This is a genomic window from Elioraea thermophila (ex Habib et al. 2022) (assembly GCF_003336755.1).
In the GTDB taxonomy this organism is placed as follows: Bacteria; Pseudomonadota; Alphaproteobacteria; order Acetobacterales; family Acetobacteraceae; genus Elioraea; species Elioraea thermophila.
In genome coordinates, this window is the sequence record NZ_KZ851832.1 from 1 (window position 1) to 52453 (window position 52453).

A 52453-nucleotide genomic window follows, 5' to 3' on the forward strand; every position below is an offset into this window, starting at 1 on the left:
CCCCGCACCGGCCGCTCCGCCACGCGCCGCGCCCACCACGCCGCCGACGATGGCGCCGAGCGGCCCCGCCGCCGCACCCGCGGTCGCCCCGGCCGCCGCCCCGGCGCCGATCTGGCCCAGGGCGCCGATCGCGCCGCGCGGATCGACGCGCACGCTCGGGTTGAGGAATGTTCCGCCGACGTTCACGGGCACGCCGATACCCCCGCCCGCAAGTTTCAGCGTCGGCGACAGGCGAAGCGCGAGCGTCTCCGGCCCAAGCGCGACCGACCCCGTGCCGGAAACCCGCACCAGGTTGGAATCGATCAGGAAGGCGCGCGCCTGGGCATTGCCGGCGGCCGCCTCGAAGCGCAGCGCCACACAGCGGATGTTGGACACGCCGTCGCGCGGCGCGTTCGGCACCAGCGCCCGCCACAGCTCTCCCGCCAGCAGGTCGATCAGCCGGTTGTCGATGTCGATGTTCACGCCCGCAAGCCCGACATGGCCGTCGAGCGTGGCGGCGATGCGGTGCGGCGTGGCGCCGCGGCCGCGCAGGTCGATGTCGAGCTCGATGTCGCCGCCGATGCGGTAGCTGCGCGCGTAAGCCGAGAGCAGGTCGCGCAGCGCGAGCGAGGGCCCCGAGAGGCGGAGCGCGACCTCGGGCTCGGGCTGCGAGCCGCCGACGACGAGCCGCGCCGTCACCGGGCCCCCCGGCAGCGTCGCCCGCAGCGGGTCGACCGCGAGATCACCATTCCGCAGACGGATCGTGCCGGCGACGTCGCGATAGGCCTTGCCGGCGAGGCGGAGATCGGCGAAGGCCAAACGGAGGTCGGCATCCGCCGCGCGCAGCGCCGCGAGCGGCAAAGGCTCGTCGGGGATCAGGCGGGCCGGTCGCGGCGCGGGGGTGGTGGGCCGCGGCGCCGGAGCGGAGGGGCGGCCCTGAGCATCCGCCTCATCCCGCGGCAGGGCGGCGAGCAGCGCATCGAGGTCGAGCAGCCGGCTCGCCAACGCCCCGGAGACGGCGGGCCTGCCCTCGACCTGCACAGCCAGCGTCCCGGTGAGCTCGCTCTCGCCGAGGCGGAGCGCGAGGTCGCGCACCGCCACGCGCTTCGCCCGGTCCGGCCCGACGATCGCGGCGGCGAGGCTCGCCTCCTTGATCGCCGGCAGAGCGGTGCCGGCGAGCGGCGAAAGGGCGGCGAGATCGGGCGCCCGCGCCTCCACCCGAAGGTCCGCGCGCGGGGCGGAAGGGAGGTCGTGCAGGGCGCCCGTCAGCGCGAGGTGCGCGGCGCCGGCCGCAAGCCTCAGCGCGACCGGCCAGGGCTTCGCCTCCGCCCCCGGAAGCAACGCGCCGAGCGGGCCGAACTCGCCCAAAACGGAGGCCGGCATGCCGTTGCGCAAGAGCTCGGCGGAGAGCCGCAGCGGCGAAGCGGCATCCGGCGCCGACACCTCGAAGGCCCGCAGCGCGAGCCCAGGAATGACGGCGGAGAGATCGGACGCCCCGGCCTTCAGGCTCAGGCTGCGGATCTCCGGCAGGCCCCGCCCGCCGTCGCGGGCCTGCAGAGAGGCCTCGACACCGCGCAGGGGCGGAAGGTCGGGAATGGCGGGCACGCCGGCGGCAAGCCGGGCGAGGTCGGGCACGCTGGCCGTCACCGCGAAGTCGTAACCCTTGGCCGCCCGTGGCTCGACGATCGTTCCCTTCACCGCAAGCCGGGCCTCGGCCACTCGAAGGGTCAGATCGATCGGAAACGGCGCGCCTGCGGTGGGGGCGAGGAGTTGCCCGACCGGCCCGGTGCCGCCGACCAGCCCGATGGCGATGCCGTCGAGCGTGGCCTCGAGATCGAGCCGGCTCGGTCGGTCCACGGGCAGCGAAGCCTCGAGGCGGGGGATGGCGAGCGTCGTGGTCCGCCCCGTCGCCCCGTCGCGGACGGTGATCGTGCCCCGCTCGATGCGCAGCCGCTCGACCGCGATGGCGGGCACCATGGCCGGCGCCTCGCCCCGCTCGTCCCTCCCGGGCGGCGCGGGCGAAGCGTCCGCGGCAGGCGCAGGGCGCAGTTCCCAATTGCCGCGACCTTCGCGGTCCGTCTCGAGCAGGATGTCGGGCTCGATCAACACGATGCGCTCGATCGCCACCTCGCCGCGCACGAGCGGCAGGAGGGCGAGTTTCACCTCGAGCGAAGCGAGCCGCGCCATTTCGGGCCGACTTCCCCAGGGAGCGTTGGCGAAACCGACATCCTCCGCGACCAGGGTGGGCTGCAGCGAGGGCTTGAGCCGGATCGGGCCGCGCAGCGCGAGCTCGCGCCCCGTCGCGTCGCGTACGGCCTGGGCGATGCGGGGCTTCTGCGCCTCGACATCGAAGGTGGCGATGACGACGGCGAGCCCCGCCGCCGCGATCAGCACAAAGGCGGCGAGCCCCAACAGCAGCCAGCGAAGGATCTTCATCCGGCGCACTCCCTTGCCGCGCCGCACCCTAGCCCGAGGGCAGTGGTGCCGTCATGGCGCACGCGCCGGTTTGATCGGGCGCGGGGCTTCGAAGCCGAGGGCCGCGAAGGTTTCCTTCATATGCGCCGGCAGCGGCGCCTCCACCACCAGCCGCCCGCCTTCGGGGTGGGCGATGGAGAGACGCCGCGCATGCAGATGCAGCATCTCGGGAAACCCGGCCAGCATCGCCGCCGGCCCGCCGTATTTCGCGTCGCCCAAGATCGGGCAGCCCAAGGCGACGCAGTGGACGCGGAGCTGGTGCGTGCGCCCCGTCAGTGGCGAGAGTTCGAGCCAGGCCGCACGCTTGCCGGCGTGATCGACCACCCGGTAGTCGGTGACGGCGCGCGCCACCTTGCCTGCCTCCTCGCCCTCGTCCTCAACCAGGGTCACACGCTCGCCGCGCGGCCCCGGCCGCTTGGCGAGCGGCGCATCGACCCTGCCCTCACGCGGCGTGGGCACCCCTACCGTCACCGCCCAGTAGGTCTTCTCGGCGTCGCGCGCACGGAAGGCGGCGGCGAGCCGCGAGGCGGCCGCCATCGTGCGGGCGAGCACGAGCACGCCCGTGGTGTCGCGATCGAGTCGATGGACGAGGCGCGGCCGCTCGTCCGAGCCGAAGCGGAGCGCATCCAGCAGGTGATCCACACTGCGGCCGATCCCCGGTCCGCCCTGCACCGGCAGGCCGAAGGGCTTGTCGAGCGCGAGCACGCTCGCATCGCGATACAGCACGCGGCCCTGCAGCTCCTTCGCCGCCCGCTCGTCGAGCAGCCGCACCTGTTTCGGCGGCCCCGCCTCGGGGTCGGGCAGCGGCGGAATGCGGATGGTCTGGCCCGGCACGAGCCGGGTTCCGGTCTCGGCCCTCTTTCCGTCGACTCGGATCTGACCGGTGCGCAAAAGCTTGGCGAGCGCGCCATGCGGAACATGCGGGAAGTGGCGGCGGAACCAGCGATCGAGCCGCAGATCGGCCTCGTCGGGGGCGACGGTGCGGGTGGTGACTCCGCTCATGCCAGGGTGCGGACGAGCGCGATGCCGCCCGCGCAGGCGAAGACGCAGGCGAGCACGGAGACGAGCGCATAGCCGAGCGCGATCAGCGGCTCGCTGCGCGAGAGGGTGACGACCTCGAGCGAGAAGGCGGAGAAGGTGGTGAAGCCGCCGAGAAAGCCGGTGATGAGGAGAGGGCGGAGGAGGCCATCCAGCCCGCTGCGGGCGAGGGATTCCGCGATCACGCCGATCAAGAATCCGCCCACCACGTTCACGCCAAGGGTGGCCCAGGCGATGTGCAGCCCGAGCCAGGAAGTGACGGCAAGGCCGGCGAGGAAGCGCGCGAGGGAGCCGACCGCGCCGCCGGCGGCGACGGCGGCGAGGGCGGCGGCCGAAACGGGCATCATGATCGCCCGCGCTTCTGCCTCAGCGCCCGCCAGTGCGCCAGACGGGCGGCGATCTCTTCCTCGCGACCACGCCCGGCGGGCCGATAGAACGCCTGAGCCTCCATCCCCTCCGGCCAGTAGTCCTGGCCCGAAAAGGCCTCCGCCGTGTCGTGGTCGTACTCGTAGCCCGCCCCGTAGCCGAGCTCCGCCATCAGCCGCGTCGGCGCGTTGCGGATGTGCAGCGGCGGCGGCAGCGAACCGGTCTCGCGTGCCGCCCGCAGCGCCGCCCCCCAGGCCCGGTAGGCGGCGTTCGATTTCGGCGCGGTGGCGCAATGGAGCACGGCCTGGGCGATGGCGAGCTCGCCTTCCGGCGAGCCGAGGCGCTCATAAGCCTCCCAGGCGGCCAGCGCGGCCGAGAGCGCCGAGGGGTCGGCGAGGCCCACATCCTCGGAGGCGAAGCGCACCACGCGGCGGGCGATGTAGCGCGGGTCCTCCCCACCCACGATCATCCGCGCGAGCCAATAGAGCGCGGCGTCGGGGTCCGAGCCGCGCATCGCCTTGTGCAGGGCGGAGATGAGGTTGAAGTGCTCCTCGCGATCGCGGTCGTAGAGGGGGGCGCGGCGCTCGAGCAGGCGCGCGAGGGCCTGGGGATCGAGCGGCGCCGTCGCTTCGGGCAAGGCGAAGAGCTGCTCGGCGAGATTGAGCAACGCCCGCGCATCGCCGTCCGCCATCGCGCGCAGACAGGCGCGGGCCTCGGCGTCGAGCGGCAGGGCACGGCCGAGCGCGGCCTCGGCCCGCGCCAGCACCGTCTCCAGGGCCGCATCGTCGAGGCGATGCAGGACCAGCACGCGGCAGCGCGAGAGCAACGCCGCGTTCAGCGCGAAGGAGGGGTTCTCGGTGGTGGCGCCGATCAGGGTCACCGTGCCGTCCTCGACCACGGGCAGGAACCCGTCCTGCTGGGCGCGGTTGAAGCGGTGGATCTCGTCGACGAAGAGGAGGGTGCGACCTCCGGCCGCGCGACGGCGGCGGGCCTCGTCGAAGGCGCGCTTGAGGTCGGCCACCCCCGAAAAGACCGCGGAGAGGGTGACGAAGGCCATCCCCGAGGCCTCGGCAAGAAGCCGGGCGATGGTGGTCTTGCCCGACCCGGGCGGGCCCCAGAGGATGAGCGAGGCGAGCGCGCAGTGCGCGAGCATGCGCGTGATCGCGCCCTCGGCGCCGAGGAGGTGGTCCTGGCCGACGACCTCGGCGAGCTTCGTCGGCCGCAGCCGTTCGGCGAGCGGGGCTGGCGGGGCGTGGCCCTTGCGGGCGGGGACGGTGGGGGGTGGGCCGAAGAGGTCGGCCTCAGCCGGCAAGGGTGGCCTCCAGGACGCGGCCCTCGCGACGGATCGCCACCCGCATCGGCCCGGCCGCGCGGTTCTGCAGCGCCGCCAGCAGGGAGGCGACATCGCGCACCTCGCGCCCGGCGACGCGCAGGATGACGTCGCCCGGCCTGAAGCCGACGCGCGCGGCCGGCGAGCCCTCGCGCACCTCGATCACCACCACCCCGGTGTCGAGCAGACCGAGGCCCAACTCGTCGGCCAGAGCGGGCGAAAGGTTGCCCACCACCGCTCCGGCCAGCGCATGGTTGCCGCGGATCAGGGTGGCGTTGCGCGGCGGCGTTTCGGGAGGGGCTTCGAGCGGCAGAGTGAGCACGACCTCCCGTCCCTGCCGGAACACGCCGAGCCTGGCCGACCCGCGCGGTTCACGCGTGGCGAGCCGGAAGCGCAGCGCCTCGGCATCCTCCACCGGCCGCCCGTCGAAGGAGACGATCACGTCGCCACGGCGAAGCCCCGCGCGCGCGCCCGGCGAATTCGGCGCGACCTCGGAGACGATGGCGCCGAGTGGCCGCGGCAGCCCCACCGCCTGCGCGATCTCGGCGGTGACACTCTCCATCCGCGCGCCGATCCAGGGCCGCGCCAGCCCCGCCCCGGTGAAGCCCGCGACCACGCGGCGGACCATGTTGGAGGGGATGGCGAAGCCGATGCCGATGGAGCCCCCCGTGCGGGAGAAGATCGCGGTGTTGATGCCGATCAGCCGCCCGTCGGTGGTGACGAGCGCGCCGCCCGAATTGCCCGGATTGATCGCGGCATCGGTCTGGATGAAGAACTTGTAGTCGGTGATGCCGACCCCGGTGCGGGCAAGGGCGGAGACGATGCCCTGTGTGACGGTCTGGCCAACGCCGAACGGGTTGCCGATGGCGAGCACGACGTCGCCGACCTCGACCTCGTCCGAATCGCGGAAGGCGAGCGCGGGCAGGCGCTCTCCCGCCACCTCGATGCGCAGCACGGCGAGATCCGTGCGCGGATCCCGCCCGAGGATGCGGGCGGGGAACTCGCGGCGGTCGGCGAGCACCACGGTGATCTCGTCGGCCTCGCCGATGACGTGGTCGTTGGTGACGATCACGCCCGAGGGATCGACGATGACGCCGGAGCCGAGCGAGGTCTGCACCTGTTCGCGCGGCGCGAAGGGCCCGTCGTCGAGGCCGAAGAAGCGGCGGAAGAACGGGTCGGCGAGCAGCGGCGGGGCGGTGCGCACCGTGCGGCGGGTGTAGATGTTGACCACCGCCGGGGCGGCGCGGCGCACCACCTCGGCATAGGAGGCGACGAGGGCGGCCTGCGTGGCGGGTGCGGCGCGGGCGGGCGCGGGAGCGGCCTGAGCGAGGACGGTGGCCGGCGCGGAGGGCGGCGCGGCCGGTTGCGAGACGGTCGCGCCGGGCGCGCAGGCGGCGAGGGCGGCGGCGAAAACGGGGCCGAGACGTCGCATGAAGGAATGATACTCCGCCCGGGCGCGACGGTCAGGCCGGGGGCAGCGGCGTCTCAGGGGGCGGGGGCGGCGACGGGGACGGTCTCCGCGGCGCCGGCCTCGGCGAGCGCGGCGTCGAGTTCGCCGGCGAGTTCGACCCGCACCTCGCGCGCGAGGCGCGACAGTTTCTCGGCATTCAGGAAGGGGTCGGCGCTTTCGAACCAGATCGCGAAGTCGCCTTCCGCCGTGCGCGCGAACACGTCGTGCGGGGAAAGCCGCCGCCTGAGCACGCACTCAGCGCGCAGGAGCAGGCGGGGGGCCTGCTCGGCCCAGGTGGGGCCGAAAGCCCGGCGAAGGGCATCGAGGCGGAGGAAGCGCAGGTCACCGGACGTGAATTCGGGTGGCAGGGCCGGGGTGTGCAGGGCGTGATCTTCGCGCAGGGTGACGAGCCGAAGCCGCGTGCCGTCGTCCTCGATCGCCACCGAGCGGAGCAGGACGGGAAGCCTTGTGCCGTCGCGGCGGAGCAGGGTGAGCGGCATGGCGTAGGCCTCGCCGGTGGCGCGCTGGGCGGCGCGGCGTATCGCCGCGTCCTTCCGGTTCTCGGGTGCCGTGAGGCGATCGACCGCGAGACCGGCGAGGTCGGCCTGCGTGTAGCCGGTGAGCGCGGCATAGGCGCGGTTGGCGACGAGGATCCGGTCATCGGGCCCGACCACGGCGGCGGCGACGTCGAGCCGGCGGAACACGTCGGCGAGCACGCGGTTGAGCCGTGCCTCCTCGCGGGCGTGGCGCTCCTCCTCGGTCACGTCGCGACCGAGGAGCAGCACCGCGGGCCCGCCGAACTCGTCGCCGAGCGGGACGACGGAGAGGGCGAGCACGACCGTCCCCCCGCCTGCCCGCGCCAGCGGCACGGTCCCGTGCCAGTCGCCGCCGGCGGCGACGGCAGCGAGGAGCGCGCTCCGGGCTGGCGAGGGTGCCTCGGCGGCGATCAGGTCCCCGATCGTCCTTTCGCCGAGGGCAGCCCTCCGCTCGCCGACCACGTCAGCCAAGGCCGCATTCGCGAAGACCACCCGCCCGTCGCGACAGCGCAGGACGGCAAGGGCGAGACGGGCACGCTCAAGGGCGCGCAGGAGGGGACGAAGCACGGCGTGACGGTCCTCCCGACACGCCATGCTCCATCACCCGCCGTTAACAAGGGGTTTCGCCTGCGTGCGCGACCTGGCGCGCCCCTTCAGCTGTTGGGCCCACGGTCCATCGCGAAGGGCTGCCAGCGCTTCAGCCCCGAGGCCGGCAGCACGGTCGGGTTGACGCAGGACATCGGCCAGCGCCCCGTCAGCACGAGCGCGATCTCCTGCCCGACCCGGCGCTTGCGCGCGGGGTCGAAGCGGGAGGAGGCGGAGGCGTTGTGCGGCGAGAGGATGACATTGGTCATCTTCAAAAGCGGATTGTCCGGCCGCGGCGGTTCGACCTCCAGCACATCCAGCCCCGCACCGGCGATGCGGCCCTCCTCGAGCGCGCGGATCAGCGCCGCCTCGTCGACGGTGGGGCCCCGGCCGGTGTTGAGGAAGATCGCGGTGGGCTTCATCAGCGCGAAGTGCCGATCCGTCAGCATCTTGCGCGTGTACGGCGTGTCCGGCGCATGCATGGAAACGAAATCGGACTGCGACAACACCTCCTCGAGGGTCGCCGGCAACACGCCGTAGTCCGACATCACGAGCTCCTCGACGAAGGGATCGTAGGCCATCATGCGCAGGCCGAAGGGTGCTGCGCGCTTCGCCACCTGGCGCGCCACACGGCCGAAGGAGATGAAGCCCAAGGTGAGACCCATCAGGCGCGGGATCTTCAACAGCGCCGGCCTGCCCTCGGCCCAACGGCCTTCGCGCACCATGCGGTCCTGCTCGATGCAGCGGCGATGGGTGGCCAGCAGCAGCATCATCGCATGATCCGCCACCTCCTCGATGAAGGTGTCCGGGCAGTTGGTGACCGGAATGCCCTTCTCGGTCGCCGCCGCGACGTCGACCTGATCCACCCCCACCGAACCCAGCGCGATGATGCGACACTTCGTCAGCGCCTCGATCATGCGGCGGGTGAAGCGCATCCCCTTGGCGTAGACGGCATCCGCCTCCGGGGCACGCGCGATGAAGGCTTCCTCGGTCGGCTCGACCTCGACGATCGCGACATCGAGGTCGCGCAGGGCCTCCATTTCGTAGTCGTAGCCCCCGCCCTGGGTGGTGAAGGAGGCGGCGGCGGGGGTGAGCACGGTGAAGCGGGCCACGAGAGATCCTCTCCCAAACGGTTCGTTCCTTTTGCGCAGCGGTAGCCGCAGCACAGGGGCGGACCTTGGCCCGCCCCCAGCGTCGCCGCAAGAGGGGCTACTCCTTCACCGCTCCCGTGAGCGAGGAGACGTAGTAGTCGACGAAGAAGGAGTAGAACACCGCGACGGGGAGCGAGCCGAGCAGAGCCCCGGCCATCAGCGCGCCCCACTGGTAGACGTCGCCGGTGACAAGCTCGGTCAGGATGGCGACCGGCACGGTCTTCTTTTCGGACGAGTTGATGAAGGCGAGAGCGTAGATGAACTCGTTCCAGGACAGGGTGAACGAGAAGATGCCGGCGCTGATCAGGCCCGGCAGGGCGAGCGGCAGGGTGATCTTGGTCAGGATCTGCAGCCGGGTCGCGCCGTCGATCAGCGCGCACTCCTCGAGCTCGTACGGGATCGACTTGAAATAGCCGATGAGCAGCCAAGTGCAGAACGGCACCAGGAAGGTCGGATAGGTGAGGATGAGGGCGAAGGGGGAGTCGAACAGCCCGAGCCTGAACACCATCGTCGCGAGGGGGATAAACAGGATCGACGGCGGAACGAGATAGGCGAGGTAGATGGCAAGCCCAACGTACTGGCTGCCGCGGAAGCGCAGCCGCTGGATGGCGTAAGCCGCGAGCGTGGAAGCGAAGAGCGACAGGAAGGTCGCCCCCACCGCGACGCCCATCGTCGTCATCAGCCACGACGGATAGGCCGTGTTGAACAGCAGGTGGCGGATGTGCTCCAGCGTGGGCGAGGCGATCCAGAGCGGGTTGTACTCCTGCATGTTGTAGAGCTCGGCGTTCGGTTTGAACGCGGTCAGCGTCATCCAGTAGAAGGGAAAGAGCAGGATGACGATGAAGCAGGCGAGCGGGAGATAGAGGAGAACGAGCCGGCGCGTCCGCGTCTCCCAGGCGAGCGCTTCTGGCACGTTCGTCTCGGGGCGCGGCTCAGCATGCATCATGGGCGGACCATCCAAGACGTTTGCGCGACACAGACAGCATCAGTCGTTGCTCTCCCCCTGCTGCCATTTCCGGCGCGCGAGCGCGAAGTAGGAAAAAAGGGTGGCGAAGACGAGGAATGGAATCATCGACACCGCGATCGCCGCCCCTTCAGCCAGCTGCCCGCCGGGAATGCCGCGCTGAAATGCAAGCGTGGCCATCAGGTGGGTGGCGTTCACCGGCCCGCCGCGCGTGATCGCGTAGACGAGCTGGAAATCGGTGAAGGTGAAGATGATCGAGAACGTCATCACGATGGCGAGGATCGGCATCAGCAGCGGCACCGTGATGTAGCGGAAGCGCTGCCAGGCGGTCGCGCCGTCGATCAGCGCCGCCTCGTAGAGCGACGGTGAGATGGTCTGCAGGCCGGCGAGCAGCGTGATCGCGACGAAGGGAATCCCGCGCCAGATGTTCGCCGCGATCAGCGAAAACCGCGCTGCCCACGGATCGCCGAGAAAGTCGAAGTAGCGGTCGCGCAGGCCGAGGATGTCCACCCACAGATACGAGATGATCGAGAACTGGGTGTCGAAGATCCACCAGAAGGCGATGGCGGAAAGAACGGTCGGCACGATCCAGGGCAAGAGAATCACCGCCCGGATGATGCGTTTCATCGGCAGGTGCTGATTGAGCAGCAGCGCAAGCCAGAGACCGAGGCCGAACTTGCCCACCGTGGCCAACGCAGTGAAGAAGACGGAGAAGAACACCGCATTCCAGAAGATCGGGTCCTCGAACAACCACTCGAAGTTCTCGAACCCCACCCACCGCCCCGGGCGGCCGATGGTGGCGTCGGTAAAAGCCAGCCACACGCCAAGCCCGAGGGGATAGGTGAGGAAGACGGTCAGCAGGCCCACCGCGGGCAGGAGGCAGACGACGATCAGGAACGGTTTCGAATCGAACAGCTTCGCAAGCCACGAGGGTTCGAGCCGGGCCCGGGTCCAATGAGCGGCCGTCGTCGTCGCGTCCATCGCCTCACCCGCAGCAAGGACAGGCGGCAGGAACGGTATCCCGCCGCCCTCTCGGCTTTCAGCGGAAGATCCGACGCGCCCGGCGCTCCGCCTCGCGCACGGCGGCTTCCGGCGTCGCCTGACCCGAGGCGACGGAGGCGTACATCTGCACGAGCACGTATTCCGACGCCGCCGTGCCGGTCGCCGCCGTGATCGGGCCCTTGTAGCCGGACCAGTAACGGTGGTTGAGCCCGGTCCGGTACACCTTCAGCTTCGGGTCGCTGTCCCAGACGGCGGAGGCGTCGTAGGCGGCGAGCGGGTGCGACCAGTAGCCGAGACACCCCGTCAGCCAGGGGTTGTACTGTTCCGCCTCCATCATGAACGCGAGGAAGGCCTTCGCCGCATTCGGGAAGCGACAGGAGCGGAAGATCATCGCATTGATGATCAACGCCGACTGCGGCGCGTGCGGTGCAAGCCCACGGGGCAGTTCGGCGTGATCGGTGTCCTCCGCAATGGCGCGCGTGCGCGGGTCGTTCTTCAGCGCGTAGTAGAGCGAGACGCCGTTCGAGGTGAGCCAGCACTCCTCCGCCGCATAGGCGCGGTTGTTGGACGGGTCGAGCCAGGACAGCGTTCCCGGAACGAATGTGGGATAGAGGCGACGCAGATATTCGAGCGCGGCAAGCGTCGCCGGCTGGTTGATGGCGACGCGCCCCTCCTCGTCGGTGAGGAACGAGTTGTGCGACCAGGTGAGCCAGTTGGCGGTGGCGTTGCCGTCGCCCACCGCGTTGCCGAGCGCGAAGCCCGCCGGCTTGTTGATCTCGCGCAACCGTCGGCACAAGGTGAGGAACTGCTCGAGATCGTTCGGGATCTCGCTGAACCCCGCCTCGCGCACGGCGGAGATGCGGTACACGACTGGGCCGGTCGAGCCACCGAACGGGATGGAGATCCAGCTGTTCGAGCCGTGACGCTTGCCGTACTTCTCGGCCAGGAAGAGCCAGCCGCCGTACTTCGTCCCGAGATACTCGGCGACGTCGGAAAGATCGATCAGCTTGTCGGCGTAGATGTGAGGGTCGTCGGACCAGCCGAGCACGACTTCAGGCCCGGCGCCGGTGTTGGCGAGCACGGCGGTCTGCGGGCGAATGTCCTCCCAGCCGACGAAATCCACGCGCACCGGCACATTGAAGGTGCGGGAGAATTTCTCGGCGTTCTCGCGGAACAGGACCTCATCGGGCTCGACGAAACGCACGGGGCGGATGACGCGCAAGGACGCGCCGGATTCGATCGGCCAGTTCGGACGCTGCGCCGGCCGCGTCGGAATGGCCTGCGCGCGCGCTTCCTCGATCAGGCCCCAGGCGGCGGCAGTGGCGGCGGCACCGAGCTTCAGCGTGCCGCGGCGTGTGATGAGCGTGGTCATCGGACGTTTCTCCCTGTTTCGTTGGCGTAGTCTTCTGCGGCCCTTCCCATGGGGTGCCGTCAGTGCAGTCGCCGCCCCGTGGAGCGGTCGAACAGGTGGATCAGCGCCGGGTCGGGGGCCACGGGCAGGATGTCGCCGGGCCGCGCCGCGATCCGTTCGCGGAAGGCGCCGATCAGCGGCGTGGCGCCGACGCGCAGCACCACCTGGGTCTCCGATCCCGTCGGCTCGACCACCTGCACCGCGGCCCGGATCCCGTCGGGATCGAGGCGGAGATGTTCCGGCCGAATGCCGTAGATGGCCTCGCCGCGGTGGCGCGCGGCACCGTTCGCCGGCGCCGGCCACAGCGTGCCGTCCCCGGCACGGAACCCGCTCTCCTCCATCCGCCCTTCGATCAGGTTCATCGCCGGCGAGCCGATGANTTCGAGCGGCGGTCCCGCCTGTTCGACATGACCATGGTTCATCACCACGATCTTGTCCGCCATCGTCATCGCCTCGATCTGGTCGTGCGTGACGTAGACCGTGGTGGTGCCGAGCCGCTGATGCAGGTCCTTGATCTCGGTGCGCATCTGCACGCGCAGCTTGGCGTCGAGGTTCGACAGCGGCTCATCGAACAGGAACACCTGCGGATTGCGCACGATGGCCCGTCCCATCGCCACACGCTGGCGCTGCCCGCCGGAGAGCTGGCGCGGGTAGCGGTGAAGCAGCGCCTCGAGGCCGAGGATGCGCGCCGCCCGCCGCACCTCCTCCTCGATCACCGCGCGCGGCGCCTTCGCGAGCTTGAGCGAGAAGGCCATGTTGTCGAACACGGTCATGTGCGGGTAGAGCGCGTAGTTCTGGAACACCATCGCAACATCGCGATCCTTCGGCGCCACCGTGTTCACCGCACGCCCACCGATCAGGATCTCGCCGGAGGTGATGTTCTCGAGCCCCGCGATCATACGCAGCAGCGTGGATTTGCCGCAGCCAGAGGGCCCGACCAGGACGACGAAGGCACCATCCGGGATCTCGATGGAGACGCCGTGCAGCACCTCGGTCGAGCCGAACCGTTTGCGCACCTCCCGAATGTCGACGGACGCCATGATCGCGCGGTCTCGACCCAGACGTTTCTCCCCTTCGCGGCTCCTTGGCCGCTCGTGCGCATCATGACGCAATCGCGCACGCGGCGCGAGAGCCGTTTGCGGCGGGTGCAGGCCGGCCGGCGGGGCCTGCCCGGGAACGGGCGCCGTTCGCACCAACGTCACTGGCGTTCGTCGCCGCTTTCCCTTCCTCGAGCAGCACCCTAGAAGCGCGCCATGCCGCCAGCCCTCCGTCGCATTTGGGCGATCGTCTATCGCCACCTCGCCCTCTATCGCCGCTCCTGGCCGAGGCTGGTCGAGCTCGCCTATTGGCCGATCCTGCAGATGGCGATCTGGGGGTTCGTCTCCGTCCACCTCGCCTCGGCGGCCGGCTGGGCGGCGGCGGCAGCGGGCGTGCTGATCGGCGCCGTGCTGTTGTGGGAGGTGTGCCTCCGTTCCCAGATGGGCTTCGCCATTTCCTTCCTCGAGGAGGTGTGGTCGCGCAACCTGGGCAACCTGTTCGTCTCGCCCATTCGTCCACACGAGCTCGTCGCTGCCCTGGTCGCGATGAGCATGCTGCGCATGCTGGCCGGTGTCGGGCCGGCCATCCTGCTCGCTTTCCTTTTCTATCGGTTCGACATCCTCACCATCGGTCCAGCACTCCCGCTCTTCTTCGCCAACCTGATGGCGATGGGCTGGGCGGTGGCGCTGGGGGTGACGGCGATGGTGCTGCGCTACGGGGCAGGGGCAGAGGCGCTCGCTTGGTCGGTCCTGTTCGGGCTCGCACCCCTCTCGGCCGTGTTCTACCCGGTCTCCACCCTGCCCGCCTGGTTGCAACCGGTCTCGCTCGCCATTCCCGCCACCCACGTCTTTGAGGGGATGCGGGCGAGCCTGCTCGAGCAGCGCTTTGATGTCGGCCACCTGCTGGCCGCCATGGCGCTGAATGCCCTCTGGCTGGCGGCGGCGGCCGCCTTGTTCGCGGCCGTATTCCGGGTCGCGCGGCGACGGGGATTGCTGCTCAACGTCGGCGAGTGACGGCACCCCTGGGCGCCTGTGCTAGGGTTGCGCCGCGATTCTCGCCGCGCCGTTCGGAGGACCGACCCGATGCGCCAAGCCCTCTCGCGCCGTTCCCTTGCCGTACTCGTGCTCAGCTCCCCCTTCGCCCTCGCCGGGGCCGCGCGCGCCCAGGCCGACCAGCAGGCGCTGGTCGATCGCGCCACGCTCACCGTCAATGAACTGCTCGGCGGCCAGCACGGCGAGGATTCGCGCCGTGTGCTGCGCCGCGCCCGCGCGGTGCTGATCTTCCCGCGCGTCTTCCGCGGCGGCTTCATCATCGGCGGCGAAGGGGGCTCGGGCGTGCTGCTCGCGCGCGACGCCGCGGGGTCCTGGTCGAGCCCCGCCTTCTACGGCCTGGGCGGCGCCTCCTTCGGCCTGCAGATCGGCATCCAGGATGCGCAGGTGATCGTCTTCATCATGAGCGACCGCGCCTTGCGCGCGGTGCTGCAGAGCCAATTCAAGTTCGGCGCCGACGCCTCGCTCGCGGTGGCCACCATCGGCGCCGGCATCGCCGGCGGCACCACCGCCGCGATGAACGCCGACTTCGTGGCGATCTCCCGCGCCCGCGGCCTCTATGCCGGCATCTCGCTCGAGGGCTCGATCCTCGCCCGCCGCAACGACGACAACGAGGCCTATTACGGCCGCCCGGTCAGCGCCGAGCAGATCGTGCTGACGATGGAGGCGCACAACCCGGGCGCCGATAACCTGCGCGCCGCGCTGATCCGCTGGAGCACCGAGTAGGCGGCGTGAGCGACGAGGCCATACCCTGGTGGAACGCCAAACCGCTCGAGGCGCTCTCGCCCGAGGAATGGGAGCTGCTCTGCGACGGCTGCGGGCGCTGTTGTCTGCACAAGTTGCGCGACCCGGACGACGGCTCCTTGGCCTTCACCGCGGTCGCCTGCCGCCTGCTCGATTCCGAAACGATCCGCTGCCGCGACTATGCCCGCCGCCACGCGCGCGTGCCCGACTGCGTGCGGCTCACGCCGCAGGTGGTGCGCGAGGCCGACTGGCTTCCCCCCACCTGCGCCTACCGGCTGCGCGCCGAGGGCAAGGCCCTGCCGTGGTGGCATCCGCTGGTCTCGGGCGATCCGGCGTCCGTCGTCAGGGCGGGGGTTTCGGTCCGTGGCCGGATCGTTCCCGAACGCGAGGCCGAGGCGCTCGAGGACCACGTCGTCGCCTGGCCCGGCCGCTGGCCGAAGGCGGCGAAGCGGACGGAGGGTGCGGCACGGGTGGTCCTCCGACGCCGCGCCAGCTCGGTCTGACTGGCGTCTCGACCAGCCCTCCCTTGCCGAAGCGCCGTCCTTCCGCTCCCATCGGTGGAGGAAGACCGCCATGCCGATGAAACCGCTCTACGCCGGCGTCAATGCCGCCACCCTCACCCCGCTGTGCGACGACCTCGCCCCCGACATCCCGCGCCTCGTCGCGCGCTGCCGCCACCTGCTCGCCGCGGGCTGCGACGGGCTTGGCGTGCTCGGCACCACCGGGGAGGCGACGAGCTTCTCCGTCGCCGAGCGCCTTGCGGTGATGGAAGGCCTAGTCGCCGCCGGCATCCCGCCCGAACGGCTGCTGCCCGGCACCGGCTGTGCGGCATTGACCGACACGGTCGCGCTCACCAAGGCGGCGCGCACGCTCGGCATTCCGGGCGTGCTCGTGCTGCCGCCGTTCTATTACAAGAATGTCCCGGATGACGGCCTGTTCGCTGCCTACGCCGCGCTGATCGAGCAGACGAAGGGCGAGGTCGCGATCTACCTCTACAACTTCCCGCAGATGACGGGCCTGCCGCTGTCGCTCCCGCTGATCGAGCGTCTGTTGCGCGCCTTTCCCGGCGTGGTGCGCGGGATCAAGGACTCTTCGGGCGATTTCGCCAACATGCGGGCGATGATCGCGGCCTTCGGGGCGGAGGGGTTCGAGGTCTACTCCGGGTCGGACGAGTTCCTGCTCGCGATCCTGCGCGAGGGTGGCGCGGGCTGCATCACCGCCTGCGCCAACGTCGCCTCCGCCGCCTCGGCGCGGGTGCTGGGCGGCTTCCGAGCCGGCGACGACTCGGCAGCGGAACGGGCGCAGGCCGTGCTCACCGCCGCCCGGCGCGCCTGCACCACCGTGCCGTTGATCGCCGGCCTGAAAGCCCTCGTTGCGCGCGAGACGGGCGATGAGGCGTGGGAACGGCTTCGCCCCCCCCTCACCCCGCTCGGCGCGGCCGACCGCGCCCGGCTGTTCGCCGCCTTCGACGCCGCGGGACTGCGCGAACTCGCCGCCGCAGCCTGAGGCGCTCGAGCGCGTTCAGCCCATCGCGCGCGAGAACAGGTTGATCACCAGCACGCCGGCGACGATCAGCCCGATCCCGGCCAGCGCCGCTCCGTCCAGCACTTGGCCGAACACGAAGCGCCCGATCAGCGTGATGGCGACGATCCCCACCCCCGACCAGATGGCGTAGGCGACGCCGACAGGGATCGTCTTCAGCACCACCGCCAACGCCCAGAAGCTGAGGCCGTAGCCGACGAGAGCGGCCAGGGCGAAGCCGGGGCGGGAAAACCCTTGCGATGCCTTCAGGGCCGACGTCGCCAGGACCTCGGACAGGATGGCGAGGGCGAGCAGGAGTTTGGCCACCGAAGACCTCCGCGCAGCGTGATGGACCTCTTCCTGCCACGGCCGCGACCGGGCGTGGACCCGGTCGGTATGCGATGTTATAAAGTAACATCATGTCGCCGCTGTCCCTCTCCGCCGGCGTGCTCGCCCGGCTCGTCGCCCTCCTCCCCCTGTTGGCCCTGCTCTGGGCCCTGGTTGCCTGGGCCTTGGCATGACCCCGCCGCCGCTCGTGCTCGACAACGTCACCGTCGCCTACGCGCGCCACCCGGCGGTGCATCACCTGTCCGGCCGGTTCGCGCCCGGCAGCATGACGGCCGTGGTGGGGCCGAACGGTGCGGGCAAGACGACGTTCTTGCGGACGCTCGTCGGGGAGCTGCAACCCGAGAGCGGCCGGATCGACCGCGGCGGGCTCGCTCCCGGCGCGATCGGCTACCTGCCCCAGGCGGCCGCCCTCGACCGCTCCTTCCCCCTTCCTTGCGCCGAGGTGGCGGCGATGGGGATGTGGGCGGCGGCGGGCCCGTTCCGTGCCCTGTCGCCCGCGGAACGCGCGCGCATCGAGGAGGCGCTCTCCGCCGTCGGCCTGCGCGGCTTCGCCGCCCGCCCGATCGCCACCCTCTCCGCCGGTCAGTTCCAGCGCCTGCTGTTCGCGCGGCTGCTCCTGCAGGACGCGCCGGTCCTGCTGCTGGATGAGCCCTTCACCGCGATCGACAGCCGCACCACCGCCGACCTCCTGCGGGTGCTCCGGCGCTGGCACGGCGAGGGCCGCACGATCGTCGCCGTGCTGCACGACCTCGAGCTCGTGCGCGCCGAGTTCCCGGACACGCTCCTGCTTGCGCGCGAGGTGATCGCCTGGGGTCGGACGCCGGAGGCGCTGACGGCGGAGAACCTGTTCCGCGCGCGACTGATGGCGGAGGCCTGGGACGAGACGGCCGAGCCCTGTCGCCAGGACGAGGCCCCGCGGCGCCGCGCGGCGTGAGGCGGACCGACAGCGGCCAACGGATGCCGGCGCGATGATGATGGGCCTGATCGAGCCCTTTCTCGAGTTCTCCTTCCTCCGCCGCGCCCTCGCCGGGGGGATCGCCCTCGCCCTCTCCGCCCCGCCCCTGGGTGTGTTCCTTGTGCAGCGTCGGCTGAGCCTGATCGGCGATGCGCTGGGCCATGCCATCCTGCCCGGCGTCGCGCTGGGGGCCGCGCTGTTCGGCCTCTCGCTGGCCGCGATGAGTGGAGGCGGGCTGCTTGCGGGGCTTGTCGTCATGCTCGCCGCCGGGCTCGCCGCACGCGGGGGCGCGCTGCGTGAGGACGCCTCGCTCGCCGGCTTCTACCTCGTCTCCCTCGCCCTCGGCGTCGCGATCGTCTCCTGGGGCCCGGCCCAGCTCGACCTGCTCGAGCTGCTGTTCGGCTCGGTGCTGGCGGTGGACGACGCCGCCCTCTTGCTGATGGCGGGTACCGCCACGGTCACGCTCGTTTCGCTCGCCATGATCTGGCGGCCGCTGGTGATCGAGACCTTCGATGCGGGCTTCCTGCGCGCCCAAGGCGGACGCGGCGCGCTCTGGCATCTCTGGTTCCTCGCCCTGGTCGTGCTGAACCTGGTCGCCGCCTTCCAGGCCTTGGGGACCCTGATGGCGGTCGGGCTGATGATGCTGCCCGCCGTCGCCGCCCGCTTCGTCTCGCCCACGCTGTCCGGCCAAGTCGTGGCCTCGGTCGGCATCGCGGTGCTCGCCGTGCTCGGGGGGCTGATCGTTTCCGTCCGGGCCGACGTGCCGACCGGCCCCGCCATCGTGCTCTGCGCCGGCGCGCTCTGGCTCGCCCTGCTGCTCGCCGGGCCCGAGGCCTCGGTCCTCGCGCGCAGCCTGCGCCGCCCGCATCTCGCCCGCTGATGTCGCACGGAGACACGCCCATGCTCGCTCGACGTTCGCTTCTCTTCGCCGCCCCCGCCCTGCTCGCCTTCCCCGCGCGCAGTGCCGACCCCCTGCCGGTCCTCGCCACCTTCTCCATCCTCGCCGATTTCGCGCGCGAGGTCGGCGGTGATCGGATCCGGGTCGAGGCGCTGGTCGGACCGGGGCAGGACGCCCACACCTTCAATCCGGCGCCGGGCGAGGCGCAGCGCGTGGCCCGAGCGCGCGTGATCGTCGTCAACGGGCTCGGCTTCGACGCCTGGATGGATCGGCTGGCTCGGGCGGCAAATTTCCGCGGCACGCGGATCGTCGCCTCCGAGGGCATCCGCACGCTGAAGGCCCGTCACCACCATCACCATGGGCACGACCACGGCCATCATCACCACCATCACGGCGACGCCGATCCGCACATCTGGCAGGACCCGAAGCGGGCCCAGGTGATGGTGCGGCGCATCGCCGCGGGCCTCTCCGCCGCCGACCCGGCCGGGCGCGCCACCTACGAGGCGAACGCCGCGCGCTACAACGAACGCCTGGAAGCCCTGCACGCCTGGGTCGAGGCGCAGTTCCGGAGCATCCCGCGCGAGGCCCGCCGCGTGGTCACCAGCCACGACGCCTTCGCCTACTACGGTGAGCGCTACGGCGTGACGTTCCTCGCGCCGCAGGGCGTCACCACCCGCGCCGAACCCTCCGCCCGCGAGGTGGCGCAACTCGTGCAGCAGATCCGGCGCGAGCGCATCCGCGCCATCTTCCTCGAGGACATGGCGAACCCGCGCCTGATCGAGCAGGTGGCGCGCGAGGCCGGGGTGCGCGTCGGCGGCACCCTCTATTCCGATGCCCTGTCGCCGCCCGACGGGCCTGCCCCCACCTACGAGGCGATGATCCGCCACAACACGCGGATGCTGGCCGAGGCGCTGGCGGGCTGAGACCTGGCCCCGGGCGGCGGGGCACCTTTCCGGCTTCGTATTGTCATCGTCCCGTCATTTGTCTCATCCTCGCGCCCTCCATATGAGGCGGGCGTTGTCCAACCCCCCGCCGGGGAACTTGCCAGGAGACGACGATGACCGGACCGACCCGCCGCGCCGCCCTCGCCGCGGCCCTTTTCGCCGGCGCGTTCCTTGCGCCCCACACCGCTTCCGCGCAGGCGCAGGATTGCCCGCGCGGCGCGCTCGATGCCCGCTTCTGCGACCGCGACGGCGACATGGTGGCCGACACGCCGACCAACCCGCGCGAACTCGTCGATCCCCGCGTCCTGATCTTCGCCTACACGCCGGTCGAAGATCCTGCCGTCTATCGCCGCGTGTGGGCCGAGTTCCTCGACCATCTCGCGCGCGTCACCGGGCGCCAGGTGCAGTTCTTCCCCGTGCAGTCCAACGCCGCGCAGATCGAGGCGATGCGGGCGGGCCGGCTGCACGTTGCCGGCTTCAACACCGGCTCCACCCCGCTCGCCGTCAACTGCGCGGGCTTCGTGCCCTTCGCCATGATGGCCTCGAAGGAGGACGGGGCCTACGGCTACGAGATGGAGATCATCGTCCGCGCCGATTCCCCGATCCAGCGCGTGGAGGATTTGCGCGGGCGCAACGTCGCCTTCACGGCGCAGACCTCCAACTCCGGCTACAAGTACCCCTCCTGGCTGCTCGCCGAGAAGTTCGGCCTGCGCGAGGGCCAGGACTTCCGCACCGCCTTCTCGGGCCGGCACGACAACTCGATCATCGGTGTGGCCAACCGCGACTACGACGCAGCACCGATCGCCAACTCCGTGCTCAACCGCATGATCGAGCGCAACGTGGTGCGGCGCGACCAGTTCCGCTCCATCTACAAGAGCGAGCGCTTCCCCACCACCGCCTACGGACACGTGTTCAACCTGCACCCGGATCTGGCGGCGAAGGTGCGCGAGGCGTTCTTCTCGTTCAACTGGGAGGGCACGGCCCTCCTGCAGGAGTTCGGCAACGCGCAGCCGCCGCAGAACTCCTTCATCCCGATCACCTACAAGGAGCACTGGGCGGTGATCCGCGACGTCGACCGTGCGTCCGGCGTCACCTACACCTGCCGCTGAGGGCGAGCGTGACGTGACTCGGTCGGGGCGGCGGCCACGATCCGCTGCCCCGACATCTTTGCCGGAGCCGAAGCATGCTGACGATCGAGGGCCTGACCAAGCGCTATCCCACGGGCGATCTCGCCCTCGACAACGTCTCGCTCACCGTGCCGAAGGGGCAGGTGATGGCGCTGATCGGGCCCTCGGGCGCGGGCAAGTCGACCCTGATCCGCTGCGTCAACCGTCTCGTCGAACCGAGTTCGGGCCGCATCGTGCTGGGCGAGACCGAGCTCACCCGCCTCGGCGATCTCGCGCTGCGCCGTGCCCGGCGGCGTATGGGCATGATCTTCCAGGAATACGCGCTGATCGAGCGGCTGACCGTGATGGAGAACGTGCTCTCGGGGCGTCTCGGCTACGTGGGCTTCTGGCGTTCCTGGTTCCGCCGCTTTCCGCTCGCCGACATCGAGGAGGCGTTCCGGCTGCTCCATCGCGTCGGGCTCGACCACATGGTGGACAAGCGGGCGGACGCGCTCTCCGGCGGGCAGCGCCAGCGCGTGGGCATCGTGCGCGCCCTGATGCAGAACCCCGAGCTGCTGCTGGTCGACGAACCGACCGCGAGCCTCGACCCCAAGACCTCGCGCCAGATCATGCGGCTGATCGTCGAACTGGCGAAGGAGCGGGGGCTCTCCGCCATCATCAACATCCACGACGTGCTGCTCGCGCAACAGTTCGCCGAACGCATCGTCGGCCTGCGGGCGGGGCGCATCGTGTTCGACGGCGCGCCGGACGAGATGACGCCCGAGGTTCTGACCCGCATCTACGGCGAGGAGGACTGGTCGAAGACGATCCGCCGCGACGAGGACGACGAGAGCGAGGACGGCGGGCCTGCCGCGGCGACCGATGCGCTGAAGGTGGTCGCCGCGCAGTGACGGTTCCCGCCGCGCAGCCCATACCCGGCCGATGACGACCGCCACCCTTCCCTTCGACGCCCGCGCCGCCGCCCGCGCTTGGCGCCCCCCACCGCTCATCGAAAGCGCCTGGCTGCGCTACGCCGTCTATCTCGGTGCCCTCCTTTATCTGGTCGCGGGCCTCGGTTCGGTCGAGGTGAACTGGGTCCGCGCGGCGGAGGGGCTGGAGCGCGGGGCGCAGTTCCTCGCCGCCTTCTTCCCGCCCGACTTCGTCACCCACTGGTACGAAATCGAGGAAGGGATCCTGGAAAGCCTGACGATGACCGTCGTCGCGACGGTGTTCGGCGTCATCCTCTCCGTGCCCTTCGCGCTGGGCGCGGCGCGCAACATTGCGCCGCTGCCCGTCTACCTCTTCTGCCGCGGCGTGATCGCGGCCAGCCGCACCTTCCAGGAGGTGCTGATCGCCATCCTGTTCGTCGCCATGTTCGGGTTCGGGCCGCTCGCCGGCATGATCACGCTGGCCTTCGCGACCATCGGCTTCCTCGGCAAGCTGCTCGCCGAGGACATCGAGGACATCGACGCGTCCCAGGCCGAAGCCGTGCGCGCGACGGGGGCGTCGTGGTTCCAGCTGCTCGCCTGGGGAATTCAGCCGCAGGTGTTGCCGCGCTTCATCGGCCTCACGGCGTATCGCTTCGACATCAACTTCCGCGAGAGCGCCGTGCTGGGCCTGGTCGGCGCGGGCGGCATCGGCGATACGCTCAACTCCTCGCTCGACCGCTACGAGTTCGGCACCTCGGCGGCGATCCTGCTCATCATCATCGCGATCGTGCTCGCCTGCGAATACGCCTCGGGCTGGATCCGCCGGGCGGTGCAGTGAGGAGGGCCGCACGATGCCGGTGATCACCAAGGCGGACGGAACGCGGCTCTGGGCGCGCCGCACCACGGCGGGCGATCTCGCCACCTGGTTCGGCTGGCTCCTTGGCGTGGCGCTCACCGTCGTCTGCTTCCAGTTCATCTCCGAGCACACGATCTGGGCCTTCGTCTGGGACGCGCCGCGCCAGGCGGCCGACCTGCTCGAGCGCTCCGTGCCGCCGCGCTGGGACTACGCGAACCAGCTCTGGAAGCCGATGTGGGACACGATCAACATCGCGACCCTCGGCACGCTGCTCGCGATCCTGATCGCCGTGCCGACGGCCTTCCTCGCCGCGCACAACACCACCCCCTCGCGCGCGCTCGTTCGCCCGATCGCCCTCTTCGTGATCGTCGCCTCGCGGTCGGTGAACTCGCTGATCTGGGCGCTCATCCTCGTCATCATCTTCGGCCCCGGCATGTTCGCCGGCATCCTCGCCATCGGGCTGCGCTCCATCGGCTTCATCGGCAAGCTGCTCTACGAGGCGATCGAGGAGATCGACCCGACCCAGGTGGAGGCGATCCGCGCGACGGGCGCCTCGGGCGCGCAGGTGCTGGCCTGGGGCATCGTGCCGCAGATCGCGCCCGCCTTCGCCGGCATCTCCGTCTTCCGCTGGGACATCAACATTCGTGAGGCGACGGTGTTGGGCCTGGTCGGGGCGGGCGGCATCGGGCTGCAGCTGCAGGCCTCGATCGGGCGGCTGGCGTGGGAGCAGGTGTCGATGATCCTGCTGCTCATCCTCGCCACCGTGATCGTCTCGGAATGGGTGTCGGCGCGGGTGCGCCACGCCATCATCTGAAGCGCGCTTGCCGGATCGGAGGCGGAGGACAATGGCGGGGCGGATCGTTCCGGGTCAGTAGGGGATGCGGTCGGCCTTCTCCGCCCAGGCGCGGAAGGGTGCACCGGCGTCCTCGCAAACGAGGCGAAGCAACCGCAGGCTCCGCGCCTGGGGGGGGCGGCGGAACTCCTCGACGATGAAGCGATCATCGAAGCCGGCGGCGGCGGCATCCTCCGCCGTGGCCGCGTACACGACACGCGCGGGCCGCGCCCAGTAGAGGGCGGCGAGGCACATCGGGCAGGGCTCGCACGAGGCGTAGACCGTGCAGCCCGTGAGCTGGAACGAGCCGAGGCGGGCGCAGGCGTCGCGGATCGCCACCACCTCGGCATGCGCGGTGGGGTCGTTGTCGCGTGTGACGCGGTTGCCGCCGCGACCGACGATCGCGCCGTCCTTCACCACCAGGGCGCCGAAGGGCCCGCCGCCCTCGGCGACGTTCGCCACCGCAAGCCGGACCGCCTCGGCGAGGAAGGCGCGATCGGCCTCGGCGGGCATTTGGGCAAGATCGCTCAAATGCCCTCGCCGAAGGCCTTGCGACGGAGCTCCCTCAGTCGGGTCTCCGCCCCAGCGAGCTTGGGATGGATGGCGAGTGCGGCCTCGAAGGCGCGAAGCGCCGCGATGTGGTCGCCGCGTCGTTCGTGGATGTAGGAGAGCCCGACCAGGGCGCCGAAATGCCGCGGCTCGCGCGCCAGCGCCTCGGCGATGTCGCGCGCCGCGTTCTCGAGCTCGCCGCGCCGGAAATACACCGTGGCCCGCTTGTTCCACCCTTCCGCGAGCTCGGGGGCGAGCGCGATCACGGCGTCGAAATCCTCGAGCGCGTCGTCATAGGCCTCGGCCTGCAGGTTGCGCAGCCCCCGCCGCATCAAAAGCTGCACGGTGGGTGAGCCCTGGCTTTGCCAAGTCGCCCAGATCTCCGCCTCGATCGCGCGCGCGGTGTCCTCGTCCGGGGCGAGCTTCAGTCCCTCGAAGAGCTGATCCAGAGTGAGGCGCGGGCGACGCTCCTGGGCGAAGGATGCCGGAGCCGCAAGCGCGAGCAGGAGACCGGGCAGGAGAAGCCGCCGCCGCATGGGTGGCATGGTCAGGCCGGCTCGGTCGCCAGCGCAAGCCTTGCGCGATCAAGTCCGCGCGCGATCGCCTCGGGCATCGGCCCGCCCGCCATCCAATCAAGCAAGGCCACGGTGTGCACGACGGGGATCCCCTCGCCCGAGAGCTGGGTGAGGCAGCCGATGTTGCCGGTGGCGACGAGGTCGGGGCGGGTGCGGCGGATGTTGTCGAGCTTGCGCGCCTTCAGCCGCGCCGCGATCTCCGGCTGCAGCAGGTTGTAGGTGCCGGCGGAACCGCAGCAGAGATGGCCTTCCGGCACATCGAGCACGGTGAAGCCCGCGCGCTTCAGCAGCGTCTTCGGCAGGGTGGTGATCTTCTGGCCGTGCTGCATCGAGCAGGCCGAGTGGTAGGCGACACGAAGCGGGATCGCCGGCCGCGTCGGCTCGTAGCCGAACGCGCCCAGGAACTCGGTGATGTCGCGCGCGAGCGAGGAGACCTTCGCCGCCGCCTCCGCCCAGGCCGCGTCGTGCCGCAGCAGGTGCGCGTAGTCCTTCACCTGGGTGCCGCAGCCCGAGGCATTGATCACGATCGCATCGAGCCCATGCGCGGTGATCTCGCCCATCCAGGCCGCCACATTGCGTTTGGCGGCCCGCCGCGACGCCTCCTCGTCGCCGAGATGATGCACGAGCGCCCCGCAGCACCCGGCATCGGGGTGGACGACCACCTCGACGCCGAGGCGGGTGAGCAGGCGGATGGTCGCCTCGTTGATCTCGGGGGCAAGCACCTGCTGCGCACAGCCCGCGAGCAGGGCCACGCGGGCCTTGCGCGGCCCGATCGCGGGATGGACGCGCGGGCGTTCGACATGGGAGGGTGATGGGATGTGCGCCGGCGCCAGCGACAGCATCGCGCGCAGCCGCCTGGCCGTCGCATTGCTTCCCGGAACCAGACGGGCGAATGGTCGGGCGAACCAGGCGCCCAGCAGGGCGAGGCGGAACAGCCCAACGCGCGGAAGGATCGCGGCGAGCACGGCGCGCAGGGCGCGCTCCGGCCAGGGGCGCCGATAGGTCTCTGCGATCCGGGCGCGGGCGTGGTCGACGAGGTGCATGTAATCCACGCCCGACGGGCACGTCGTCATGCAGGAGAGGCAGGTGAGGCAGCGATCGATGTGCGTCACCACCTCGGGCGAAGCCGGCCGCCCGCTCTCCAGCATGTCCTTGATCAGGTAGATGCGGCCGCGCGGCGAGTCGAGCTCGTCGCCGAGCAGCACGAAGGTCGGGCAGGTCGCGGTACACATCCCGCAATGCACGCAGGTGCGGAGGATTCCGTTGGCCTCCGCGATGCGCGGATCCTTAAGCTGGTCCTCGCTGAACAGCGTCTGCATGGCGAGGCGGCGTCAGCCCTCCGCCCGGCGCCCGTGGCCGGCGAGCACGAAGGCGAGGCCCAGGAGGGCAAGGTTCATGCCGTAGCTGCCGAGAAAGCCCTGCACCGAGGCAGCGCGCCAGATCGTCCCCGTCACCAGATCGGCGACGATGCCGAGGAGCGCGATCGCGCCGATGAGATAGCCGAGCCCCTGGCTTGCCCAGCTCGCGAGCGACCGCCCGCCCTCGCCGCGCACCGAGTCGGCGAACAGCATGGTGAGGCCGGTGAAGCCGAGCGCGAGCACCGGAAGGAGAAGGATGAGAACGAGCGTGGTCATGCGGGTCCCCTGAGGTGGCTGTGGAAATGATCAGACGCCGGCGAAGATCCGCCCCGGATTGAGGATGCCTTTCGGATCGAAGGCGTGCTTGACCCGGCGGGTCAGGGCGGCGAGCGGGGCTGGCTCTTCGGGCAGCCCCGGCACGGCGGCGCGGAGGGCGGGAGGCGCGCGCACCAGCCAGAACGTGCCTTGAGCGGAACGGACCGCTTCCGTCACGGAGCGGTGCGCTGGCTCCGTGGCCGGACCGACCACCCAGACGAGGCCGCCACCCCAGTCGAACAGGAACCTCGCCGGAAAGGCGCGCGACACCGCTTCGGCGAAGGCCGCCCCGCGCGAGGGGCGGAGGGACGCGCGCCACACTGCCTCGCCGTCACCGACACCGAGTGGTACGGCGTCGCGAACGCTTCGCCAAAGTGGGAGACTCGGGCCCTCGTCGAGGATCTCGGCAGGCCCGAACTCGCCGAGCGCGGCAGCGAGGGCCTGCGTGCGGCGGGGGATGAAGTCGGCGAAGTCCTCGAGGCGAAGGAGGGTCGCCGTACGTTCGCCGAGACCCGCCCGCGATGCCGCCTCCGCCGGCAGGTGCGCCGCCCCCGTCACCCCGAAGGGACTGCCGAGCCCGGCCGAGAGGGCGGCGATGCCGCGCGCGGCGTCGAGGCCGCGCAGCATCACGGTCGCGGTTCGTTCCGGCTTCGGCAGGACCTTGAGCGTGATCTCGCTCATCACGGCGAGCGTGCCGCGCGACCCCGCGACCAGCTTGGCGAGATCGAGCCCGGTGACGTTCTTCAACACGCGCCCACCCGAGCGGATCACCTCGCCCATGCCGTTCACCGCCCGCACGCCCAGCACATGGTCGCGCATCGCGCCGAGCGCGATCCGCCGCGGGCCCGAGAGGTTGCAGGCGATCACGCCGCCGATGGTCTGCGGCCCCTCACCGGGGCCGGTCAGCGCGCTCAGGTCGGGTGGCTCCGCGATCAGGTGCTGGCCCTTGGTGGCGAGGCTTGCCTCGATCTCCGCCACCGGCGTGCCGGCACGCGCGGCAACGACGAGTTCCGAGGGCGAATGAAGCGTGATCCCGGTGAGTGCGCGCGTCGTCAGCACCGCTGCCGCCTGGACGGGGCGGCCGAGACTTTCCTTGGTGCCGTTGCCGCGGATCGCGAGTGGAACGCCCGCCTCGTACGCCTCGGCGATCGCGCGCGCGAGTGCCCCTTCGTTCTCGGGCGCGATCGGCGTCGCAAGCGCCATCGCCTCACGCCGCCTGGGCGAATTCGGGGGGGAACACCTTGTGCGGGTTGAGCAGCCAGCCCGGGTCGAAGGCGCGCTTGACGCGAGCCTGCTGCGCCAGATCGGCCGGCGAAAACTGTTCGCGCATCAAGTCGCGCTTCTCGATCCCCACCCCGTGCTCGCCCGTGAGGCAGCCACCGAGCTCCACACACAGGCGCAGGATGTCGGCGCCGAGCGCCTCGGCACGGGCGAAACTCTCGTTGTCGTTGGCGTCGAACAGGATCAGGGGGTGCAGGTTGCCGTCGCCGGCGTGGAAGACGTTCGCCACCATGAGCCCGTACTGGCGCGACAGCGCCTCGATACGACGCATCGCCTCCGGCAGCCTGGCCGGCGGGATCGTCCCATCCATGCACAGGTAATCCGGGCTGATCCGCCCGATCGCCCCGAACGCGCCTTTCCGTCCTTTCCAAATCGCCGCACTCTCCTCCGCCGTGCGCGCGATCCGCACCGTGAGCGGATCGTGCCGGCGGCAGATCGTTTCGAGCCGTGCGAGGAGCGCGTCCTGCTCCGCCTCGTTGCCCTCCACCTCGATGATCAGCAGCGCCTCCGCCTCAAGCGGATAGCCAGCGTGCGCGAAATCCTCGCAGGCCCTGATGCACGGCTTGTCCATGAACTCGAGCGCGACGGGGATGATGCCCGAGCCGATGATGTCGGCGACCGCGGCGGCCGCGACGTCGGTGGCGCGGAAACCCACCAACATGGCGCGTGCACCCTCGGCGGCGCGGAGGATGCGCAGGGTGGCTTCGGTGACGATGCCGAGCTGCCCCTCGGAACCGCAGATCAGGCCGAGCCAGTCGTAGCCCGGCGTGTCGAGATGACCACCGCCGAGCTCCACGATCTCACCGTCCGGCGTGACGAGCGTGACGCCGAGCAGGTTGTTCGCCGTGACACCGTATTTCAGGCAATGTGCGCCGCCGGAGTTCATGGCGATGTTGCCGGCGATCATGCAGGCGAGTTGGCTCGACGGGTCGGGCGCGTAGAAGAACCCCTCGCCTTCGACCGCCCGCGTGACACCGATGTTGGTGACGCCCGCCTCGACCCGGATCAGACGGTCCTCGACACTCACCTCGAGGATGCGGTTGAGGCGCGCCACACCGATCACCACCGCATCCTCGAGGGGGAGCGCCCCGCCCGAAAGGCTGGTGCCAGCCGCGCGCGGCACCACGCGGATGCCGTTGCGCGTGCAGTAGCGCAGAACGGCGGCCACCCCCTCGGTCGAGTCCGGGAGGCAGACTGCGAGCGGCACACGCTTGTAGGCGGTGAAGCCGTCGGTCTCGTACGGCTTGAGGCGAGCGGGCTCGGCAATGACGTTGGCCGCGCCCACCAGCCGGGTGAGGTCGGCGACGATGGCCTCGCGCCGCGCGAGCACGGACGGGTCGGGCGTGGGCAGGGCAATCATCGTCTCCTCCCGGGGACCATGACGCGCAGCGGCGCGCAGGCGTGATCTATGGGCGGCGGGGAGAGGACGCAAGCACCCGGGGACCGCGCGGTCCCCGCTGAACGCGGCGGGCGTCAGCCCTGCCGGGTCTTCATGCGGGGGTTTTTCTTGTTGATCACGTAGACGCGGCCCTTGCGGCGCACGAGGCGGTTGTTCTTGTCGCGCACCTTGGCCGACTTCAGGGAGTTGCGGATCCGCATCGGAGTATTCCTTCGATCGAGCGCCGGCGCATAGAGGCTCAAGCGCGCGCTGTCAACCGCACCAGCTGCCCCGGGCCCTTGCGGGCGGAGAGAGCGTCAGCGGCGGATGGCGTGCCAGCGCAACAGGCGCAGGCGCCCGGCCCGCATGAGGTCGAGACGGCGAAGACAGCGTTCCGCCTCCTCGACGATCCTGGCGGCGTAGGCGGGTGCCGGGCGATCGCGTGCGAGATCCTGCACGAAAGACGACCAAGCGGTCAGTGTTTGGCTCATGTGGCGGCCGGTGATGTCCTCCACGATGCGCACATCGAGGCCTTGGCGTGCCATGAGCGCGGTCATCGCCCGTTCGCCGGCGAGATGCGGCTCCGTCCTCTCGCAGGCTGCCCACAGGGCGAAGGCCTTGGTGGCGGACGGGGTGACGTCGCCAATGACCAGATCGGTGAGCACGAGTTGCCCGGATGGTTTCACGCCCGCGACCAAGGCGCCGAGCAGGCTGAGCTTGTCGGCGTGGCGCCAGAACGCCTCGAGGGCGAGGGCGTGATGGAAGAAATTGCGGCGAATGGCGGGGGAGGCCGGATCGAGGTGCCGCAGCTCCGCCTTGCGCTCGAGCTTGAGCTTGGCGGAGAGGGCAGCGCCGAGGGCGGCGAGGTCGGGGTCACACTCGTATCCGGTGACGTAGCAGCCCCACTGCGCGGCGAGAGCCCGCGCCGCACCACCGAGGCCGGCACCGAACTGAAGCACGGAGTGGGCGCCGTTCAGGCCGAGGGGCTTGGCGAGCGCGAGCACCTCCTCCGCTCCGCCAGGCCCGAGGAAGCCCTCACCCCAGAGGCTGGCGAGGATGCGGAGCTTCGCCTCCGGCCAGCGCGGTTCGGCCGGGGCTTCGCTCGGAGCCGTCGGCTCGAGGCTCGGCTCGTGTCGCAGACCCGCCTGCGACCGTTTCTCCGTGTTCTCGCCCGCCGCCGGCAGCGGCGCGAACAGGGGCGGTGGCGTGGCCGCCCCCTTGTCGGCCCGTCCTTCACCCAGGCCGAACCAGGACCGGACGGATGCCATGCCAGCCAACATCGTGCGCGCCTCCAGCCAGCCATATCGCAGACGGAGGTTGGCGCGGCGTTAACGGGTGGTAGCGGCCGGCCTTCGGGCTTCAGCGCACGTTGCCGCCCGGCCAAAGGACGACGCGGAGGGTCTGGATGATGATCAGGACATCGAACAGGACGGAGAAGTTCTTCACGTAAAAAAGGTCGTAGGAGAGCTTCGACCGTGCGTCGTCGAGCGAGGCGCCGTAGGGGTAGTTGATCTGCGCCCACCCCGTGAGCCCCGCGCGCACCAGATGGCGTTCGTTGTAGAGCGGGAGTTTCTCGGCCAGGTCCTTGACGAATTCGGGCCGTTCCGGCCGCGGCCCGACGAAGGACATGTCCCCCTTGAGAATGTTCACCAGTTGGGGAAGTTCGTCGATGCGCATCCGCCGCAGGAAGCGGCCGATCCGCGTCACCCGCGGGTCGCCCTTCTGCGCCCACATCGCCCCCGCCCGCTCGGCATCCTGCCGCATCGTGCGCAGCTTGAGGATCCTGAACACGCGGCCGCCCTTGGTCACGCGCGCCTGGCGGTAGAGGATCGGCCCCCCGTCCTCGAGTTTGATGGCGATCGCCGCGCCGGCGAGGATCGGCAGGGTGAGGAAGAGCAGGATCGTGCTCACCACGATGTCGAGCGTGCGTTTGAGGAAGAGGTCGACGGCCGTGAAGGTGAAGCCGTCCGCATAAAGCAGCCAGGAATAGTCGAGCCGCTTCATGTCGACGCGGCCGATCTCCTTCTCGAGGAAGCGTTGGAACTCGTAGACCGGGAAGCCCCCCGTCCGGCAGGCGAGCAGCGCCTCCATCGGCATCCCCCGCCGCTCGTCGGGGGCGACCACCACCTGGTCGGCGTCGATCTCGCGGGCGATGGCGACGAAACCGTCCTCGGTGGTCACCACACGCGCCTCGGGATCCTCGGCGAGACGGGGGTCGATCCGGCCGAGGGCAGGGTGATGGACGAAGGTGATCTCCATGCCGACCGCCCGGCCTTCGCGTCGCAGCAGGAAGGCGAGTTCCCAGGCCCGTTTGCCGGTGCCGATGACGAGGATCCGGCGGCGGAAGGCCCCGCGGTCGATCAGCGCGAACATGACCACCCGCCCCGCCCAGCCGACGAGGGTGAACAGGATCAGGGCGACCGCGAACAGCGTCGCCGAACCCTCGGCGGCGAAGGGTGAAGGCAGGAAGGCCGCCGGCGCAGCGGCGACCAGGGCGCCGAGGCCGGCGGCGATCGGCACCCGGCCGAGGGACCGGCGCGTCTCGAGCAGCGCCTCGCGGCGATACAGACCGCTCGCGTAGGCGAAGAGCAGATAGGAGGCGACGAACAGCGCGAGCGGCAGGACGCCGGCCCGACGCTCCGGCGGCAGCGGGCTGAGGGCCAGGGCGGCAGCAAGCGGCCACGCGGCGACAAGCAGCACCAGTTCGATCAGGAACAGGGCCGTGCCGGCCGAGAGCAGCCTCAGATTGCGCGCGATCATGCCAGATGTCTCTACCGGCGGAAGAATGAAGGAGGGTTGAAACCTTTGGCGTGCCCCGCGTCACTCCGCTGCGCGGCGGCGCTCTGCCTCCCTCAGCCAACCGTCCCGCGTCTGCGGCAGGCGCATGCCCAACACATCGCCCGCCACCATGTTGCGCAGGATCTGCGCCGTACCGCCGGCAATGGTGAACATCCGGGCATCCCGCACGTGCCGTTCCATGGGGTTGGCGCGGGCGTAGCCGGCGGCCCCCCAGATCTGCAGCGCATCGTTGGTCACCTTCACTGCCGTTTCGGCGGCGAAGATCTTCGCCTGCGCCGCCAGCGCGGGATCGGGGAAGCCGGCAGGGCCGGCGCAGCGTGCGGCGCGCCAGATCAACAGCCGTGCCGCCTCGATGCCAACCGCCATGTCCGCGAGCAGCCACTGCAGCCCCTGAAACTCGGCGATCGGGCGGCCGAATTGCTCGCGACGCTTCGCGTACGCGACGGCCTGCGCAAAGGCGGCGCGGGCGATGCCGAGCGCAACCGTCGCCGCACCGACACGCTGCGCGTTGTAGGCGTCCATCAGCGCGGCGAACCCCTTGCGGAAGCCGCCCGGCGGGCGAAGCACCATGGCGTCCGGCACCGTCAGGTCACGGAATTCGAGCACGGTTTCCGGAATGCCGCGCACGCCCATCGCGTACTGGCGTTCGCCGACGATCAGCCCCGGCGGGTCGCCGTCGCCGCGGCGGACGACGATGAAGCCGGCAATACCCTGGTCGGCCCCGTCCTCGATGGCGCGGGCAAAGACGAGATGCAAGCGCGAGACGCCACCACCGGTGATCCAATGCTTGCGACCGTTCAGGATCCACCGGTCGCCGCGTCGCTCCGCCCGCGTCGTCATCGCGGTCGCCGCCGACCCCGCTTCGGGTTCGGTGATGCAGATCGCGGGCTTGTCGCCATGCACGAGCACCTGGTCGGCGGCGAGGCGCTTCTGCTCCGCCGTGCCGTAGGCCATGATCGCCCCGATCGCACCCATGTTGGCCTCGACCGTGATCCGCCCCGCGGCGGCACAGGCTGCCGCCATTTCCTCGATCACCAGCACGGCGTCGAAATACGAGGCTCCCCCGCCGCCCCATTCGCGGGGGATCGTCATGCCGAGGAAGCCCGCCTCCTTCAGATCCGCGACATGATCCCATGGGTAGGCCTCGGACGTGTCGATCGCGGCAGCGCGCGGCGCGATCCGCTCCTCGGCCAGACGGCGGGCGCGGGCACGGAGCGCGGTCTCAGCTGGCCCAAGGTCGAACGGCATCACCTGCTCCCGCGGTCCTCTGCATGCGCCGGAGTGTATCCCGCGGGTCAGCCTCCGGCGAGGCGCTCCTCGATCGCGCGTCGGGCGGCGGCGGACAGCCCCGTCAGCGCGGCGAAGCGATCAAGCCAAGCGCGTTCGGCGGCCGAAGCCTCACCGACCGCCAGGACGCACGCCGCATAGATCTGCGCCGCCAGCACGGGATCCGTCACCTCGCGCGCGATCGCCTCGACGGACGCAGGCTGGGCGAACTCCCTGAGCACGAGATCGCGCGCCTCCGCCTCGAGATCGACCCGGTCGAGCTGACCAGCGATCGCTTCACGCTCAGCGGCGTCCAGCGTGCCGTCCGCGCGGGCGGCGGAGATCATGGCCCGAATGGTCAGCAAGGCCTCTCTGTCCTCGGCTCCGACCGGTTCGGCGGGCGGAGAGGGTGCGGCAGGGGCGGACTCCCAAGGGTTGGGCGCAGCGGAGGCGGGCCCAGGGGCAGGCGTTGGCCGATCCGAGGGAGGCGGCGGTACTGGTCGAGGCAGCGGCGCCGGCTGGGTCGGCACGGGCCGGCCCGCCTTGGTCAACGCCTCCACCGCAAGCCCGGCCAGTGCGGCGAGAGCGGAGGCGGTGCGGCGAGACCCACCGATGCGCACATCGATCAGCGGGGCTGGCGTGCGACGGCGCGTGGTGCGACGCCTCGGCGGGGTGAGGACCCCACCGAGCAGAGCGCCCAAGAGGCGATTCGTGTCCATGGCCATCTCCCCGTCAGCGCCGACGCGCGTGGCGAGACTTGCCGGCTGCAGCTGGTCCAATCAATCGCCTTTGGGCCGTTCGCGCCCGGTTAAGCCTTCCTTCAGAGGGGCCCGGCACGATCACCGCCGAGGGCGCGATGGGACTCGAGCGGGTGCAAGGCGTGGCCGACGGCGCGGGCAATGGAGAGCAGGCTCGGTTCGGGTTGTCGGGGCGCGACCGCCTTGCCGCCTTCGCCTTCGCTGCCGCCGACCTGCTGGTCGAGGTCGACGCCGCCGGCGTCATCACCTTCGCCGCAGGTGCCTTTCCGTCGCGCTTCGGCTGCAGCCCGACAGAGGCGCTGGGGCGCCCGATCGCCCACTTCATCGCGGCTGAGGACCATCTCGCGCTCGAGGCCGGGCTTTCTGCGCTCGCCGCTCGCGGCCGCCTGAAGCCGACGGTACTCCGTCTGAACGATGCTGAACGTTCGGCGGTGAGCTGCGCCGGGCTCGCCATCGCGGAGATGGCGGGCCGCTTCTGCCTCGTGTTCGGACCGGTTCCGCTTGCGCCCCAGCGCAGTGCAGGGGCCGAGGCGGAGGGAGGGTTTCTCCGCATGGCCGAGGCGCGCCTGCGCAGCTCCGGTGGCGAGGCGGCGAAACTCGCTCTTTTCGAGGTCGAAGGCCTGGCGGAAGCGACCGCCATGCTCGGGCGCGACGCGCGGGAGGGTTTGCTCGATTCGATCAGCCGAACGCTGGGCGAGCAGGCACCCGCTGGCGCGGCGGCCGAGTTCGGCGGCGGACGCTGGGCCGTGCTGCACGCCGGCAAGGCGGACGCGGCGGCCATGGCGCGCGCCGTCGAGGCCGCGGTGCGGGAGCGGGCGCCGGCAGCGGCAGCCCCGCGCGTGCGGGGCTCCGACCTCGTGCTGGCCGCCCCGGGGTTCTCCACGGCGCAACAGGTGCGAGCGCTGCGGCTCGCTCTCGACGCCTTCGCCGCCGGCGGCAAGCGCGGCCTCGACACTTCGGGCTTCGGCCGCGGCCTCGAGGGGTTCCTGCACACCTTGTCCGAACGGGCGGAAGGGCTGCGGGCCAGGATCCGGCGCCGCGGCTTCCGTCTCCTGTTCCAGCCGGTGGTCGAGCTCGCTGGCCGACAAACGCACCACTTCGAGGCGCTGATCCGCCCGACGCCAGCTGCCGACGGCCAGCCGGAGGCTCCGCAGACCTTCGTCACCCTGGTCGAGGCCGCCGGCCTCTCCGCCGAACTCGACCTCGCCGTCGCGGCCCTTGCGCGCGACAGTGTGACCGCCTCTCGCGCCTCCCTGGTCGCGGTCAAGGTCTCTGCCCTCTCCCTCGGCGATGCATCCTTCCGCTCTTCGCTCGCCGCCACGCTCGATGCGGTACCGGAACTTCAGCAACGCCTGATGTTCGAGATCGCGGAACCCGCCGAGATCGCCGACGCCGAGGTGCTGCGCGCCGCGGTCGACCTGTTGCGAACGCGCGGCTTCCTGGTCGCGCTGGACGATGTGGGCTCGGCAGCCGCCAGTCTGCGTTGGTTGCGCGCGGTTCGCTTCGACTTCGCCAAGATTGACGGCGCGCTGATCCGCGCAGCCGTCACGGCTGAACGTGACCGCGACGTGCTCGCCCAGACCATCGACCTCTGTCGACAGACCGGGGCGGCGGTGATCGCGGAGCGCATCGAGACCGAGGAGGACGCACGGCTCGTCCGCGAACTCGGCGCCACGCACGGTCAGGGCCACCTGTTCGGCAAGCCGGGGCACCTGCCGGGCCTGGTCGGCCGCTGAGTGGAGCGCCGCCGGCGTGGTCGGACGGCCGCAGGCCGCCGAGAACGACCGCGAAACCCGTGAACCGCCGGACGCGGCAGGTTCAACGCATGCACGCTCCTCATCCGACGCTCAGACGAGGTGGGCGGCGAACCACGCGGCGGCCGAGGCCAGCAAGGCGGCAACACGGCCGAAGGCGAAAGCGACAAGCGGCACACGCGGGCGCCCGGAACGCCAAAGCCAGATCGCCCGCACCGCCTCGCTCAGGATCGCGACCGGCACCGCGACCAACCCGAGATGCCGAGAATGAAATCGATCCATGTCCGGTTCGTTCCGGTGGCCATGATGACCACGAAGGCGCCGAGAAAGGCCACGCCTCCGACCAGCGAGGGCACCAGCAGCAAGGCCGACCAGTGCCGCCCCTTCGCGCTCAGAACCCCCGACCCATCAGCGCGTTCGGCAGCCAAGTCGCGATCCCCGGGAAGATGCAGAGCAGCACCATGAACCCGAGCATCAGCAGCACGAAGGGCAAACTGCCCCAGAGGATTTCGGACAGCGGCACCTGCGGGGCGACCCCGCGCAGGACATAGAGGTTCAGGCCGACGGGCGGCGTGATCAGCCCGATCTCGAGATTGATGGTGAGCAGGATGCCGAACCAGATCAGGTCGAAATCGTTCGCCTCCAGCACCGGTTGCAGGATCGGCATCAGCATCAAAATGATGGCCACGGGTGGGAGGAAGCAGCCGGCGAGGAGGAGCAGCGCCTGGATGACCGCCATCAGCACCCAGCGGTTGAGCGAGAGCGAAACGAGCGCGTCCGCCACCGTCTGGGTCACGTAGAGGTAGCTCATCATGTAGCCGAACAGGGCGGCGGAGCCGATGATCATCATGATCATCGTGCTTTCGCGCACCGTATCGCGGTAGATCGCCCAGAGCTCGCGGAGCCGCCAGGTACGGTAGATGGCGATCACCAGCATGAGCGCGAGGAAGGCGGCGATGGCCGCGACCTCGGAGGGGGTGGCGAAGCCGCCGTACATGAACACGGCGACCGCGACGATGATGCCGAGGAAGGGCGCCACCCGAGCGAGCCCCTCCATCTTCTGCGCCATCGTGTAGCGCTCCACGGGCTGCGGGTTGCGGCGCACGTCGCGGATGGAGGCCGCCCAGGCATAGATGGCGAAGATGGTGGTGAGCAGGATGCCCGGGATCACCCCGGCGAGGAACAGCCGCCCGATCGAGGTCTCGGTCGCGATACCATAGAGGATCAGCGTCACCGAAGGCGGGATCAGGATGCCCAAGGTGCCACCGGCGCAGATCGCGCCGGTGGCGAGGCGAGGCTTCACGCCGCGCTTCATCATCTCCGGCACGCCGATCTTGCCGATCGCGGCGGCGGTGGCGGGGGAGGAGCCGCAGATCGCGGAAAAGAGGCCGCAAGCATAGATGTTGGCGATGACGAGCCCACCCGGCACGCGGGCGAGCCAGCGGTGCAGGCTCTCGAAAATGTCGGCCCCTGCGCGGCTCACCCCCACCGAGGAGCCGAGCAGGATGAACAGCGGAATGGTGAGCAGGGCGAAGGAGGAGAGCTCGCTCATCATGGTGATGGCGAGCGTGTTCAACGCACCGGCGGAGCCGAACACGGCGAGAAAGCCGACCGCGACGAGCGCGAGCCCCCACGCGATGGGGAGCCCCGAGAACAGCACGGCGAGGGTGACGACGAGGATCAGGCCGCCGATCTGAAGTTCGCTCACCGCTGCCCCCGCGCGCCGATCTTCCACACCTCCGCCGCGTATTGCAGGGCGGTCAGCGCGAGCCCGACCGGCATCGCCAGATAGAGCGGCCAGCGCACCGGTTTCCACATGCTCTCCGAGGTCTCGCCCGTCACCCACGCCTCGTGGAACAGCTTCCACCCGTGCCAGGCGAGGTAGAGACAGACCGCGCAGCCGACCGCCGCCGTCCCGTACGCCACCGCGCGCTTCGCCCGGCCCCCAAGCAGAATATCGAGCAGGTCGACATTGACGTGACCCTTGGTGCGCAGCGTGTAGGGAGAGGCGAGGAAGATCGCCCCCACCATCAGATAGACCGCGAGCTCGATCTCCCAGAACGCCGAGGCGCCGAGCGAGCGATGCACCACCATGAAACTGACGACGAGCACAGCCACGGTGAGCATGAGCGCCGCGGCGACGGCGCAGAGGAGACCCAGGGCGTCAATCGCGCGCACCCAAAACGGTGCTGCGCGCGGCAAGTCATCCGAGCGAACAGGCGCAAGCGACATCGCGCAGCCCCGAGGCCTCCCCCGGCGTGATCGAGTGGGACGGACGCGCCGCTCGGCTCAGGCGAGCGCCCTGGTCAGCAGATCGAGCAGCTCCCGCCCGTGCCGGGTCGAGCGCGCGAACTCCTCCCAGGCGGTGCGCCGGGCGAGCGCCACCCAGGCCGCGTACTCGGCATCCGTCAGGCCGCGGACCTGGTTGCCGGCGCGCGTGAACGCCTCAACCGCCTTTTCGGCCGCGTCGTTCTGTTCGCGGGCGAACCACTCATCGGCGACATTCGCCGCCTCGTCGATCGCGCGCTGCTGGTCCGGGGTCAACCGATTCCACACCGGGGTCGCCATCACGAGCGGCTGGTAGAGCATCCACAGCGTGTTCGGCCCGCCGATGGTGGCGTGCCGCGTCTGTTCGTAGAGCCGCATCGAGACGAAGGTCTCCGCCGACGTCAGCGTCGCATTCAGCACGCCCGACTGCATGGCGGGATAGATCTCGGTCGAGGGCATGGAGACGACCGAGGCGCCGGCCTCCTTCAGCATCAGTTCGAAGGTCGGGTCGGCCGCACGCATGCGCAACCCGGCCACCGTCTCCGGCCCGCCGATGGCGCGGTCGCGCGAGGCGAAGCCGCCAGGCGTCCACCACCAGGTGACGAGGCGGATGCCGCCTTCCATCGCGATCTCCTGGAAGCGGCGGTGAAAGGGGGTGCCCTTCAGCCGCATCGCCTGGTCAACGCTGCGGATCGTTCCGGGCATGATGCCGATGGAGAACTCGGGCACCTTGCCGACACCGTAGGTGATCGGGAACACCGCCATCTCGAGCGAGCCCGAGAGCATGGCGTCGAACTGTGCGACGGGGTTCGAGATCAGCGACCGGTTCGGGTAGATGCGGAAGCGGAGTTCGGGCGCGCGCTTGCGCACCTCCTCGACGAAGAGGCGCGCGCCGCGATCGCGCGCGTCGGTCTGCTGGCGCCACTGGTGGCTGATGCGGATCTCGTTGCCGCCTTGCGCGCGCAACGACGGCGCCGCCACCAGCATGCCGGCGCCGGCCGCTCCGGCGACGAGTGCACGACGACCGAGGGTCATGGTGTTCCTCCCTGGTTTGCAGCCGTGGGCCTTCAACGGCCCGTCCCAAACACCTTCATGGGACAGGCTTCGGCCGCTGGCAACAGGCGATGGCCGATGGTAACCGCGTTGCGTCAGGCGTGCGGCCAATCGAGCGATGCGACTCGTGACGGTTTGCGACTCCGTTTCTTGTTTACCGTTCATTGAGGGGCCCCTGGTCATCGTTGCGGCGGTGGCTCGGCTGCCCGCGCGGCGGCAGCCCGGCCGGCCGGTTTGGACAGGCCAGGGAGCTGACCCATGCGGCGCAGTCGTTGCCGCTGCGGCATTTCGCAGGCGATCGGCGGTCTGCTCACGGCGCTCGCGCTCCTGGCGGGCGACTTGGCGACCGCGGCGGCCGGCTCCGCGCGGGCAGGAGAGGGAGCGGGCGCAGCGCCGGCAAGCCAGCCGGCCGAGCGGACGGCGGAGCGAAGGATCGATCCTCTCCACGCCCACGCCGTGGTCATCACGCCCCGACTGGTCGGCTCGGCGTTCCAGATCGCACCCGGTCTCGCGGTGACGGCGGCGCACGTCGTCGATGGCTTGGCCCCGGGCGCCCGTGTGACCTTGCGCCGCGGTCCCGCCGGCGGCCCGATGACGACAGGGCGGTTGCTTGGCCTCAGCCCGGCGATGGACCTCGCCGTTCTCGAGATACCGCAGGGTTTCCTCCAGCAGATCGACAGCGATGCACGGTCGCCGGTCGGGGCTCGGCCAGTGGCGCTGACCGCCCCGGTGGCTGCGGGTGATCGTCTGGCTGCCTTCGGGTCCGTCCCTCTGCGCGACCCGCAGCTTGCCCTGCCGCGGCGCGTCGAGGGGGTGGCGACCGGACGGGCGGTGAACGTGCCAGGCCTCGGGCCGGGCCTCGTGGCCTCGCTGCCCGGCACGGTCCCCGGCTTCTCGGGCGGCCCCGTGGTCGATGGTGCTGGGCGTCTCGTCGGCATGATCATCGCCATCCGTCGCCTTCCCGCCGCTGGCCGGACGGACGGTTCCGGCTCTCGGGTCGCGCTCAGCGACGAGGTCTACGTCCTGTCCGCTGCGGCCTTGCTCGACGAGGCCCAGCGCATCGCCCAGCGCGCTCGCATGGAGGTGACACCGCTACAGTGAGACAGTGAGGCGGCGGGCCGGAGAGCACAGCAGTCCGACCCCGCCGGCGCCCCCCTCGGCAGCAGAGCGACCGGCGGCTTTCGCCCAGCCGAGTGGACTCGGCACCCGGTGCGCGGCGCGCTCTCGCCCGCGCCGCCGACTCAGTTCGGCGGCCCCCTTGGCTCGACGTCCCTAGAACGACAGCAGGGTCGCCTGCTTCACCAGGGGCAAACCGCGCACGCGGTCCAGAACCTCCGCCGGCACCGGCTCGTCGACGGAAACAAGACAGATCGCATCGCCCCCCGGCGCGTTGCGGCCGAGATGCATGGTCGCGATATTCACGCCCGCTTCGGCAAGGGTGGTGCCGAAACGGCCGATGAACCCTGGCTTGTCCTCATTCGTCACGTACAGCATGTAGCGCGAGAAATCCGCCTCCACCGGGATCCCCTTGATCTCGACCAGGCGGGGCCGAGAGCCTGCGATGAGCGTGCCGGCGACCGTGCGGGTGTCGCGATCCGTCGTCACCGCGATGCGAATCAGCGTTTGATACTCGGAAGGCCGGTCGTGCACGGTCTCGGTGATGTCGATGCCGCGCTCGCGCGCCATCACCGGCGCGTTGACCATGTTCACCCCCTCCATCAGTGGCCCGAGCAGGCCGGCGAGAGCGGCCGCAGTGAGAGGGGTGTGGTTCAGTGTGGCGACATGCCCCTCGTATTCGATGGCGACGGAGCGAAAACCGCCGTCGCGCGCCACCGACAATTGGCCGGCGAAGGCACCGAGCAGGCGCGCAAGCTCCATGTACGGCTTCAGCCGCGGCGCATCCTCGGCCGAGACGGAGGGCATGTTGATCGCGTTCGTCACCGCCCCGGTCAGCAGGAAGTCGCTCATCTGCTCTGCGATCTGCAGCGCGACGTTTTCCTGCGCCTCCATGGTCGAGGCGCCGAGATGCGGCGTGCAGACGACGTTCTCCAGACCGAACAAAGGGCTGTCGGTCGCGGGTTCGGTCTCGAACACGTCGAGCGCGGCGCCGGCGACGTGACCGGAGACGAGCGCGTCGTAGAGATCCTTCTCCACGATCAGTCCGCCGCGGGCGCAGTTGATGATGCGCACGCCGGGCTTCATCTTCGCGATGGCGCGCGCGTCGATGATGTGGCGCGTGCCCTCCGTCAGCGGCGTGTGCAGCGTGATGAAGTCGGCGCGCGCGAACAGGTCATGCAGGTCGACCTTCTCCACCCCGAGCGCGACCGCCCGCGCCTCGGAGAGGAACGGGTCGTAGGCGATCACCTTCATCTTCAGCCCGAGCGCACGGTCGGCGACGATGGAGCCGATGTTGCCGCAACCGATGATGCCGAGCGTCTTGCCGTAGAGCTCGACGCCCATGAACCGGTTCTTCTCCCACTTGCCCGCCTTGGTCGAGGCGGAGGCCTCGGGGATCTGGCGGGCGAGGGCGAACATGAGGGCGATGGCGTGCTCGGCGGTGGTGATGGCGTTGCCGTGCGGCGTGTTCATCACCACCACGCCGCGGGCGGTGGCGGCCTTGACGTCGACGTTGTCGACGCCGATGCCGGCGCGGCCGACCACCTTCAGGTTCTTCGCCGCGGCGAGAAGCTCCGCCGTCACCTTCGTCGAGGAGCGGACGGCGAGCCCATCGTAGTCGGCGATGATGGCGCGGAGCTCGGCGGGCGAGAGGCCGGTCCTGACGTCGACCTCGATGCCGCGCGCACGGAAGATCTCGACCGCGGCGGGAGAGAGCTTGTCGGAAATGAGGACCTTCGGCATCGGCGTCATTCCCCGGCCGGCACGGTGGCGAAACGTTGTGCCACCGTCTCGGCTGCCCAATCGAGCCAAGGCAGCACGGCCTCGATGTCGGCCGTCTCCACCGTAGCCCCGCCCCAGAGCCTGAGCCCCGGCGGCGCGTCGCGATAGCCGCCGGCATCGAGCGCCACACCTTCAGCCTCGAGGAGGGCGGCGATGGCCTTCGCCGCCTCGGCCTGCCTCTCGGCGGAGAGGGCGGTGAACCAGGGGGCGACGATGGAGAGGCAGATCGAGGTCGAGGAGCGCGTGCGCGGATCCTCGGCGAGGAAGGCATAGTTCGGCGTCTTCTCAACCCAACGCGCCACCGCGGCGAGATTGGCCTCGGAACGACGGATGAGCTCGGGAAGCCCCCCGATCGACTCCGCCCAGGCAAGCCCGTCCAACGCATCCTCCACGCAGAGCATGGAGGGGGTGTTGATGGTCTCGCCCTTGAAGATGCCCTCGATCAGCTTGCCGCCGGAAACCAAGCGGAAGATCTTCGGCAGTGGCCAAGCGGGCTTGTGCGTGAGGAGCCGCTCCACCGCACGGGGAGACAGCGCGAGCATGCCGTGCGCCGCTTCGCCGCCGAGCACCTTCTGCCAGGACCAGGTGACGACATCGAGCCGGTCGTAGGGAAGGTCCATCGCGAACACGGCCGAGGTGGCATCGCAGATCGCGAGCCCCACGCGGTCGGGCGCGATCCACGCGCCATCCGGGATGCGCACGCCGGAAGTCGTTCCGTTCCAGCAGAAGACGACATCGTGCGACCAGTCGACGGCGGTCAGGTCAGGCAAGCGACCGTAGGGAGCCGAGAGAATGCGGTGCTCGACCTTGAGCTGCTTCGCGACATCGGTCGCCCAGGCTTCGCCGAAGGATTCGAAGGCGATCACGTCGACGGGGCGAGGGCCGAGCAACGTCCACATCGCCATCTCGATCGCGCCCGTGTCGGAGGCGGGAACGATGCCGAGACGCCAATCCTCGGGCAGGCCGAGCAGCCGTTTCGAGCGCGTGATCACCTCGGCGAGGCGGGCTTTCGGCTCCTTCGCGCGGTGCGAACGGCCGAGCAGCGCGCCTTCAAGCGCGGCAAGCGACCAGCCGGGTCGCTTGGCGGTGGGCCCGGACGAAAAGCGCGGGTTGTTGGGACGGGCGGTTGGCCGCGCGGGCGGCGAGGCGGTGTGCGCCATGGCGAGCTCCCTTGCAGAAGCGATGCGCCCCGGTGGGGGGGCGTGACCCGGGGCGGGCTATAGACCCGCGCCTGCGGCGCCGCAATCGTGCCGCGCTGCCTCAAACGGGCAGCAGGATCTCGCCCCGCGCATGGTGCCGCGCTGGCCCCCCTCCCCCGCGGGCGGCGCGGCGCTGGGCGGCCTAAGCGCGAGACAGTGCGGCCAAGCGAACCGGGTCGACCGTCACCGCGTGATCGAGTGGCCCGTGCCCCTGGCCGTAGCCGGGGGCCGAGGCGAGGGCGAGGGCGACGTAGTGGCGGGCGCGAATGACGGCCTCGCGCAGAGCCAGGCCCTGGGCGAGCCCGGCGGCGATGGCGGAAGCGAGCGTGCAGCCGGTGCCGTGCGTGTGGCGGGTGACGATGCGCGGGCCGGAGAAGGCTTCCATCCCCTCAGCCGTCACGAGAAGGTCGGTCACCCGCTCCCCCGGCAGGTGCCCGCCCTTCATCAGCACCGCCCCACAGCCGAGGGAGAGGAGACGCTCGGCCACCCGCTTCATGTCGTCGAGCGAAAGGATAGCCGAGCCCGCCAGCACTTCCGCCTCCGGAACATTGGGGGTGATCACCGTCGCGCGCGGGATCATCAGCCGCATCAGCGCCGAGACGGCGTTCTCCTCCAGGAGCCGATGCCCGCCCTTGGCCACCATCACGGGGTCGACCACCACCGGCACCGGCGGGTCGAGGGCGGTGATCTCCTCCGCCACCGCCTCGATCACCGGCACGTCGTGCAGCATGCCGGTCTTCACCGCATCCACACCGAGGTCGGAGACGACGACGTCGATCTGTTCGCGGATGAAACCGGGTGGCACGGGCAGCACGTTGGCCACGCCTTGCGTGTTCTGCGCCGTGAGGGCGGTGACGGCGGTCATGGCGAAAGCGCCGAGACAGGTGACGGCCTTGATGTCGGCCTGGATCCCCGCCCCGCCCCCGGAATCGGAACCGGCGACGATCAGCACTCTGCCCTTCATCACGCCACCACCTCGGCCACGACGGAACGGATCGACTCCGCGACGAAATCGACCACCTCCGCAACGAGGCTCTCCTCGACCGCCTCGGCCATCACGCGGACCACCGGCTCGGTGCCCGACCGGCGGATCAGCAAGCGCCCCCGCCCGGCGAGCCGCGCCTCGGCCTCGGCGATGGCGGCCGCGATGCGCGGGTGGGAGAGATCGAGCCGCCCGTCGTGGCGGACGTTGCACAACCGTTGCGGTAGGGGGTCGAACTGGCGGCACACCTCGGAGGCGGGCCTGCCGGTCTCGACGATGACGGCGAGCACCTGCAGGGCGGCAATCAGCCCGTCTCCGGTCGTCGCATAGTCGGTGAGGATCATGTGCCCCGACTGCTCGCCGCCGACGTTCATGCCCTTCTCGCGCATGCGTTCGGCGACGTAACGGTCGCCTACCGCCGTGCGCTCGAGCACGAGGCCCCGTTCGGCAAGGAAGCGCTCGAGCCCCATGTTGCTCATCACGGTGGCCGCCACGCCGCCCCCGGCCAGCCGCCCGGTGCGCGACCACGCATCAGCGATCAGGGCCAGCACCTGGTCGCCGTCGATCACCCGGCCCGTCTCGTCGGCGAGGATGAGGCGGTCGGCGTCGCCATCCAGGGCGAGGCCGAGATCGGCGCCGTTGGCCACCACCTCGCTCTTCATGTGTTCGGGCACCGTGGAGCCGCAGCCGCGATTGATGTTCACCCCATCGGGCGCGACGCCGAGCGGGATCACCTCCGCGCCGAGTTCGGCGAGCACGAGCGGAGCCACGCGATAGGCGGCACCGTTCGCGCAGTCGATGACGATGCGCAGCCCATCGAGGCGAAGGTTGCGGGGAAAGGACGATTTCGCCGCCTCGATGTAGCGGCCGCGCGCATCCTCAAGCCGTACGGCGCGGCCGAATTCGCCCGGAGCAGCGAGGTGATCCTCCAGGGCGGCATCCTCCATGAGCCGCTCGATCTCGGCCTCCATCGCGTCCGAGAGCTTCCAGCCGTCGGGACCGAAGAGCTTGATGCCGTTGTCCTCGAACGGATTGTGCGAGGCCGAGATCATCACCCCGAGGTCGGCCCGCATGGAACGCGTGAGCCAGGCGATCGCCGGCGTGGGCAACGGACCCACGAAGTTCACGTCCATGCCAACCGAGATGAAGCCGGCGGCGAGCGCGTTTTCGATCATGTAGCCGGAGAGGCGGGTGTCCTTGCCGATGACGACGCGTGGCCGGTGCCCGGCCGTGTTGCGCCGGAACAACGCCCCGGCGGCTTGGCCCAGGCGGAGGGCGGTTTCCGCCCGCATCGGCGGGGCGTTGGCCCGGCCACGGACCCCGTCCGTTCCGAACAGACGACGACGATCGGACGCCATCGGCGAAGGCTCCCGCTGACCCGAAAAGAGGCGCGCCGGCCGGCAGAACGGCCGCTCCGGCACGCCCTGCGAGGTTTAGCACCCCTAGCTTGACGATCGCTTTATCCCTGCCCGGGGATGCTCCGCCAAGGGCCGCGACTGTTCCGCCGGTCGTGGTCGCGCCGCGCCCTGCCACCGCGGGTCGAACGATTGACCGACCGGGGATGCAGCGAACGCAGGCGGAAACGTCAGACGTTCGGCTGCGGCTGCGCTCCGAAGCCGCCGGCGGGTGCGGCGCCCGTCTTCGGCACGCGCCCCGAGGTCGGCACCGAGGAGCGGCGCTGGTCCGCCTGCGGCTGCTCCTGCTCCTGCTTGCGGATGATCGGCTCGCCGGCGAGCAGCGCCTTGATCTCCTCGCCGGACAGCGTCTCGTACTCGAGCAGGCCCTGGGCGAGCCGATCAAGGTCGGCGCGGCGTTCGGTGAGGATGCGCTTCGCCGTCGCGTAGGCCTCATCGATGATGCGGCGGATCTCGCGGTCGATCTCCTGCGCCGTCGCCTCGGAGACGTTCTTGGTCTGGGTGATGGCGTGGCCGAGGAAGACCTCCTGCGAGTTGTCGGCGTAGGCGACCATGCCGAGCTTCTCGCTCATGCCCCACTCGGTGACCATGCGGCGCGCCTGCTCGGTCGCCATCTTGATGTCGCCGGCCGCCCCGTTGGACACGCGGTCGGGGCCGAACACGATCTCCTCGGCCGCGCGCCCGCCCATCGCCATCGCGAGCTCCTGCAGGAGCTTCGACTTGTGCTTGGAGTAGCGATCGCCCTCCGGCAGCGACATGACGAGGCCGAGCGCGCGGCCACGCGGAATGATGGTGGCCTTGTGTACCGGATCGCACTCGGGCAGCGACATCGCGACCAGCGCGTGCCCGGCCTCATGGTAGGCGGTCATGCGCTTCTCCTCCTCGCTCATCACGAGGGACTTGCGCTCCACCCCCATCAGGACCTTGTCCTTCGCCGCCTCGAACTCGGCCATGCCGACCACCCGCTTGCCGAGCCGGGCGGCGAGCAGGGCGGCCTCGTTCACCAGGTTGGCGAGATCGGCCCCCGAGAAGCCGGGGGTGCCGCGGGCGAGCACCTTCGGGTCGACGTCGGCGGCAAGCGGTACTTTCCGCATGTGCACGCGCAGGATCTTTTCCCGCCCGTTCACGTCCGGGTTCGGCACCACGATCTGACGGTCGAACCGCCCCGGGCGAAGCAAGGCGGGATCCAGAACGTCGGGGCGGTTGGTGGCGGCGATCAGGATCACCCCCTCGTTCGACTCGAAGCCGTCCATCTCGACGAGTAGCTGGTTCAGGGTCTGCTCGCGCTCGTCGTTGCCACCGCCCAAGCCCGCGCCGCGATGCCGCCCCACGGCGTCGATCTCGTCGATGAAGATGATGCAGGGCGCGTTCTTCTTGCCCTGCTCGAACATGTCGCGCACGCGCGATGCGCCGACGCCGACGAACATCTCGACGAAATCCGAACCCGAGATGGTGAAGAACGGCACGTTCGCCTCGCCGGCAATGGAGCGGGCGAGCAGCGTCTTGCCGGTGCCGGGCGGCCCGACCAGCAGCACGCCCTTCGGAATACGCCCGCCCAAGCGCTGGAACTTCTGCGGGTCGCGCAGGAAGTCGACGATCTCCTGCAGCTCGGCCTTCGCCTCGTCGATGCCGGCGACGTCGTCGAAGGTCACGCGCCCCTGCTTTTCGGTGAGCAGCTTGGCGCGCGACTTGCCGAAGCCCATGGCACGCCCGCCCCCCGACTGCATCTGGCGCATGAAGAAGATCCACACGCCGATGAGCAGCAGCATGGGGAACCAGGAGAGGAGGTAGTGGAAGATCGGGTTGACCTCGCTCTCCTCCGGCCGGGCGACGACGCGCACGCCGCGCTCGGTGAGCTTCTGGATGGTCACCGTGCCCGCATCGGGCGGGAGGTAGGTGGTGAACATGCGCCCATCCAGCAGTTGGCCGGTGACCACGCGGCCCTGGATGGTGACGTCCCGCACCTGGCCGTTGCCGACCTCGTTGAGGAAGTCGGAATAGGCGATCTGGCTCGCGTAGTGGCGCGGCGAGGAAGGCTGGAACAGATTGAACAGCGCCACCAGCAGCAGCGCGATGATGACCCAAAGGGCGAGGTTCCGTCCGAAGTTGCTCACGCGGCGATCATCCTCGATCTGTGTCGGCGCGAACCGCCGGCCATCTCAACATGGGTCTCGTTACCAAGCTTCCAATGGCCCCCAGCTCCCCACCGCCGGCCCAAAGCTCGACAAGCGCCACCGGCGGGCGAAACCGAGCCTGCGGCACCGGCAACCACCTGCCCGAATGATACAGGATCGGCGGCACTGCAACCAGCACGCCGCCATGCCGGATCGCCGGCAGGGTGGCCAGGACCGCGGCGGGAACATCGCGCGCCGGAGTATGGGTGCGACGGAGCAGCGCCGCCTCCGCCGCGCCCAACGGCCCGACGGTGCTGCCCGGTACGGCGGTGACGCGCCAGCGCCCGTCCCACGGCACCGGCGACGCTCCGGCCATCTCGACCTCGGCCGCGACCGCCGCCGGCTCGCGTGCCACCAGCCATGTCGTCCCCCGACGCGCGACGAGGCAACCGGCAGCCGTGCCGCCGCCCCCTCTCGCCATGCGATGGAGAAGAGGGGCTAGGCGGTCTTGGCGCACGGGATGTTGATGGCCGCCGATGCAGCGCAACAGCGCGGCGAGCGCCGCCTGTCGCATCGTCTCGTCCCAGGCCGCGAAGGAAGCGGCGTCGAGCTGGGCGAAGCCGAGGGGGGAGAGGGTGACGGCCTGCGCGAGCGCCCGCGCGAGGACTGCCTCGGCTGCGGCGCGGCGGCGGGAAGCGGCCGCCGCGACCTGCGCGGCAGCCTGCACCCCCACCCCTTGGCCGTCGCCGTCGCGCAAGGCGGCGCGCAACACCGCCCGCGTCGTCCGCCCCGTGTTGGACGGGTCCTCGATCCACGGCTGGCCAAGGCCGCGCAGGAAGGCCTTGAGGGCCACGGGAGGGGCGCCGAGCAGCGGCCTCAGCAGGCGCACGGGGCCGAGCGGCCGAACCACCGGCATGCCCGCGAGCCCCCCCTCGCCCGAGCCACGCCCGAGCCGGATCAGCACCGTCTCCGCCTGGTCGAGGGCATGGTGGGCAAGGAGGAGATGGAGTGCCCCCACCTCGGCCGCCGCCTCGGCCAGAGCAGCCAGGCGGGCACGGCGCAGCGCCTGGGCGTCGGTGCCGGCACGCGCCAGCGTGATGATCCGCGCCTCGATGCTCCGCGCCGCGAGCCACGCCGCGGCAAGGCGCGCCTCCAGCGCGGCGGCCGCACGCACGCCATGATCGACGACGAGCCCGATCGCCCGCCCTCCCCTCGCCCGCGCCCAAGGCTCAGCGAGCAGGGCAAGGGCGAGACTGTCCGGGCCCCCCGAGACGGCGACCGCAAGCAAGGGGGAAGGCTCGAACGGCCCGAGCCGCTCGAGTGCGGCGCTGAAGCGGGTCTCGAGCTCGGTCAGCAGCGCAGCCGGGATCGCTCGCGGGTCAGCGCCTCTCGGATGTCCGCCCGCATGTCGGTGGCGAAATCCGAGGCGAGCTGGCGGAACACCTCGCACGCGCTGTCACGCTCGTTGATGGCGGCAAGCGAGCGGCCGAGCCCGAGCAGCACGTCCTGGCGACGGGAGCGGTCGGTCACGCGCGAACGGGCGTCGTCATAGGCCAGAGCCGCTTGGGTGAACTCCCGCCGGCCGTAGAGCGCCTCGGCGCGGATCAGGTAGGCCTCGCCGACGCGGGGGTCGCGCGGGTAGGTGGCGATGAAGGCCTGCGCCTCCCGCTCGGCCGTCGCCCAATCCTGCCGGCGCAACGCCTCCTGGGCGGCGCGCAGGATCTGCTCCTGGGTGCGCGGGCGGGCGGGCTGGGCCGGCGCCGCCGGCGGGGTGGGCAGGGCCGCCTGTTGCTGCGCCGGCGCCTGAGGGGTCGGCTGCGCGCCGCCAGCCGCCGGTCGTTGCGGTGCCGCTCCACCGCGCCCGGCTTCCAGGGCACCGATGCGGAACTCCAGGTCCTCGCGGTTCTTCTCCACCGTCGCCGAGAGTTCGCGCAGCGCGTTCTGCGTCTCGTCGCTGCGGCCGCGCAACAGGCGCACCTCCGTCTCCAACGCCTGCACGCGTTCGAGCAGCCGCGTGAGCAATTCCTGCTGGCTGCCGGGCATGGCTCCCCCCGCGCCGACGGGTGGGGCGACCGCGACCGGAGGAGCGACGGCACCGCCCCCCGTGCCGAGCCGGCCCTGCAGCGCCTGCAGGTCACGCCGCAATTCGAGGATCTGGTTCTGCAACGCGATCGCCTCGCGGCTTTCGAGTTGTGCCGCGGCCGGAGCGGCGAGGCTGAGCCCGATCAAGGTGACGACCGCAAGTCTGCTGCGCATCGGTCCATCCTCCTCGTTGGCGGCGAGGCCGAAACGCGACGGGCGGCCTCGGGGCCGCCCGCGCGGGATCAGCGGCTCGGCCGCCCGTTCACTGCACGACGGTGACGGCGCGCCGGTTCTGCGCCCAAGCCTCCTCGTTCGAGCCGAGCACGGCCGGACGGTCCTTGCCATAGGAGATGGTGCTGATGCGCGCCCCATCGACGCCGCGGGCGATGAGATAGTTGCGCGCCGAATCGGCCCGGCGCTGGCCGAGCGCGAGGTTGTATTCGCGCGTGCCGCGCTCGTCGGCATGGCCCTCGATGATCACGCGAACCTGCCGGTGCGTCTGCAGCCAGGCGGCCTGGCGATCCAGGGTCGGCGCCTGATCGGGGCGGATGTCGGAGCGGTCGAAGTCGAAGAAGACGCGATCGCCGACATTGGCGACGAGATCCTCCTGCGTGCCGGGGCGAGGCCCGGTGGCTTGGCCGGCGCCCGTCACGGCCCCACCCTGATCGGGGGCCTGGGCACAAGCCGCCACCAGCGCGAGGGCGGCGATGGGGGCAAGCAGCTTCGTCTTCATCGTCAGGTCAACTCCTTTCGGTGTGGCAACTCTTGTCCGCCTCTGCCGACGATTCCGCAACCGATGCGGGCGCATATGCGGGCTGCGTTCACTCCGATCAAGGTCGGGCGGAACTGTGACGATTCCGCGCCTAACCCGGGATCAGGGGCGACCAGGCGGGGTCGGAGGCGTCGGCCGGCGTGGGCAGGGCGCGCTCGTTGAACCCCGTGATGTCGATGGAGGCGAGCCGCGCGGAGTAGCCGCCGCCGCGCGCGTCCTGCGCCCTGGTTTCGCGCCAGAAGGCGAGCACGCGGCCGTTGGGCGCGAAGGTCGGCCCCTCCATCTGCCAGCCTTCGGAGAGGATGCGCTCGCCGGACCCGTCGGGGCGCATCACGCCGATGGCGAAGGTGCCGCGCGTGAGGCGGGTGAAGGCGATCAGGTCGCCGCGCGGCGACCACACCGGGGTGGCGTAGCGCCCCTGGCCGAAGCTGATGCGGCGCACGTTGCCGCCATCCGCGTCCATCACATAGAGCTGCTGATCGCCGCCGCGGTCGGAGTTGAACACCACCTTCTGCCCGTCGGGGGAGAAGCAGGGCGAGACGTCGAGCGAAGGCCCCGAAGTGAGCTGACGTTCCCGCCGCGTGCGCAGGTCGACGACGAAGATGTTGGCATCCCCGCCGCGGATGGCGGAGAGGATGACGCTGTTGCCGTCGGGGCTGAAGCGGGGGGAGAGCGTCATGCCGGGGAAATTGCCGAGCAGGGTCTCGCGCCGCGTATCCACGTCCATCAGGTAGACGCGCGGTTCGTTCCGCGCATAGGACATGTAGGCGATCTCGCGCGTGTTGGGGTGGAAGCGGGGGGTGAGTGCGGCCCACGCGCCGTCCGTCAGGAAACGGTGGTTCTCGCCGTCCTGGTCCATGATGGCGAGGCGGCGAATGCGCCGGTCGCGCGGCCCCGATTCGGAGACGTAGACGATGCGGGTGTCGAAGTAGCCCTTCTCGCCGAGGAGCCGTTCGTAGATCGCGTCCGAACAGATGTGCGCGATGCGCCGCCAGTTGGGGATTTGCGTCGTGTAGGCGGTGCCCTGGATCTGCGTGCCGGGCAGCACGTCCCACAGCCGGAACTCGACGCGCAGCCGATCGCCCTGCTGGTCGACCCGGCCCGTCACCAGCGCCTGCGCACCGATCACCCGCCATTCGGCGAAGCGGGGCGTGGCCTCGGGGCTCTCCTGCAGGAAGGCGCGGCGGTCGATCGGGCGGAAGAGGCCCGAGCGCGCCAGGTTGGCGGTGATCACCTGGGCGATCTGCGCGCCCCAGGGCTGCGCGCCGGCGAAATCGGGGATGGCGATCGGCAGGGGGTCGGTGCGGGCGCGGGTGATGTCGATCACCGGCCGCTGCGCCTGGGCGCGCGCATCGAGCGCAAGCACGGTCGAGACCACCGGCGCGGCGGCGAGCAGCGCGCGGCGCGAGAGGCTGATCCGCTCGAGCGCATCGAGCAGCGCGGGGGACAGAAGTCGCTTCGTCATCGCAACAGCCATCGTCTGAGGTCGCGCGCTTCCTAGCGCACACGGGCCGCGGGGTCGATGCCGGGCGCGATGGAACCGTCGTGAGGGCGAGCCGATCAGCGGATCAGCCCGCGTGGGTTGAAGCGGAAGATTGCGCTTTCGAGTGTGGCGATCTTCTCGGGCGGCACCGGCAGCGGCTCGCAGCGCGGGTTGCGCAACGCCCGCTGCGCGCTTTCGAACACCGCGCGCACGCGGGGATCGTTGAGATTGGTCCCCGGTGCCGGCTGCACCGCGACCACCGCCACGCCAGTGCCCGAGGGGCGGAAGCGCGCCTGCACCTCGACCACGATCTGCTCGAGCCCAAGCATGCCGGGATCGACCGACCAGCACTCGGAGATCCGGTTGGAGAGGCCTTCGATCTCGCCGCGGGAAAGTCCCGGGCTGGGCGCGGTTCCGCCCGGCGCGCCGGCGGCCGGCGCCCCTCCCCCGGTGGGCCTCTGCGGTTGCGGCGGACGCTGCGCCTGTTGCTGGCGAAGCCGCTCCAGCGTGTTCTGCAGCGCCGTCGAGCCCTCCTGAGGCCGCTGCACCGGGGGCGTCTGCACCGGGGGCGGCGGCGCGGGAGGCCGCGGCGGCGCGGGCGGCGGCGGGGGAGAAGGCGGCGTCGGGGGGCGCGCCGGGGCGGGCTC

50 protein-coding genes and 1 pseudogene are annotated in these 52453 nt (G+C 70.7%); 13 read left to right on the forward strand and 38 right to left on the reverse strand.

The genetic code is table 11. The features are described from left to right. The 12 genes and pseudogenes from DWB05_RS01335 to DWB05_RS14960 all read right to left on the reverse strand — a co-directional run. On the reverse strand, window positions 1-2415 hold a 2415-nt coding region (locus DWB05_RS01335), incomplete at its 3' end, for an AsmA family protein (protein ID WP_114374266.1). Window positions 2416-2466: 51 nt separating this feature from the next. Then, window positions 2467-3456 carry an RluA family pseudouridine synthase gene (locus DWB05_RS01340; RefSeq protein WP_114374268.1) on the reverse strand — a complete coding sequence of 330 codons (990 nt, stop codon included), beginning with the start codon at window positions 3454-3456 and terminating at the stop codon, window positions 2467-2469. Further along, window positions 3453-3839 (reverse strand): fluoride efflux transporter FluC, encoded by a 387-nt coding sequence (locus tag DWB05_RS01345; protein ID WP_198669024.1) that lies wholly within the window; start codon window positions 3837-3839, stop codon window positions 3453-3455. Before DWB05_RS01345 ends, DWB05_RS01340 begins: the two co-directional genes overlap by 4 nt. Beyond that, window positions 3836-5170 carry a replication-associated recombination protein A gene (locus DWB05_RS01350; RefSeq protein ID WP_232818348.1) on the reverse strand — a complete coding sequence of 445 codons (1335 nt, stop codon included), beginning with the start codon at window positions 5168-5170 and terminating at the stop codon, window positions 3836-3838. Before DWB05_RS01350 ends, DWB05_RS01345 begins: the two co-directional genes overlap by 4 nt. Continuing rightward, complete coding sequence (locus DWB05_RS01355) at window positions 5160-6620, reverse strand: DegQ family serine endoprotease (protein WP_114374272.1); 1461 nt, start codon at window positions 6618-6620, stop codon at window positions 5160-5162. Before DWB05_RS01355 ends, DWB05_RS01350 begins: the two co-directional genes overlap by 11 nt. A gap of 53 nt (window positions 6621-6673) precedes the next feature. Next, a complete protein-coding gene (locus DWB05_RS01360; RefSeq protein ID WP_157967026.1) occupies window positions 6674-7741 on the reverse strand; it encodes a PAS domain-containing protein in 1068 nt (355 codons plus the stop codon). Window positions 7742-7827: 86 nt separating this feature from the next. Then, the gene (locus tag DWB05_RS01365) at window positions 7828-8871 is read right to left on the reverse strand and encodes a C-terminal binding protein (RefSeq protein ID WP_114374275.1); all 1044 of its coding nucleotides are present in this window, start codon (window positions 8869-8871) and stop codon (window positions 7828-7830) included. 97 nt (window positions 8872-8968) lie between these two features. Further along, window positions 8969-9856 carry a carbohydrate ABC transporter permease gene (locus DWB05_RS01370; RefSeq protein WP_114374277.1) on the reverse strand — a complete coding sequence of 296 codons (888 nt, stop codon included), beginning with the start codon at window positions 9854-9856 and terminating at the stop codon, window positions 8969-8971. A gap of 39 nt (window positions 9857-9895) precedes the next feature. Further along, a complete protein-coding gene (locus DWB05_RS01375; RefSeq protein ID WP_114374279.1) occupies window positions 9896-10855 on the reverse strand; it encodes a carbohydrate ABC transporter permease in 960 nt (319 codons plus the stop codon). 58 nt (window positions 10856-10913) lie between these two features. Further along, a complete protein-coding gene (locus tag DWB05_RS01380; RefSeq protein ID WP_114374281.1) occupies window positions 10914-12248 on the reverse strand; it encodes an ABC transporter substrate-binding protein in 1335 nt (444 codons plus the stop codon). A gap of 59 nt (window positions 12249-12307) precedes the next feature. Then, on the reverse strand, window positions 12308-12666 hold a 359-nt coding region (locus tag DWB05_RS14955), incomplete at its 5' end, for a TOBE domain-containing protein (RefSeq protein WP_232818349.1). A gap of 1 nt (window position 12667) precedes the next feature. Beyond that, a pseudogene (locus DWB05_RS14960) lies at window positions 12668-13327 on the reverse strand (ABC transporter ATP-binding protein); the annotation flags it as partial. A 213-nt stretch (window positions 13328-13540) separates the two neighbouring features. Here DWB05_RS14960 and DWB05_RS01390 point away from each other — a divergent pair. The 4 genes from DWB05_RS01390 (at window position 13541) to DWB05_RS01405 (ending at window position 16624) form a co-directional block, all read left to right on the forward strand. Continuing rightward, window positions 13541-14338, forward strand: a complete 798-nt coding sequence (locus DWB05_RS01390) for an ABC transporter permease (RefSeq protein WP_114374285.1) — start codon at window positions 13541-13543, stop codon at window positions 14336-14338. A 69-nt stretch (window positions 14339-14407) separates the two neighbouring features. Further along, window positions 14408-15100, forward strand: a complete 693-nt coding sequence (locus DWB05_RS01395) for a lipid-binding SYLF domain-containing protein (protein WP_114374287.1) — start codon at window positions 14408-14410, stop codon at window positions 15098-15100. 5 nt (window positions 15101-15105) lie between these two features. After that, window positions 15106-15621, forward strand: a complete 516-nt coding sequence (locus tag DWB05_RS01400; RefSeq protein WP_114374289.1) for a YcgN family cysteine cluster protein — start codon at window positions 15106-15108, stop codon at window positions 15619-15621. A 70-nt stretch (window positions 15622-15691) separates the two neighbouring features. Further along, window positions 15692-16624, forward strand: a complete 933-nt coding sequence (locus tag DWB05_RS01405; RefSeq protein ID WP_114374291.1) for a dihydrodipicolinate synthase family protein — start codon at window positions 15692-15694, stop codon at window positions 16622-16624. Window positions 16625-16639: 15 nt separating this feature from the next. Here the strand turns inward: DWB05_RS01405 and DWB05_RS01410 are convergent, their stop codons facing one another. Further along, the gene (locus DWB05_RS01410; RefSeq protein ID WP_114374293.1) at window positions 16640-16966 is read right to left on the reverse strand and encodes a DMT family transporter; all 327 of its coding nucleotides are present in this window, start codon (window positions 16964-16966) and stop codon (window positions 16640-16642) included. A gap of 190 nt (window positions 16967-17156) precedes the next feature. On the opposite strand from DWB05_RS01410, the gene DWB05_RS01415 reads away from it, so the two are divergent. The 7 genes from DWB05_RS01415 to phnE (DWB05_RS01445) all read left to right on the forward strand — a co-directional run bounded on the left by DWB05_RS01415 (window position 17157) and on the right by phnE (DWB05_RS01445) (window position 23489). Then, window positions 17157-17921, forward strand: a complete 765-nt coding sequence (locus tag DWB05_RS01415; protein ID WP_114374295.1) for a metal ABC transporter ATP-binding protein — start codon at window positions 17157-17159, stop codon at window positions 17919-17921. 34 nt (window positions 17922-17955) lie between these two features. After that, window positions 17956-18822, forward strand: coding sequence for a metal ABC transporter permease (locus tag DWB05_RS01420; RefSeq protein WP_114374297.1), 867 nt, complete (start codon window positions 17956-17958; stop codon window positions 18820-18822). A gap of 20 nt (window positions 18823-18842) precedes the next feature. Further along, the gene (locus DWB05_RS01425; RefSeq protein ID WP_114374299.1) at window positions 18843-19763 is read left to right on the forward strand and encodes a metal ABC transporter substrate-binding protein; all 921 of its coding nucleotides are present in this window, start codon (window positions 18843-18845) and stop codon (window positions 19761-19763) included. Window positions 19764-19897: 134 nt separating this feature from the next. Continuing rightward, window positions 19898-20893 carry a phosphate/phosphite/phosphonate ABC transporter substrate-binding protein gene (gene phnD / locus DWB05_RS01430; protein ID WP_114374301.1) on the forward strand — a complete coding sequence of 332 codons (996 nt, stop codon included), beginning with the start codon at window positions 19898-19900 and terminating at the stop codon, window positions 20891-20893. 74 nt (window positions 20894-20967) lie between these two features. Continuing rightward, window positions 20968-21801: a phosphonate ABC transporter ATP-binding protein gene (phnC, locus tag DWB05_RS01435; RefSeq protein ID WP_114374303.1), complete on the forward strand. Its 834-nt coding sequence runs from the start codon at window positions 20968-20970 to the stop codon at window positions 21799-21801. A 31-nt stretch (window positions 21802-21832) separates the two neighbouring features. Further along, the gene (gene phnE, locus DWB05_RS01440; RefSeq protein WP_114374305.1) at window positions 21833-22657 is read left to right on the forward strand and encodes a phosphonate ABC transporter, permease protein PhnE; all 825 of its coding nucleotides are present in this window, start codon (window positions 21833-21835) and stop codon (window positions 22655-22657) included. A gap of 13 nt (window positions 22658-22670) precedes the next feature. After that, complete coding sequence (phnE, locus tag DWB05_RS01445; RefSeq protein WP_114374307.1) at window positions 22671-23489, forward strand: phosphonate ABC transporter, permease protein PhnE; 819 nt, start codon at window positions 22671-22673, stop codon at window positions 23487-23489. Window positions 23490-23543: 54 nt separating this feature from the next. On the opposite strand, the gene DWB05_RS01450 is transcribed toward phnE (DWB05_RS01445), so the two are convergent. The 11 genes from DWB05_RS01450 to DWB05_RS01500 form a co-directional block, all read right to left on the reverse strand. After that, window positions 23544-24020, reverse strand: a complete 477-nt coding sequence (locus DWB05_RS01450) for a nucleoside deaminase (protein WP_114374309.1) — start codon at window positions 24018-24020, stop codon at window positions 23544-23546. 14 nt (window positions 24021-24034) lie between these two features. Further along, window positions 24035-24592, reverse strand: coding sequence for a tetratricopeptide repeat protein (locus DWB05_RS01455; protein WP_157967027.1), 558 nt, complete (start codon window positions 24590-24592; stop codon window positions 24035-24037). 11 nt (window positions 24593-24603) lie between these two features. Then, window positions 24604-25950, reverse strand: a complete 1347-nt coding sequence (gene glcF / locus DWB05_RS01460; RefSeq protein ID WP_114374313.1) for a glycolate oxidase subunit GlcF — start codon at window positions 25948-25950, stop codon at window positions 24604-24606. A gap of 12 nt (window positions 25951-25962) precedes the next feature. After that, complete coding sequence (locus tag DWB05_RS01465; RefSeq protein WP_114374315.1) at window positions 25963-26265, reverse strand: hypothetical protein; 303 nt, start codon at window positions 26263-26265, stop codon at window positions 25963-25965. Window positions 26266-26295: 30 nt separating this feature from the next. Further along, window positions 26296-27507, reverse strand: a complete 1212-nt coding sequence (locus DWB05_RS01470; protein ID WP_114374317.1) for an FAD-binding protein — start codon at window positions 27505-27507, stop codon at window positions 26296-26298. Between the two features lie 4 nt (window positions 27508-27511). Continuing rightward, window positions 27512-28945: an FAD-linked oxidase C-terminal domain-containing protein gene (locus DWB05_RS01475; protein ID WP_114374321.1), complete on the reverse strand. Its 1434-nt coding sequence runs from the start codon at window positions 28943-28945 to the stop codon at window positions 27512-27514. Between the two features lie 113 nt (window positions 28946-29058). Continuing rightward, window positions 29059-29184, reverse strand: coding sequence for a type B 50S ribosomal protein L36 (gene ykgO / locus DWB05_RS01480; protein ID WP_114374323.1), 126 nt, complete (start codon window positions 29182-29184; stop codon window positions 29059-29061). 96 nt (window positions 29185-29280) lie between these two features. After that, window positions 29281-30231, reverse strand: coding sequence for a methyltransferase domain-containing protein (locus DWB05_RS01485; RefSeq protein WP_114374325.1), 951 nt, complete (start codon window positions 30229-30231; stop codon window positions 29281-29283). Window positions 30232-30322: 91 nt separating this feature from the next. After that, window positions 30323-31723, reverse strand: coding sequence for a TIGR03013 family XrtA/PEP-CTERM system glycosyltransferase (locus DWB05_RS01490; protein ID WP_114374327.1), 1401 nt, complete (start codon window positions 31721-31723; stop codon window positions 30323-30325). Between the two features lie 60 nt (window positions 31724-31783). Next, complete coding sequence (acdA, locus tag DWB05_RS01495; protein ID WP_114374330.1) at window positions 31784-33010, reverse strand: 3-sulfinopropanoyl-CoA desulfinase; 1227 nt, start codon at window positions 33008-33010, stop codon at window positions 31784-31786. Window positions 33011-33057: 47 nt separating this feature from the next. Continuing rightward, complete coding sequence (locus tag DWB05_RS01500; RefSeq protein ID WP_157967028.1) at window positions 33058-33747, reverse strand: DUF533 domain-containing protein; 690 nt, start codon at window positions 33745-33747, stop codon at window positions 33058-33060. Between the two features lie 137 nt (window positions 33748-33884). Between DWB05_RS01500 and DWB05_RS01505 the strand changes: the two genes are divergently transcribed. Continuing rightward, window positions 33885-35522 (forward strand): sensor domain-containing phosphodiesterase, encoded by a 1638-nt coding sequence (locus DWB05_RS01505; protein ID WP_114374334.1) that lies wholly within the window; start codon window positions 33885-33887, stop codon window positions 35520-35522. 111 nt (window positions 35523-35633) lie between these two features. Here the strand turns inward: DWB05_RS01505 and DWB05_RS01510 are convergent, their stop codons facing one another. The 4 genes from DWB05_RS01510 to dctP form a co-directional block, all read right to left on the reverse strand. Next, window positions 35634-35822, reverse strand: coding sequence for a hypothetical protein (locus DWB05_RS01510; RefSeq protein ID WP_114374336.1), 189 nt, complete (start codon window positions 35820-35822; stop codon window positions 35634-35636). Between the two features lie 109 nt (window positions 35823-35931). Then, a complete protein-coding gene (locus tag DWB05_RS01515) occupies window positions 35932-37248 on the reverse strand; it encodes a TRAP transporter large permease (RefSeq protein WP_114374369.1) in 1317 nt (438 codons plus the stop codon). Beyond that, window positions 37245-37718: a TRAP transporter small permease subunit gene (locus DWB05_RS01520; protein ID WP_157967029.1), complete on the reverse strand. Its 474-nt coding sequence runs from the start codon at window positions 37716-37718 to the stop codon at window positions 37245-37247. The genes DWB05_RS01515 and DWB05_RS01520 overlap by 4 nt, the downstream gene beginning before the upstream one ends. A gap of 111 nt (window positions 37719-37829) precedes the next feature. Then, window positions 37830-38843 carry a TRAP transporter substrate-binding protein DctP gene (gene dctP / locus DWB05_RS01525; protein WP_157967030.1) on the reverse strand — a complete coding sequence of 338 codons (1014 nt, stop codon included), beginning with the start codon at window positions 38841-38843 and terminating at the stop codon, window positions 37830-37832. A gap of 276 nt (window positions 38844-39119) precedes the next feature. Here dctP and DWB05_RS01530 point away from each other — a divergent pair, with 276 nt between their 5' ends. Beyond that, the gene (locus DWB05_RS01530) at window positions 39120-39962 is read left to right on the forward strand and encodes a S1 family peptidase (RefSeq protein WP_114374343.1); all 843 of its coding nucleotides are present in this window, start codon (window positions 39120-39122) and stop codon (window positions 39960-39962) included. A gap of 171 nt (window positions 39963-40133) precedes the next feature. Here the strand turns inward: DWB05_RS01530 and serA are convergent, their stop codons facing one another. The 10 genes from serA to DWB05_RS01580 all read right to left on the reverse strand — a co-directional run bounded on the left by serA (window position 40134) and on the right by DWB05_RS01580 (window position 52354). Next, complete coding sequence (gene serA, locus DWB05_RS01535; protein ID WP_114374346.1) at window positions 40134-41720, reverse strand: phosphoglycerate dehydrogenase; 1587 nt, start codon at window positions 41718-41720, stop codon at window positions 40134-40136. A gap of 5 nt (window positions 41721-41725) precedes the next feature. After that, window positions 41726-42919: a phosphoserine transaminase gene (locus DWB05_RS01540; protein ID WP_114374348.1), complete on the reverse strand. Its 1194-nt coding sequence runs from the start codon at window positions 42917-42919 to the stop codon at window positions 41726-41728. A gap of 181 nt (window positions 42920-43100) precedes the next feature. Further along, window positions 43101-43922 carry a bifunctional hydroxymethylpyrimidine kinase/phosphomethylpyrimidine kinase gene (gene thiD, locus DWB05_RS01545; RefSeq protein ID WP_114374350.1) on the reverse strand — a complete coding sequence of 274 codons (822 nt, stop codon included), beginning with the start codon at window positions 43920-43922 and terminating at the stop codon, window positions 43101-43103. Continuing rightward, complete coding sequence (gene glmM / locus DWB05_RS01550) at window positions 43922-45298, reverse strand: phosphoglucosamine mutase (RefSeq protein WP_114374352.1); 1377 nt, start codon at window positions 45296-45298, stop codon at window positions 43922-43924. The genes thiD and glmM overlap by 1 nt, the downstream gene beginning before the upstream one ends. A 227-nt stretch (window positions 45299-45525) precedes the next feature. Continuing rightward, entirely contained in the window at window positions 45526-47469 is a 1944-nt protein-coding gene (gene ftsH / locus DWB05_RS01555; RefSeq protein ID WP_114374355.1) for an ATP-dependent zinc metalloprotease FtsH, read from the reverse strand. A 7-nt stretch (window positions 47470-47476) separates the two neighbouring features. Further along, entirely contained in the window at window positions 47477-48757 is a 1281-nt protein-coding gene (gene tilS / locus DWB05_RS01560) for a tRNA lysidine(34) synthetase TilS (protein ID WP_198669025.1), read from the reverse strand. Window positions 48758-48819: 62 nt separating this feature from the next. Then, complete coding sequence (locus tag DWB05_RS01565; protein ID WP_114374359.1) at window positions 48820-49725, reverse strand: tetratricopeptide repeat protein; 906 nt, start codon at window positions 49723-49725, stop codon at window positions 48820-48822. An 88-nt stretch (window positions 49726-49813) separates the two neighbouring features. Next, complete coding sequence (pal, locus tag DWB05_RS01570) at window positions 49814-50284, reverse strand: peptidoglycan-associated lipoprotein Pal (protein ID WP_114374361.1); 471 nt, start codon at window positions 50282-50284, stop codon at window positions 49814-49816. A gap of 130 nt (window positions 50285-50414) precedes the next feature. Beyond that, entirely contained in the window at window positions 50415-51788 is a 1374-nt protein-coding gene (tolB, locus tag DWB05_RS01575; RefSeq protein WP_114374363.1) for a Tol-Pal system beta propeller repeat protein TolB, read from the reverse strand. A 95-nt stretch (window positions 51789-51883) separates the two neighbouring features. Next, window positions 51884-52354 (reverse strand): cell envelope integrity TolA family protein, encoded by a 471-nt coding sequence (locus DWB05_RS01580; RefSeq protein ID WP_157967031.1) that lies wholly within the window; start codon window positions 52352-52354, stop codon window positions 51884-51886. Window positions 52355-52453: the final 99 nt, after the last annotated feature.

Bases quoted from the DNA above. Each gene is read 5' to 3' on its own strand.
- DWB05_RS01340 (WP_114374268.1), bottom strand. From the start codon at position 3,456: ATGAGCGGAGTCACCACCCGCACCGTCGCCCCCGACGAGGCCGATCTG.
- DWB05_RS01345 (WP_198669024.1), bottom strand. From the start codon at position 3,839: ATGATGCCCGTTTCGGCCGCCGCCCTCGCCGCCGTCGCCGCCGGCGGC.
- DWB05_RS01355 (WP_114374272.1), bottom strand. From the start codon at position 6,620: ATGCGACGTCTCGGCCCCGTTTTCGCCGCCGCCCTCGCCGCCTGCGCG.
- DWB05_RS01370 (WP_114374277.1), bottom strand. From the start codon at position 9,856: ATGATGCATGCTGAGCCGCGCCCCGAGACGAACGTGCCAGAAGCGCTC.
- DWB05_RS01375 (WP_114374279.1), bottom strand. From the start codon at position 10,855: ATGGACGCGACGACGACGGCCGCTCATTGGACCCGGGCCCGGCTCGAA.
- DWB05_RS01380 (WP_114374281.1), bottom strand. From the start codon at position 12,248: ATGACCACGCTCATCACACGCCGCGGCACGCTGAAGCTCGGTGCCGCC.
- DWB05_RS01390 (WP_114374285.1), top strand. From the start codon at position 13,541: ATGCCGCCAGCCCTCCGTCGCATTTGGGCGATCGTCTATCGCCACCTC.
- DWB05_RS01395 (WP_114374287.1), top strand. From the start codon at position 14,408: ATGCGCCAAGCCCTCTCGCGCCGTTCCCTTGCCGTACTCGTGCTCAGC.
- DWB05_RS01405 (WP_114374291.1), top strand. From the start codon at position 15,692: ATGCCGATGAAACCGCTCTACGCCGGCGTCAATGCCGCCACCCTCACC.
- DWB05_RS01415 (WP_114374295.1), top strand. From the start codon at position 17,157: ATGACCCCGCCGCCGCTCGTGCTCGACAACGTCACCGTCGCCTACGCG.
- DWB05_RS01420 (WP_114374297.1), top strand. From the start codon at position 17,956: ATGATGATGGGCCTGATCGAGCCCTTTCTCGAGTTCTCCTTCCTCCGC.
- DWB05_RS01425 (WP_114374299.1), top strand. From the start codon at position 18,843: ATGCTCGCTCGACGTTCGCTTCTCTTCGCCGCCCCCGCCCTGCTCGCC.
- phnD (WP_114374301.1), top strand. From the start codon at position 19,898: ATGACCGGACCGACCCGCCGCGCCGCCCTCGCCGCGGCCCTTTTCGCC.
- phnC (WP_114374303.1), top strand. From the start codon at position 20,968: ATGCTGACGATCGAGGGCCTGACCAAGCGCTATCCCACGGGCGATCTC.
- phnE (WP_114374305.1), top strand. From the start codon at position 21,833: ATGACGACCGCCACCCTTCCCTTCGACGCCCGCGCCGCCGCCCGCGCT.
- phnE (WP_114374307.1), top strand. From the start codon at position 22,671: ATGCCGGTGATCACCAAGGCGGACGGAACGCGGCTCTGGGCGCGCCGC.
- DWB05_RS01450 (WP_114374309.1), bottom strand. From the start codon at position 24,020: ATGCCCGCCGAGGCCGATCGCGCCTTCCTCGCCGAGGCGGTCCGGCTT.
- DWB05_RS01455 (WP_157967027.1), bottom strand. From the start codon at position 24,592: ATGCGGCGGCGGCTTCTCCTGCCCGGTCTCCTGCTCGCGCTTGCGGCT.
- glcF (WP_114374313.1), bottom strand. From the start codon at position 25,950: ATGCAGACGCTGTTCAGCGAGGACCAGCTTAAGGATCCGCGCATCGCG.
- DWB05_RS01465 (WP_114374315.1), bottom strand. From the start codon at position 26,265: ATGACCACGCTCGTTCTCATCCTTCTCCTTCCGGTGCTCGCGCTCGGC.
- DWB05_RS01470 (WP_114374317.1), bottom strand. From the start codon at position 27,507: ATGGCGCTTGCGACGCCGATCGCGCCCGAGAACGAAGGGGCACTCGCG.
- DWB05_RS01475 (WP_114374321.1), bottom strand. From the start codon at position 28,945: ATGATTGCCCTGCCCACGCCCGACCCGTCCGTGCTCGCGCGGCGCGAG.
- ykgO (WP_114374323.1), bottom strand. From the start codon at position 29,184: ATGCGGATCCGCAACTCCCTGAAGTCGGCCAAGGTGCGCGACAAGAAC.
- DWB05_RS01485 (WP_114374325.1), bottom strand. From the start codon at position 30,231: ATGGCATCCGTCCGGTCCTGGTTCGGCCTGGGTGAAGGACGGGCCGAC.
- DWB05_RS01490 (WP_114374327.1), bottom strand. From the start codon at position 31,723: ATGATCGCGCGCAATCTGAGGCTGCTCTCGGCCGGCACGGCCCTGTTC.
- acdA (WP_114374330.1), bottom strand. From the start codon at position 33,010: ATGCCGTTCGACCTTGGGCCAGCTGAGACCGCGCTCCGTGCCCGCGCC.
- DWB05_RS01500 (WP_157967028.1), bottom strand. From the start codon at position 33,747: ATGGACACGAATCGCCTCTTGGGCGCTCTGCTCGGTGGGGTCCTCACC.
- DWB05_RS01505 (WP_114374334.1), top strand. From the start codon at position 33,885: ATGGGACTCGAGCGGGTGCAAGGCGTGGCCGACGGCGCGGGCAATGGA.
- DWB05_RS01510 (WP_114374336.1), bottom strand. From the start codon at position 35,822: ATGGATCGATTTCATTCTCGGCATCTCGGGTTGGTCGCGGTGCCGGTC.
- dctP (WP_157967030.1), bottom strand. From the start codon at position 38,843: ATGACCCTCGGTCGTCGTGCACTCGTCGCCGGAGCGGCCGGCGCCGGC.
- DWB05_RS01530 (WP_114374343.1), top strand. From the start codon at position 39,120: ATGCGGCGCAGTCGTTGCCGCTGCGGCATTTCGCAGGCGATCGGCGGT.
- serA (WP_114374346.1), bottom strand. From the start codon at position 41,720: ATGCCGAAGGTCCTCATTTCCGACAAGCTCTCTCCCGCCGCGGTCGAG.
- DWB05_RS01540 (WP_114374348.1), bottom strand. From the start codon at position 42,919: ATGGCGCACACCGCCTCGCCGCCCGCGCGGCCAACCGCCCGTCCCAAC.
- thiD (WP_114374350.1), bottom strand. From the start codon at position 43,922: ATGAAGGGCAGAGTGCTGATCGTCGCCGGTTCCGATTCCGGGGGCGGG.
- glmM (WP_114374352.1), bottom strand. From the start codon at position 45,298: ATGGCGTCCGATCGTCGTCGTCTGTTCGGAACGGACGGGGTCCGTGGC.
- DWB05_RS01565 (WP_114374359.1), bottom strand. From the start codon at position 49,725: ATGCGCAGCAGACTTGCGGTCGTCACCTTGATCGGGCTCAGCCTCGCC.
- pal (WP_114374361.1), bottom strand. From the start codon at position 50,284: ATGAAGACGAAGCTGCTTGCCCCCATCGCCGCCCTCGCGCTGGTGGCG.
- tolB (WP_114374363.1), bottom strand. From the start codon at position 51,788: ATGACGAAGCGACTTCTGTCCCCCGCGCTGCTCGATGCGCTCGAGCGG.